Origin of the sequence: Arthrobacter sp. NPDC056691, from assembly GCF_042791415.1 — a bacterium.
In the GTDB taxonomy this organism is placed as follows: Bacteria; Actinomycetota; Actinomycetes; order Actinomycetales; family Micrococcaceae; genus Arthrobacter.
In genome coordinates this window covers 114294-170067 of record NZ_JBHTXX010000004.1, presented here as the reverse complement: position 1 = coordinate 170067, position 55774 = coordinate 114294, and the positions used below count along the sequence as shown (strand labels likewise).

At 67.0% G+C, this 55774-nt stretch carries 56 protein-coding genes (2 of these 56 only partly in view); 44 read left to right on the top strand and 12 right to left on the bottom strand.

Features of this window, described 5'->3' with window-relative positions; translation table 11 throughout:
- The 3 genes in view from prmC to ACFRAU_RS05835 are tightly spaced (at most 15 nt apart) and all read left to right on the top strand, a layout consistent with a single transcriptional unit that may run on beyond the window.
- Positions 1-285, top strand: partial view of a peptide chain release factor N(5)-glutamine methyltransferase gene (prmC, locus tag ACFRAU_RS05845; RefSeq protein ID WP_377999169.1) — the end only. The gene continues 630 nt to the left of window position 1, outside the view; 285 of the gene's 915 nt are visible here — the last part of the coding sequence; its start codon lies beyond the left edge, outside the window; it ends in the stop codon at positions 283-285.
- 15 nt (positions 286-300) lie between these two features.
- Positions 301-1107, top strand: a complete 807-nt coding sequence (locus tag ACFRAU_RS05840) for an L-threonylcarbamoyladenylate synthase (RefSeq protein ID WP_377999168.1) — start codon at positions 301-303, stop codon at positions 1105-1107.
- On the top strand, positions 1104-1889 hold the full coding sequence (locus ACFRAU_RS05835) for a WecB/TagA/CpsF family glycosyltransferase (protein WP_377995175.1): 786 nt from the start codon (positions 1104-1106) through the stop codon (positions 1887-1889). The genes ACFRAU_RS05840 and ACFRAU_RS05835 overlap by 4 nt, the downstream gene beginning before the upstream one ends.
- A 17-nt stretch (positions 1890-1906) precedes the next feature.
- Here ACFRAU_RS05835 and ACFRAU_RS05830 read toward each other — a convergent pair whose 3' ends face one another.
- The gene (locus ACFRAU_RS05830) at positions 1907-2803 is read right to left on the bottom strand and encodes a glycosyltransferase (RefSeq protein WP_377999167.1); all 897 of its coding nucleotides are present in this window, start codon (positions 2801-2803) and stop codon (positions 1907-1909) included.
- A 295-nt stretch (positions 2804-3098) separates the two neighbouring features.
- On the opposite strand from ACFRAU_RS05830, the gene ACFRAU_RS05825 reads away from it, so the two are divergent.
- From ACFRAU_RS05825 to ACFRAU_RS05770, 12 genes are all read left to right on the top strand, one after another.
- A complete protein-coding gene (locus ACFRAU_RS05825; RefSeq protein ID WP_377995173.1) occupies positions 3099-4226 on the top strand; it encodes an MraY family glycosyltransferase in 1128 nt (375 codons plus the stop codon).
- Positions 4227-4315: 89 nt separating this feature from the next.
- Complete coding sequence (locus ACFRAU_RS05820; RefSeq protein WP_377999166.1) at positions 4316-4801, top strand: hypothetical protein; 486 nt, start codon at positions 4316-4318, stop codon at positions 4799-4801.
- Positions 4794-5132 carry a hypothetical protein gene (locus ACFRAU_RS05815; RefSeq protein WP_377999165.1) on the top strand — a complete coding sequence of 113 codons (339 nt, stop codon included), beginning with the start codon at positions 4794-4796 and terminating at the stop codon, positions 5130-5132. The genes ACFRAU_RS05820 and ACFRAU_RS05815 overlap by 8 nt, the downstream gene beginning before the upstream one ends.
- Before the next feature lie 81 nt (positions 5133-5213).
- Positions 5214-6014, top strand: a complete 801-nt coding sequence (gene atpB, locus ACFRAU_RS05810; protein ID WP_102972065.1) for a F0F1 ATP synthase subunit A — start codon at positions 5214-5216, stop codon at positions 6012-6014.
- 78 nt (positions 6015-6092) lie between these two features.
- Positions 6093-6311, top strand: coding sequence for an ATP synthase F0 subunit C (gene atpE, locus ACFRAU_RS05805; protein WP_003804776.1), 219 nt, complete (start codon positions 6093-6095; stop codon positions 6309-6311).
- 53 nt (positions 6312-6364) lie between these two features.
- Positions 6365-6916: a F0F1 ATP synthase subunit B gene (locus ACFRAU_RS05800; protein ID WP_377995170.1), complete on the top strand. Its 552-nt coding sequence runs from the start codon at positions 6365-6367 to the stop codon at positions 6914-6916.
- Positions 6916-7743: a F0F1 ATP synthase subunit delta gene (locus ACFRAU_RS05795; RefSeq protein WP_377995169.1), complete on the top strand. Its 828-nt coding sequence runs from the start codon at positions 6916-6918 to the stop codon at positions 7741-7743. The genes ACFRAU_RS05800 and ACFRAU_RS05795 overlap by 1 nt, the downstream gene beginning before the upstream one ends.
- Positions 7744-7826: 83 nt before the next feature.
- On the top strand, positions 7827-9464 hold the full coding sequence (gene atpA, locus ACFRAU_RS05790) for a F0F1 ATP synthase subunit alpha (RefSeq protein WP_377995194.1): 1638 nt from the start codon (positions 7827-7829) through the stop codon (positions 9462-9464).
- 76 nt (positions 9465-9540) lie between these two features.
- Entirely contained in the window at positions 9541-10431 is an 891-nt protein-coding gene (locus ACFRAU_RS05785; protein ID WP_377995168.1) for a F0F1 ATP synthase subunit gamma, read from the top strand.
- Between the two features lie 80 nt (positions 10432-10511).
- Positions 10512-11966: a F0F1 ATP synthase subunit beta gene (gene atpD, locus ACFRAU_RS05780; RefSeq protein WP_377995167.1), complete on the top strand. Its 1455-nt coding sequence runs from the start codon at positions 10512-10514 to the stop codon at positions 11964-11966.
- 1 nt (position 11967) lies between these two features.
- Positions 11968-12252 carry a F0F1 ATP synthase subunit epsilon gene (locus ACFRAU_RS05775; RefSeq protein ID WP_377999164.1) on the top strand — a complete coding sequence of 95 codons (285 nt, stop codon included), beginning with the start codon at positions 11968-11970 and terminating at the stop codon, positions 12250-12252.
- A gap of 10 nt (positions 12253-12262) precedes the next feature.
- Positions 12263-12694, top strand: coding sequence for a DUF2550 domain-containing protein (locus ACFRAU_RS05770; protein ID WP_377995166.1), 432 nt, complete (start codon positions 12263-12265; stop codon positions 12692-12694).
- A gap of 119 nt (positions 12695-12813) precedes the next feature.
- Here ACFRAU_RS05770 and ACFRAU_RS05765 read toward each other — a convergent pair whose 3' ends face one another.
- Together ACFRAU_RS05765 and nucS are read right to left on the bottom strand one after the other, a co-directional pair.
- Positions 12814-13017 carry a cold-shock protein gene (locus tag ACFRAU_RS05765; RefSeq protein ID WP_003804766.1) on the bottom strand — a complete coding sequence of 68 codons (204 nt, stop codon included), beginning with the start codon at positions 13015-13017 and terminating at the stop codon, positions 12814-12816.
- A 294-nt stretch (positions 13018-13311) separates the two neighbouring features.
- Complete coding sequence (gene nucS / locus ACFRAU_RS05760) at positions 13312-14007, bottom strand: endonuclease NucS (RefSeq protein ID WP_377995165.1); 696 nt, start codon at positions 14005-14007, stop codon at positions 13312-13314.
- Between the two features lie 153 nt (positions 14008-14160).
- On the opposite strand from nucS, the gene ACFRAU_RS05755 reads away from it, so the two are divergent.
- Entirely contained in the window at positions 14161-14517 is a 357-nt protein-coding gene (locus ACFRAU_RS05755; RefSeq protein ID WP_377995164.1) for an ATP/GTP-binding protein, read from the top strand.
- A 52-nt stretch (positions 14518-14569) separates the two neighbouring features.
- Positions 14570-15370 carry an alpha/beta hydrolase gene (locus tag ACFRAU_RS05750; protein WP_377995163.1) on the top strand — a complete coding sequence of 267 codons (801 nt, stop codon included), beginning with the start codon at positions 14570-14572 and terminating at the stop codon, positions 15368-15370.
- Here ACFRAU_RS05750 and ACFRAU_RS05745 read toward each other — a convergent pair.
- Positions 15367-16734 carry an AI-2E family transporter gene (locus ACFRAU_RS05745; RefSeq protein ID WP_377999163.1) on the bottom strand — a complete coding sequence of 456 codons (1368 nt, stop codon included), beginning with the start codon at positions 16732-16734 and terminating at the stop codon, positions 15367-15369. The genes ACFRAU_RS05750 and ACFRAU_RS05745 overlap by 4 nt on opposite strands.
- Before the next feature lie 193 nt (positions 16735-16927).
- Between ACFRAU_RS05745 and ACFRAU_RS05740 the strand changes: the two genes are divergently transcribed.
- From ACFRAU_RS05740 to ACFRAU_RS05705, 8 genes are all read left to right on the top strand, one after another.
- Positions 16928-18700: a hypothetical protein gene (locus ACFRAU_RS05740; RefSeq protein WP_377999162.1), complete on the top strand. Its 1773-nt coding sequence runs from the start codon at positions 16928-16930 to the stop codon at positions 18698-18700.
- A gap of 80 nt (positions 18701-18780) precedes the next feature.
- Positions 18781-19773, top strand: coding sequence for a co-chaperone YbbN (locus ACFRAU_RS05735; protein ID WP_377999161.1), 993 nt, complete (start codon positions 18781-18783; stop codon positions 19771-19773).
- Entirely contained in the window at positions 19773-20876 is a 1104-nt protein-coding gene (locus ACFRAU_RS05730) for an NADH:flavin oxidoreductase/NADH oxidase (protein WP_377999160.1), read from the top strand. Before ACFRAU_RS05735 ends, ACFRAU_RS05730 begins: the two co-directional genes overlap by 1 nt.
- 83 nt (positions 20877-20959) lie before the next feature.
- Positions 20960-21724, top strand: coding sequence for an ABC transporter ATP-binding protein (locus tag ACFRAU_RS05725; RefSeq protein ID WP_377999159.1), 765 nt, complete (start codon positions 20960-20962; stop codon positions 21722-21724).
- Positions 21706-23277 carry a transporter gene (locus ACFRAU_RS05720; RefSeq protein WP_377999158.1) on the top strand — a complete coding sequence of 524 codons (1572 nt, stop codon included), beginning with the start codon at positions 21706-21708 and terminating at the stop codon, positions 23275-23277. The genes ACFRAU_RS05725 and ACFRAU_RS05720 overlap by 19 nt, the downstream gene beginning before the upstream one ends.
- Before the next feature lie 80 nt (positions 23278-23357).
- On the top strand, positions 23358-24140 hold the full coding sequence (gene nagB / locus ACFRAU_RS05715; RefSeq protein WP_377999157.1) for a glucosamine-6-phosphate deaminase: 783 nt from the start codon (positions 23358-23360) through the stop codon (positions 24138-24140).
- A 51-nt stretch (positions 24141-24191) separates the two neighbouring features.
- Positions 24192-24533 (top strand): DUF3039 domain-containing protein, encoded by a 342-nt coding sequence (locus tag ACFRAU_RS05710; protein WP_377999156.1) that lies wholly within the window; start codon positions 24192-24194, stop codon positions 24531-24533.
- Positions 24533-26311, top strand: coding sequence for a DEAD/DEAH box helicase (locus tag ACFRAU_RS05705; protein WP_377999155.1), 1779 nt, complete (start codon positions 24533-24535; stop codon positions 26309-26311). The genes ACFRAU_RS05710 and ACFRAU_RS05705 overlap by 1 nt, the downstream gene beginning before the upstream one ends.
- A 28-nt stretch (positions 26312-26339) precedes the next feature.
- Here ACFRAU_RS05705 and ACFRAU_RS05700 read toward each other — a convergent pair whose 3' ends face one another.
- Together ACFRAU_RS05700 and ACFRAU_RS05695 are read right to left on the bottom strand one after the other, a co-directional pair.
- Entirely contained in the window at positions 26340-26975 is a 636-nt protein-coding gene (locus tag ACFRAU_RS05700; RefSeq protein WP_377995154.1) for an isochorismatase family protein, read from the bottom strand.
- A 9-nt stretch (positions 26976-26984) separates the two neighbouring features.
- Positions 26985-28313 carry a nicotinate phosphoribosyltransferase gene (locus ACFRAU_RS05695; RefSeq protein ID WP_377995153.1) on the bottom strand — a complete coding sequence of 443 codons (1329 nt, stop codon included), beginning with the start codon at positions 28311-28313 and terminating at the stop codon, positions 26985-26987.
- A gap of 155 nt (positions 28314-28468) precedes the next feature.
- On the opposite strand from ACFRAU_RS05695, the gene clpS reads away from it, so the two are divergent.
- From clpS to rdgB, 6 genes are all read left to right on the top strand, one after another.
- Entirely contained in the window at positions 28469-28849 is a 381-nt protein-coding gene (clpS, locus tag ACFRAU_RS05690) for an ATP-dependent Clp protease adapter ClpS (RefSeq protein ID WP_214848029.1), read from the top strand.
- Positions 28842-29408 (top strand): DUF2017 domain-containing protein, encoded by a 567-nt coding sequence (locus tag ACFRAU_RS05685; protein WP_377995152.1) that lies wholly within the window; start codon positions 28842-28844, stop codon positions 29406-29408. Before clpS ends, ACFRAU_RS05685 begins: the two co-directional genes overlap by 8 nt.
- Before the next feature lie 130 nt (positions 29409-29538).
- A complete protein-coding gene (gene murI / locus ACFRAU_RS05680; RefSeq protein WP_377995151.1) occupies positions 29539-30564 on the top strand; it encodes a glutamate racemase in 1026 nt (341 codons plus the stop codon).
- Positions 30561-31358, top strand: a complete 798-nt coding sequence (locus tag ACFRAU_RS05675) for an MBL fold metallo-hydrolase (protein ID WP_377995150.1) — start codon at positions 30561-30563, stop codon at positions 31356-31358. Before murI ends, ACFRAU_RS05675 begins: the two co-directional genes overlap by 4 nt.
- A 69-nt stretch (positions 31359-31427) precedes the next feature.
- Positions 31428-32186 (top strand): ribonuclease PH, encoded by a 759-nt coding sequence (gene rph, locus ACFRAU_RS05670; protein WP_377999154.1) that lies wholly within the window; start codon positions 31428-31430, stop codon positions 32184-32186.
- 14 nt (positions 32187-32200) lie between these two features.
- The gene (rdgB, locus tag ACFRAU_RS05665) at positions 32201-32878 is read left to right on the top strand and encodes an RdgB/HAM1 family non-canonical purine NTP pyrophosphatase (protein WP_377999153.1); all 678 of its coding nucleotides are present in this window, start codon (positions 32201-32203) and stop codon (positions 32876-32878) included.
- A gap of 90 nt (positions 32879-32968) precedes the next feature.
- Here rdgB and ACFRAU_RS05660 read toward each other — a convergent pair whose 3' ends face one another.
- Positions 32969-33742 carry a VTT domain-containing protein gene (locus ACFRAU_RS05660; protein ID WP_377995192.1) on the bottom strand — a complete coding sequence of 258 codons (774 nt, stop codon included), beginning with the start codon at positions 33740-33742 and terminating at the stop codon, positions 32969-32971.
- Between the two features lie 68 nt (positions 33743-33810).
- Between ACFRAU_RS05660 and ACFRAU_RS05655 the strand changes: the two genes are divergently transcribed.
- Positions 33811-34848: an exonuclease domain-containing protein gene (locus tag ACFRAU_RS05655; protein ID WP_377999152.1), complete on the top strand. Its 1038-nt coding sequence runs from the start codon at positions 33811-33813 to the stop codon at positions 34846-34848.
- A 245-nt stretch (positions 34849-35093) separates the two neighbouring features.
- Positions 35094-35609 carry a DUF4395 domain-containing protein gene (locus ACFRAU_RS05650; RefSeq protein ID WP_377995147.1) on the top strand — a complete coding sequence of 172 codons (516 nt, stop codon included), beginning with the start codon at positions 35094-35096 and terminating at the stop codon, positions 35607-35609.
- On the opposite strand, the gene ACFRAU_RS05645 is transcribed toward ACFRAU_RS05650, so the two are convergent.
- Positions 35596-36696: an ADP-ribosylglycohydrolase family protein gene (locus tag ACFRAU_RS05645; RefSeq protein ID WP_377995146.1), complete on the bottom strand. Its 1101-nt coding sequence runs from the start codon at positions 36694-36696 to the stop codon at positions 35596-35598. The genes ACFRAU_RS05650 and ACFRAU_RS05645 overlap by 14 nt on opposite strands.
- 238 nt (positions 36697-36934) lie before the next feature.
- Between ACFRAU_RS05645 and ACFRAU_RS05640 the strand changes: the two genes are divergently transcribed.
- The 4 genes from ACFRAU_RS05640 to ACFRAU_RS05625 all read left to right on the top strand — a co-directional run bounded on the left by ACFRAU_RS05640 (position 36935) and on the right by ACFRAU_RS05625 (position 43911).
- Positions 36935-37912: an MIP/aquaporin family protein gene (locus ACFRAU_RS05640; protein WP_377995145.1), complete on the top strand. Its 978-nt coding sequence runs from the start codon at positions 36935-36937 to the stop codon at positions 37910-37912.
- A 55-nt stretch (positions 37913-37967) separates the two neighbouring features.
- On the top strand, positions 37968-39155 hold the full coding sequence (locus ACFRAU_RS05635; RefSeq protein ID WP_377999151.1) for an exonuclease SbcCD subunit D: 1188 nt from the start codon (positions 37968-37970) through the stop codon (positions 39153-39155).
- On the top strand, positions 39152-42367 hold the full coding sequence (locus tag ACFRAU_RS05630) for an AAA family ATPase (RefSeq protein WP_377999150.1): 3216 nt from the start codon (positions 39152-39154) through the stop codon (positions 42365-42367). Before ACFRAU_RS05635 ends, ACFRAU_RS05630 begins: the two co-directional genes overlap by 4 nt.
- 173 nt (positions 42368-42540) lie before the next feature.
- Entirely contained in the window at positions 42541-43911 is a 1371-nt protein-coding gene (locus ACFRAU_RS05625; RefSeq protein WP_377999149.1) for an MFS transporter, read from the top strand.
- Here the strand turns inward: ACFRAU_RS05625 and ACFRAU_RS05620 are convergent.
- On the bottom strand, positions 43899-44633 hold the full coding sequence (locus tag ACFRAU_RS05620) for an IclR family transcriptional regulator (protein ID WP_377999148.1): 735 nt from the start codon (positions 44631-44633) through the stop codon (positions 43899-43901). The genes ACFRAU_RS05625 and ACFRAU_RS05620 overlap by 13 nt on opposite strands.
- 185 nt (positions 44634-44818) lie before the next feature.
- Between ACFRAU_RS05620 and ACFRAU_RS05615 the strand changes: the two genes are divergently transcribed.
- The 3 genes from ACFRAU_RS05615 to ACFRAU_RS05605 all read left to right on the top strand — a co-directional run bounded on the left by ACFRAU_RS05615 (position 44819) and on the right by ACFRAU_RS05605 (position 48300).
- Positions 44819-45349, top strand: coding sequence for a flavin reductase family protein (locus ACFRAU_RS05615; protein WP_377999147.1), 531 nt, complete (start codon positions 44819-44821; stop codon positions 45347-45349).
- Between the two features lie 51 nt (positions 45350-45400).
- The gene (gene hpaB, locus ACFRAU_RS05610; RefSeq protein WP_377999146.1) at positions 45401-46855 is read left to right on the top strand and encodes a 4-hydroxyphenylacetate 3-monooxygenase, oxygenase component; all 1455 of its coding nucleotides are present in this window, start codon (positions 45401-45403) and stop codon (positions 46853-46855) included.
- Between the two features lie 113 nt (positions 46856-46968).
- Complete coding sequence (locus ACFRAU_RS05605) at positions 46969-48300, top strand: MFS transporter (protein ID WP_377995138.1); 1332 nt, start codon at positions 46969-46971, stop codon at positions 48298-48300.
- Positions 48301-48330: 30 nt separating this feature from the next.
- Here ACFRAU_RS05605 and ACFRAU_RS05600 read toward each other — a convergent pair whose 3' ends face one another.
- The 3 genes from ACFRAU_RS05600 to ACFRAU_RS05590 form a co-directional block, all read right to left on the bottom strand.
- On the bottom strand, positions 48331-48984 hold the full coding sequence (locus tag ACFRAU_RS05600) for a phosphoribosyltransferase (protein WP_377999145.1): 654 nt from the start codon (positions 48982-48984) through the stop codon (positions 48331-48333).
- Between the two features lie 148 nt (positions 48985-49132).
- Entirely contained in the window at positions 49133-49960 is an 828-nt protein-coding gene (locus ACFRAU_RS05595) for an alpha/beta fold hydrolase (protein ID WP_377999193.1), read from the bottom strand.
- 181 nt (positions 49961-50141) lie between these two features.
- Positions 50142-51560 carry an amino acid permease gene (locus ACFRAU_RS05590; RefSeq protein ID WP_377999144.1) on the bottom strand — a complete coding sequence of 473 codons (1419 nt, stop codon included), beginning with the start codon at positions 51558-51560 and terminating at the stop codon, positions 50142-50144.
- A gap of 175 nt (positions 51561-51735) precedes the next feature.
- On the opposite strand from ACFRAU_RS05590, the gene ACFRAU_RS05585 reads away from it, so the two are divergent.
- The 4 genes in view from ACFRAU_RS05585 to nadC are tightly spaced (at most 10 nt apart) and all read left to right on the top strand, a layout consistent with a single transcriptional unit that may run on beyond the window.
- Positions 51736-52455: an NUDIX domain-containing protein gene (locus ACFRAU_RS05585; protein ID WP_377999143.1), complete on the top strand. Its 720-nt coding sequence runs from the start codon at positions 51736-51738 to the stop codon at positions 52453-52455.
- Positions 52452-53762 carry a quinolinate synthase NadA gene (nadA, locus tag ACFRAU_RS05580; RefSeq protein ID WP_377999142.1) on the top strand — a complete coding sequence of 437 codons (1311 nt, stop codon included), beginning with the start codon at positions 52452-52454 and terminating at the stop codon, positions 53760-53762. Before ACFRAU_RS05585 ends, nadA begins: the two co-directional genes overlap by 4 nt.
- 10 nt (positions 53763-53772) lie before the next feature.
- Positions 53773-55632, top strand: a complete 1860-nt coding sequence (gene nadB / locus ACFRAU_RS05575) for an L-aspartate oxidase (RefSeq protein ID WP_377999141.1) — start codon at positions 53773-53775, stop codon at positions 55630-55632.
- Positions 55625-55774, top strand: partial view of a carboxylating nicotinate-nucleotide diphosphorylase gene (gene nadC, locus ACFRAU_RS05570; RefSeq protein WP_377999140.1) — the beginning only. The gene runs 723 nt beyond the window's last position; the window shows 150 of its 873 coding nt (coding positions 1-150); its start codon is at positions 55625-55627; its stop codon lies beyond the right edge, outside the window. The genes nadB and nadC overlap by 8 nt, the downstream gene beginning before the upstream one ends.

Genomic DNA, 55774 nt, shown 5'->3' with positions numbered 1-55774 from the left:
GAGGCCATTCCCAACGAACCGGAAGTGGCGCTCCACGACCCGCCGGAAGCGCTCTACGGCGGGGGAGCGGACGGCATGGAACTGCCGACGGCGGCCGCCGCCTCGGCGGCGCGGCTTCTGGTTCCCGGCGGCTACTTCGTGATGGAACACGCCGAGGTCCAGGCCGGCTGGATATCGTCGATGCTGAAGCGGACCGGGCTCTGGACCGACGTCACCACGCACTTTGACCTTAATGGCAAGGAACGCGCCACCAGCGCCGTCCTTGCTTTCCCGCCCGCGGAGTAATGAAAGAATGAGGCAGTGACCACTACGTACAACTGCACGGCCGACGACGAGCGGACCGCCGGGATCGCCCACGCACGGCGGGCGATCCTCGAGAAGAAGTGCATTGTCCTTCCCACGGACACCGTCTACGGAATCGCCGCCGATGCCTTTTCCCCGCAGGCCGTCACCATGCTGCTGGTCTCCAAGGGCCGCGGCCGGAACATGCCGCCGCCGGTCCTGATTCCGCGCCTGAACGCGCTCGACGGGCTGGCCACCGATGTGTACCCGGATGCCCGGGACCTGGCCGAGGCCTTCTGGCCCGGCGGGCTGACCCTGATTTTCCACGCTCAGCCGTCCCTCGACTGGGACCTGGGCGAGACCAAGGGGACCGTTGCCCTTCGAATTCCGGACGACGAGGTGGCGATCGACCTGCTGACCGTCACCGGACCCCTCGCCGTATCCTCGGCGAACCGGACCGGCCAGGCGCCCGCACAGACAGCCTTCGAAGCACGCACCCAGCTCGCGGAGTCCGTGGAGGTCTACCTTGAAGGCGGCTTCCGGCCGGTCGAGGGAACCGACGCCCGGCCGTCCACCATCGTGGATGCCACATCGCTGCCGCTGCGCGTTGTCCGTGAGGGGGCCATCAGCATCGAGCGGCTGCGGGAAGTGGTTCCCGGAGTCCTCGACATCAACGGCAACGCTGCGGATGAAGCTGAGGTCACCGCGGCCGAGGCCACCGCGGCCGCCGATGAGGACACTGCAGCAGGGGACGCTGCGCCGGAAGACGGCGCAGAAGATCCTGTGCACTCCGACGCCGGCGAAAAGCCTGCAAGCGCCGAATGACGCTGCAGAGGCAAGCCATACCGGTCCTCGGAGTGGATGCCACGCCCTTGGACGTCGACGGACTGACCGCAGTCCTCAACGGATTCGTGGCTGAGGGCACCACCAGGACCGTCGTCGGACACAATCTGCACAGCGTGACGCTTTTCCACTCCGAACCCGGGTTCAGGAAGTTCTACGAGAACAGCGACGTTGTCCTTCTCGACGGCGCGCCCGTCCTCTGGCTGTGGGGGAGAGGCCGGCAAAAGACCGGCGGGGAGAAGGCGGGCCCCGGCACGCGGCCCGTCATGGACTACCGGCTCGGGTCAACGGACTGGATTCCGGCGCTGGGCCGCTTGGGCGGACTCCACCGCATCGCCGTCCTTGGCGCCGGGGCGACTGCCAACGCCAAGGCCGTGGCGAAGCTGCAGGCCATCGTGCCGGGCGCCACTGTCTTCGGAATGCCTGGGGAGGGCTGGGACCCGGACCTGGAAGAGAAGGCCGCCGCGTGGCTGGCCGAAGTCCAGCCGCAGCTGGTGCTGATCGGCCTGGGCATGCCGCTGCAGGAGGAGGTCCTGTGGCGCCGCCTGCCCTCGCTTCCGCCCGCCGTGTACTGCGCCGTCGGAGGAGCCATTGAGCAGATCGCCGGCATCCAGAAGCTGGCGCCCCGCTGGCTGGGCCGGCTGGGCCTGGAGTGGGCCTGGCGGCTGCTGCTGCATCCGCGCCGCGTGGCGTACCGGGTATTTGGCGAACCGTGGGTCCTGCTGGGGCTGCTGCTGCGGCGCCGGCTGCGCGGACAGGGCTAGAAAGAACCCCGCCTACGTCAGAACTTCTGGTCCTTCAGCGGGCCAAATCCCTTGCCGCGGAGCCCCGTGGAGAACGCCCGGAACCAGTCCGCCAGCCCGCGGAGATCGCCCCGGCGGAGGAAGTAGCCGAGGTAGCCGCCCACATCGGCCACCAGCGACTTCACCCGGAAGTGGCGGCGAATGAGGTAGCCGCGGTTGCGGTAGTAGTAGTACCTCTTGAAGGCGCCCTCCGGGACGATGACGTGCCAGCGGGCACCAAACACGTGCTTCGTTTCGGAAAACGCGTGCGGGTGCATGATCGCCGCCGTGGTGACGGTGCCGAACCGGATGCCCGCCTTGCGCAGCCGGATGGTGAAGTCCACCTCGTCGCCGCGGATGAAGAGGCGCATGTCCGGCAGCCCTACCTTGAAGAACACGTCGGAGCGGATGAGGGCGCCGTTGAAGAAATGGCCGTCGTTCGGCAGGAACCCCACCTTTTCCAGCGCGGCCCGGTCATGCGAGACCTTTCCGTCCAGCCTGAAGAAGAAGGAGAGCTGGTCGGGGTGCCCCGGAGCCACCACCAGGGGCACAACAGCCTCCAGGTCGCGCGCCTCCGCTTCCCGGATCAGAGTGGCCAGGCACCCGGCGTCCGCCGGTTCGGCGTCGTCGTCCATCATCCAGACCCAGTCGGCGCCGCTGGCCACCGCCTTAAGGGCCGCGAGGGAGAAGCCGCCGGCGCCGCCCAGGTTGGCTTCCGAACGGATGTAGTCCACATTTGCATGCTGGGCCGCGACGTCCTTTGCCGGCACTGTGCCGCTGTCAACGAGGCAGATTGTGGACACGGAAGCCGTCTGCCCATTGATGGCTTTCAGCAGGACGGCGAGCTCATGGGGACGGTCAAACGTCACGGCGGCAACTGCGACCGACACTGGCATTGCGGGGATCCTTTCAGCACAGCCGCCGGCAAGTTTCCCGCCGGCGTAAGGCCGTGTGACGCGAAGCGATGTACCCGTTGGCGTTAGTATCTTGACTAGAGTCCACTGTAATACAGCCCCGTCAGGCACTATGCACTGCCTGTCTGTGCGCATGGCGACGGAGAAGTTTCATTTATTGCACGTCAGATCCACACCTAACGAACCCGCATGGTCCGCCCGGCCTGACCCCGAATCCGCATCCGAATAGCCTGCAGCATGGCAGCACTCGCCGCGCCCCGGGAACGGTGGCCGCGCCATGATCATGTACCTGTCCATGATGCTGACAGCGGCCGTCGTCTCCTACGGGGCAACGTGGGGTGCGCGCCTGATCGGCAACCGGCTTGAGCTTTTCGCCCCGATCCGCAGCAGGGACATGCATTCCAGCCCGGTCTCGCGGCTCGGCGGGCTGGGAATCTTCGCCGGCGTGCTGGTGGCGCTGGCGATCGCAAGCCAGTCCTTCTTCGTCAAGGACATCTTCCGGAACAACGGCTCTCCGTGGGGTGTGGTGGCGGGTGCCGCCGTCATCGTGCTGGTGGGAGTGGCGGACGACCTCCTGGACCTTCGCTGGTGGGTCAAGCTGATCGGGCAGGCTTGCGCCGCGCTCGTGGTGGCCGTCTGGGGTGTCCGGATGACCATCATTCCGTTCGTTCCGGAGCCGATCCGCTTCGAGTCGGACCCGGTCAACATCGCCCTCACCACCGGCCTCATCGTCGTCACGATGAACGCGTTCAACTTCATCGACGGGCTGGACGGGCTGGCGGCCGGGGTGGCCATCATCGGCGGGTCGGCGTTCTTCCTCACCGCCTATTGGGTCCACCGGAATGCGCCGATCCTGGACCGTTCCGACCTCGCCACACTGCTGACGGCAGTCCTCGTGGGGAGCTGCCTGGGCTTCCTGCCGCACAACTGGTTTCCCTCAAAGATCTTCATGGGCGATTCCGGCGCGATGCTGATAGGCCTGCTGATGGCCTCAGCCGGTGTGGTCTCTACCGGGCAGATCACGTCGGGGCTTTATGACCGCGTCAACGGTATCCCCACGATCATCCCCATCCTGCTGCCGTTTGCGGTGCTGTTCCTGCCCCTCCTGGACCTGTGTCTCGCGGTGGTGCGGCGCACCGCCGTCGGCCGTTCACCGTGGTCCGCGGACCGCGGACATCTGCACCACAAGCTCATGGACATCGGTTACTCCCACCGCACCGCGGTCATGCTCCTGTACTTGTGGGCAGCGGTGCTGTCCTTCGGCGGCCTCGCCTTTGCCGTCTACCCTTGGCAAATTGTGCTGGCAGCAATGATCGCTGCCACACTCATCATGGGCCTGGTCACGGCCTGGCCGTACCTGAGCCGCCGCGGGGAGAGCGCCGGCATGGGCCAGGCACCCGAGTAACGCGCTTTTCGGAAATTTTCTATCTCGTGTAGAATTCAGGTGCAGGTCTTTCCTGCACCACTCCACCCTGCCCCGAAGATTGGGTTCGCATGACCTCCAACACCGAGCCCGGACCTGCGTCCGGCAAAGGATTCGTTGGCGTCTCCGGGCCCACACGGTCGCTCTGGCTCGGTCTGCTTGGACTCAGTTCTGCAGCAGCTGGCGGCGCCCTGGTCCTGACCGGCGTGGTGGCTGCCCTCCTGAACGGCTGGACCGGTGTTCTGTCCAGCAGCCTCGGTGGCCTGCTGGTGGTCGTGTTCTTCGCGATCAGCCTCCTGATCGGACACTTCGTGGGACGTAACAACCCCTCAGGTGCCGTCGGACTGTTCGTGGCGACGTACTTCGTCAAGGTCATCGGCTTCGCCGTGGTCCTGTTCGCCGTCGGTGCCCCCGGCTGGCTGCACGGCCGCTGGTTCGTCATTGGCGCCGTCGTGGCCGTGGTCACATGGCAGGCAGCCGAGATCTACGGTTTCAGCAAGGCCCGGCTGCAGATCTTCAATGACCCAGAGCAGGACAGGGGCGCCACCGATGTCTAAGCGCAGCCACCCGGGTAAAAACGAGCCCGGGGCACCCGAGCCGACCCCCGGTCCTGCCGCCGTACCCGGCGAGAATTCCGACGGCGGTTACAACGCTGGAATGGCCGTCTTTAGCTACGTTATTGGCGGAATCATCGTCTGGAGTTTGATAGGCTGGGGACTGGATTATCTGTGGGGAACCCGCTGGATTGTGCTCGTAGGCGCTCTGCTTGGAGCTGCGGGAGGGTTCTATCTGTCCCATATGCACGGCCTCACCAGTTCAAGGAAACCAACTGGCGGGAACGGTGCAGCCAGCGGCCCGTCGGAGGACGGGAACAGTAATGCCAAATAATTTCACGAGGGGGAGGGCAAGCATGACGCGCGCCGGAACCCGACCAACGCCCAACGATGGACACTGCAGAGAGGAAACGCGTTGATCGCGCTTGCGCTCCCGGCCCAAAATTCAGGAGAGTTCACACCTCCCGGAATTGAAGAAATGCACCTGCCGGCAATCCTGCCGTGGGGTGCGGCAGACGGATTCTCCAAGCAGATGCTGCTGGTTATCCTGTCCGTCGTCATTATCGCCACATTCTTTGTGCTCGCTGCGCGGAAGCAGCAGCTCGTCCCCGGCAAGCTGCAGTTCGCTGGTGAAGCCGCCTACGGCTTCGTCCGTAACAGCATCGCCAAGGACATCATCGGTGGCAGGGACTTCATCAAGTACGTCCCGCTGCTGTTCAGCCTGTTCTTCTTCATCCTGGTGAACAACATCTACGGCGCCATCCCGGTGATCCAGCTCCCGAGCTTCTCGCACGTCGGCGGCGCCTACGTGCTGGCAGCCATCGTGTACGTCACCTGGATCGGCATTGGCATCAAGAAGAACGGCCTGCGCTACTTCAAGCTCGCCACCGTTCCCTCCGGTGTCCCGGTCTACATCCTCCCGATCGTCATTCCGATCGAGATCATCTCCAACTTCCTGGTCCGTCCGGTCACGCACAGCCTGCGTCTCTTCGCCACCATGCTGGCCGGTCACCTCATCGTCATGATTGCCGGCTCCGGCATCGAATACCTCGTCATGCAGGAGAACGTCCTCCTCAAGGGCACTTCTGTGCTGGTTCTTGCCGGCGCGATTGCCATGTACATGCTGGAAGCGCTGATCATGGCGCTGCAGGCGTACGTGTTCACACTGCTGACTGCGATCTACATCGAAGGCGCACTCCACGCCGACAGCCACTAGGCACCTCAAACTTCCCCTCGCGGGGATGAAGCAACCCAAACAACCTGCCATATACATGGCATCTTGAAAGGAAGAAAAATGGAAGGCTCCATCAACGGCTCCCTCAACCTCATCGGCTACGGCCTCTCGGCCATCGGCGGTGGTATCGGTGTGGGTCTCGTGTTCGCCGCCTACATCAACGGTGTGGCACGTCAGCCGGAAGCCCAGCGCGTCCTGCAGCCGATCGCATTCCTCGGCCTTGCGCTGACTGAAGCCCTCGCCATCCTGGGCCTGGTCTTCGCTTTCGTTCTCAAGTAAACCTTCAGAACCTAGCGAACATTCAGAACCGAGTAGATAAGGACGGGTGAAACATGAATCAGCTGATCATCTCAGCCGCCACTGAAGGGGCGACCAACCCGCTCGTGCCCAACGTCTGGGAAATGGGCGTCGTCCTCGCCGGCTTTGCTGTCCTCTTTTTCATCGTGGTCAAGTTCGTTGTCCCGATGTTCGAGAAGACGTTCGCAGAGCGTGCCGAGGCCATCGAAGGCGGCATCGCCAAGGCTGAGAAGGCCCAGGCTGAGGCTTCTGCCGCACTCGAAGAGTACAAGCAGCAGCTCACTGATGCCCGTGCGGAGGCCAACCGGATCCGCGAGGAAGCACGTGCCGAAGGCGCCCAGATCCTTGCGGAACTGAAGGAGAAGGCTGGCGCCGAGTCTGCGCGGATCACCGCCCAGGCACACGCACAGATCGAATCCGAGCGCCAGGCGGCCGTTGTGTCGCTGCGTTCGGAGGTGGGCACCCTTGCCACCACGCTTGCGGGCCGGATCGTTGGGGAAACCCTCGAGGACGACGCGCGCGCAGCACGGGTTGTTGACCGCTTCCTGGCCGATCTGGAGACCCAGAACGCAGGTGTAGCTAAGTAATGGCAGGTGTATCGAGCGAATCGCTGACCAAGGCGCTGACCGAGCTGGAGCCAAAGCTTCCGTTTGCATCGCTGCAGTTGGCAAAGGAACTTTTCGGGATCCTGGGAGCGGTAGACAGCTCGGCCGGCTTGCGCCGCGCCCTGACTGACCCCTCCCGCAGCGGTGAGGAAAAGTCGGCGTTGATCAAGCAGCTCTTCGGCGGAAAAGCTTCCGCCGAAGCCGTGGACATCGCAGCCGGTCTGGCCAGCTCACGCTGGGCATCGGCGCGAGACATCGGCGATGCACTCGAGACGCTTGCCGCAACGGTGGTCATCGCCGTTGCTGAAAACAAGTCGGCCGTTTCTGCCTCCGGTATCACCGGCCTGGAGGAGCTGGAGAACGATCTTTTCTCCTTCAACCAGGCCGTGGCTGCCAACCACGACGTGCAGCGCGCCCTGTCTGAACCGCAGGCCAGCGCGGCAGCAAAGACTGTCCTTGCCGAAAGGCTGGTTCCTTCCGCAAGTGAGGAAGCAAAGGTCCTCGTCGGACAGGCAGTCACGCAGCCCCGTGGCATCAAGGCAACCAGGCTCGTGAGCCGTTTCGCCGAGCTCGCCGCCAAGCGCCAGCAGCGCTGGATCGCGACGGTCAGCGTTACGCGTCCCCTGACGGAGGCGCAGGCAAACCGTCTGCAGCAGGGACTGAACTCCCTCTACGGACGGGAACTGAAGGTCAACGTCAAGGCTGACCCCACGCTGATCGGCGGCATCCGGGTGCAGGTGGGGGACGAAGTGCTTGACGCTTCGGTCTTCACCCGCCTGAACGATCTCCAGCGCCAGCTGGCCGGCTAGCCGGACAAGCACAACACAACTGATAGAAACCCCGGTCATCGTGAGCAACGATGATCACGAATACAGGAGAGCAGGGACTGCAGATGGCCGAATTGACCATCAACGCCGACGACGTCCGTAATGCGTTGAACGAATTCGCGGCGTCCTACGAACCCGGAAACGCAGAGCGCGTAGAGGTCGGCCGTGTGACCACCGCAAGCGACGGCATCGCCCGTGTTGAGGGCCTTCCCTCGGTCATGGCGAACGAGCTGCTTCGCTTCGAAGACGGCACCCTGGGCCTGGCCCAGAACCTCGACGTCCGCGAGATCGGTGTCATCGTCCTCGGTGACTTCACCGGAATCGAAGAAGGCCAGGAAGTGCACCGCACCGGACAGGTGCTGTCCGTACCGGTCGGCGATGCCTTCCTCGGCCGCGTCGTTGACCCGCTGGGCGTGCCCATCGATGACCTCGGCGAGATCAAAGCCGAAACCACCCGCGCACTGGAGCTCCAGGCTCCCGGCGTGACCCAGCGCAAGTCGGTGCACGAGCCGATGCAGACCGGTCTCAAGGCCATCGACGCCATGATTCCGATCGGCCGTGGCCAGCGCCAGCTGATCATCGGCGACCGCCAGACCGGCAAGTCCGCCATTGCCATCGACACGATCATCAACCAGAAGGCCAACTGGGCTTCCGGCGACGTGACCAAGCAGGTCCGCTGCGTGTATGTGGCAATCGGCCAGAAGGCGTCCACCATCGCGGCGATCCGCCAGACGCTGGAAGACAACGGCGCACTGGAATACACCACGATCGTTGCCTCCCCGGCTTCCGACCCCGCCGGCTTCAAGTACCTGGCTCCCTACGCCGGGTCCGCCATCGGCCAGCACTGGATGTACGGCGGCAAGCACGTCCTCATCGTGTTCGATGACCTCTCCAAGCAGGCCGAGGCCTACCGTGCAGTTTCGCTGCTGCTCCGCCGCCCGCCGGGACGCGAAGCCTACCCGGGCGACGTGTTCTACCTGCACTCCCGCCTCCTGGAGCGTTGCGCCAAGCTTTCCGACGAGCTCGGTGCCGGCTCGATGACCGGCCTGCCGCTCATCGAAACCAAGGCAAACGACGTTTCCGCCTACATCCCGACCAACGTGATCTCCATTACCGATGGTCAGATCTTCCTGCAGTCGGACCTCTTCAACGCCAACCAGCGCCCCGCTGTTGACGTGGGTGTCTCGGTGTCCCGCGTTGGCGGTGCCGCACAGGTCAAGTCCATGAAGAAGGTCTCCGGTACTTTGAAGCTGGACCTTGCCCAGTACCGCGACATGCAGGCGTTCGCGATGTTCGCATCTGACCTGGATGCGGCTTCCCGCCAGCAGCTGACCCGTGGCGCACGCCTGATGGAACTGCTGAAGCAGGGCCAGTACTCGCCGTTCCCGGTCGAGGACCAGGTCGTGTCCATCTGGGCAGGAACCCAGGGTCACCTGGACGACGTTCCCGTCGAGGACATCCGCCGCTTCGAGGGCGAGTTCCTTGAGCACCTGAAGCACAAGTCCTCCATCCTCACCACGCTGGCTCAGACCAACGTCCTGGATGATGACACCGCAGCAGCGCTGAAGGACGCGATTGTCAACTTCAAGAAGGGCTTCTTCGGCGAAGGCGACAACCAACTGGTAGGCGCCGGCCACGAGGAGCATGAAGCTATCTCCGAGGGCCAGGTCGACCAGGAAAAAATCGTCAGGCAGAAGCGCTAGTTTCGCTGGCAGGGACTGCCGGAACCCCTCGGGGGTCCGGCAGTCCCGGCCATCGGGATCTTAGGAAAGGATAAGTATGGGAGCCCAGATTCGGGTCTACCGTCAGAAGATCAGCTCGACGACGTCGATGCGCAAGATCTTCAAGGCGATGGAACTGATCGCTACCTCGCGCATCGGCAAGGCCCGCGCACGCGTAGCAGCTTCACTGCCTTACGCGAACGCGATCACGCGTGCCGTTTCTGCCGTCGCAAGCCAGAGCGAAATCGACCACCCCCTGACTACCGAGCCGACGAGCATTCGCCGGGCCGCTGTCCTGGTGATCACCTCGGACCGCGGCCTCGCAGGCTCGTACTCCGCCAGCGTGCTCAAGCAGGCCGAAGGCCTGAACGAACTGCTCCGTGCCGAAGGCAAGGATGTCAAGACGTACCTGGTGGGCCGCAAGGCGCAGGCTTACTTCGATTTCCGGAACCGCCCCTACGGGCGCGTCTGGACCGGCAACACCGACGCACCTGAGTTCGCCACGGCACAGGAAATCGGCGCGGCTCTGCTTGAGGACTTCGCTGTCGATTTCGAAGAGGGTGGCGTGGACGAGATCCACGTTGTGTACACCCGCTTCAAGTCCATGGTGACCCAGGAGCCGACCGTCATCCGCCTTCTTCCGCTCGAAGTTGTGGAAGAGCAGGCGACTTCCGAAGCTGAACTGTTGCCGCTGTACGAGTTCGAACCGGAGCCGGAACAGGTGCTCAACGCACTGCTGCCGCGCTACATCGAATCCCGCATTTTCGCGGCCATGCTGCAGGCAGCGGCTTCTGAGCTTGCTGCACGCCAGCGGGCGATGAAATCCGCCGGCGACAACGCCACGGATCTCATCAAGAAGTACACGCGTCTGCGCAACACCGCCCGCCAGGCAGAGATTACGCAGGAGCTGTCCGAAATCGTGGCCGGCGCCGACGCACTCGCGTCCTAACCGGTCGGGGTCTCGGATCAGCCAGACCTGCACCACCAGATAAACTTAACCCCACGCCATCTACGAGTGAAGTGAGAGAGATGACTGCCACCGCTACCGAACACGTAGCCGCAACGTCCGGTGCCACCGGCCGTATCGCACGTGTCATTGGCCCGGTTGTCGACGTCGAATTCCCGGCTGACGCAATCCCCTCGATTTACAACGCACTCACCACCGAGATCACTCTCAACGGTGAGACCAAGACCATCACGTTCGAGACCTCCCAGCACCTGGGTGACAACCTCGTCCGCGCTATCTCCCTGCAGGCAACCGACGGCCTGGTCCGCGGCACGTCCGTGGTGGACAGCGGTTCCCCGATCTCCGTGCCTGTTGGCGACGGCGTCAAGGGCCACATCTTCAACGTTCTCGGCAAGCCGCTGGACGTCGACGAGTCCGAAATCCAGGCTTCGGACTACTGGCCGATCCACCGCAAGGCCCCGGCCTTCGCGTCCCTCGAGGGTTCCACCGAAATGCTCGAAACGGGCATCAAGGTCATCGACCTCCTCACCCCGTACATCAAGGGTGGAAAGATCGGCCTGTTCGGCGGCGCCGGCGTGGGCAAGACCGTTCTGATCCAGGAAATGATCACCCGTGTTGCCCGCAACTTCGGTGGTACTTCCGTGTTCGCCGGTGTCGGCGAGCGTACCCGTGAGGGCAACGACCTCTGGGTTGAAATGGAAGAGGCAGGCGTCCTCAAGGACACCGCTCTTGTGTTCGGCCAGATGGATGAGCCGCCGGGAACGCGTCTGCGCGTGGCCCTGTCCGCTCTGACCATGGCGGAGTACTTCCGCGATGTGCAGAACCAGGACGTGCTGCTCTTCATCGACAACATCTTCCGTTTCACGCAGGCAGGGTCCGAGGTTTCCACCCTCCTCGGCCGCATGCCTTCGGCCGTGGGTTACCAGCCGAACCTTGCCGACGAGATGGGCCTCCTGCAGGAGCGCATTACGTCCACCAAGGGCCACTCCATCACCTCGATGCAGGCCATCTACGTCCCCGCAGATGACTACACCGACCCGGCACCGGCCACGACCTTCGCGCACCTGGATGCGACCACGGAACTCTCCCGTGAAATTGCCTCCCGTGGCCTGTACCCGGCCGTGGACCCGCTGACGTCGACGTCCCGAATCCTGGACCCGCAGTACATCGGCAAGGATCACTACAACACGGCTGTCCGTGTGAAGCAGATCCTGCAGAAGAACAAGGAACTGCAGGACATCATCGCCATCCTCGGCGTTGACGAACTGTCTGAAGAGGACAAGATTGTCGTGTCGCGTGCACGCCGCATCCAGCAGTTCCTCTCCCAGAACACCTACACCGCCAAGCAGTTCACCGGCGTTGAGGGTTCCACCGTTTCCATCAAGGACACCGTGGAAGGCTTCTCGGCCATCTGCGACGGCGAACTTGACCACGTTGCAGAGCAGGCGTTCTTCAACGTCGGCGGCCTGGACGACGTCGAGCGCCAGTGGGCCAAGATTCAGGAACAGACCAAGTAGTATGGCTGAGCTTGAGGTTGAGATTGTCGCAGCGGACCACTTCGTGTGGTCCGGGGCGGCCAAGATGGTCAAGGCCCGCACCAGCGATGGTGAAATCGGAATCCTGCCCGGCCACTCGCCCGTGCTGGCGATTTTGGCCGAGGGTCAGCTGGCGATCGAGCCGGTTTCCGGCGACCGCATTGCCGTAGACGTTGACGGCGGGTTCTTCTCCGTCGACAACAACCGGGTGGTAATTGTTGCTGACAACGCCCAGCTGGGTGAAGCGGCCACTGCGGGGATCCGATAGCACAACCCTGATGGACGTTACTTCTTTTCCGTTCATCGCCATAGCAACCGTGTTTGCGGTGCTGATTTTTACGCTGTGCCTGTTTGGGGTGCGCCGCTTCAACCTGCGGCGCGCCCTGGGCACGGTGGACGCCTCCATTTGTACGGCTGGAAAGAGCTGGCGGATGGGGGTTTGTCGTTATCAGGACAATGAGCTTGAGTGGTTCAAACTCCTGTCGCTGAGCGTCCGGCCCCGCCACCGCTTCAAGCGGAGCTCGCTGGAGCTGCTTGGCCGGCGCCAGCCCACGGAGGCGGAGCTGGTCAAGGTGCAGCCCGACGTCGTGATCGTGGAGCTTCGCTACGAGGGCCAGGACGTCTTCCTGGCCATGAAGTTCGATGCATACACCGGTTTGTCCTCGTGGCTCGAAGCCGGGCCGGTCATCGGTGTGGGGACCTGGCGCTGAAGTTTGCACTGTAAGTCCAGGTCCCGCTGGGCAACCGTGAATGTTTCAAGATCTGAAAATATTAGTGACAAAAAATGATCCCCGGCACGAATGCCGAGGATCATTTGCTTTGAGACTAATTAGACGACGGTTACGCCCGTAGCCTGGGGGCCCTTGGCACCCTGGCCGATTTCGAACTGAACGCGCTGGTTCTCGTCGAGGGTCTTGAAGCCGCCGGTCTGGATCTCGGAGTAGTGAACGAAGACATCGCCATCGGAGTCGTCCGGGGTGATGAAGCCGAAGCCCTTTTCAGCGTTGAACCACTTGACGGTTCCCTGTGCCATTTATTTCTCCTCAGTATGGAACTTTTAAGGCCAGCACACCTCGTACTGGTCTTGGTTACTCCGCGAGAAGAATCCTGGCCTGCACCCCCGACAACCGGAATTGCTTTGCAGGAGCTTCGCGCTCGCAACATGTCTTGCGAGCATGAAAACACCTACACAAAGACTGATACAAGAATTTCATGGGCAAACCGTCTGGTCAACGGGCAAAACGCGAATTCCGGCAAATTTTGGGCAAATCCGGAGTAAACGCCTGATCACCCCTTGGCCACGGCTGCGGCAGGCAGAAGGTGACGGTCAGAAAAGCCGGGATTCGATGTCGTCGACGCCCCGCATCGCGTCGTAATCCAGGGTCACGCAGTCAATGCCGCGGTCCGTTGCCAGCACCCTGGCCTGCGGTTTGATCTGCTGGGCGGCGAAGATGCCCCGCACCGGTGCCAGCAGGGGATCCCGGTTGAGCAGCTCAAGGTACCGCGTCAGCTGCTCCACGCCGTCGATGTCCCCGCGGCGCTTCAGTTCGATGGCCACCGTTGCACCGCCGGCGTCACGGGCCAGGATGTCCACGGGACCGATGGCTGTGAAGTACTCCCGCCGGATCAGCGAGAACCCCTCGCCGAGGGTTTCGATCTGGTCGGCGAGGAGGCGCTGCAGGTCGGCCTCGACGCCGTCCTTGATCAGGCCGGGGTCCTGGCCCAGTTCGTGGGAGCTGTCGTGGATCTGTTCATGGATGTTGATGATGAGCCTGTCGTCCGTCTTGGCCGACTGCACGGTCCACTGTTCGACGACGCCCACTTCGACGTCGGCCTCTTCCGGGGAGGTAACGCGGAGAACGGCGGGCGGGCTCATCCAGTTCAGGGGCTTGTAGGAGCCGCCGTCGGAGTGCACCAGCACGGAACCGTCGGCCTTCACCAGCAGGAGCCGGGTGGCGAGGGGGAGATGGGCTTTGAGCCGGCCAACATAATCAACGGAGCAACGGGCTATGACGAGACGCACGCCCTACACCATACCTTCTCCGCAGCGCCTTCCCTGCAGTGCCCGCCAGGCAGTGTCTGCCAAGCAGTGTCTGCCGGCCGCCTGCAGTAGACCTGGCGTGGCACGGTGTCATGCTGGGCCGGGCAGGGGCACCGGCTAGGGCAGAATGGAGGCATGCCCCGCTCCAACCGTCCCCGCAAACCCAAGACCGGGCGCGGCGCGGCCGGCAGCGCCCCGGGCGGAGGAAAGCACGGCGCAGGTCCCGCCCCGGAACTGGACCTGGAGCGGGCCCGCGCCGGGATAGCCCGCCGGGAAAGTGCGCCGGACGGCGACTGGATGGTACGGACCATGACAGCCCGCAACGCCGAAAAGACCTACATCTGCCCGGGTTGCTCCACGGCGGTATTGCCCGGAATCGCCCACCTTGTGGTCTGGGCGGATGACCACCTGTTCGGAGCTGCCGCGGGTCTGGCCGAACGGCGCCACTGGCACACCAACTGCTGGACGTCCCGCAACTTCCGGTACCGGTAACGCAAGGTGACCCGTGTCGGGGCCAACCCGGCCGGAAGATAAGCTGGTGCGCATGACTTTTGACCCGGCGTCGTACGTTTTCAGCCAGCCTTCAGCAGCCACCGCGATCCGCGCCTCCACGGTGCTTCCCGCCCGGCGCGAAAACGTCGAAATCCGCACTGAGGACGGCCACACGCTGGTGGGCGAACTGGCCCTGCCGGAATCGGGTCCGGTCACCGCGACGCTGATCACTCTGCACCCGCTGCCCACGCACGGCGGATTCATGGATTCCCACGTGTACCGCAAGGCCTCCTACCGGCTGCCGGCGCTGGCCGGGGTGGCCGTGCTGCGCTTCAACACCCGGGGAACATCCTCGCCCCGCGGAACCAGCGACGGAACGTTCGAGGAAGGCGTCGGCGAGCGGTACGACGTGGAGGCGGCGGTGCGCTTCGCCGTCGAGCGCGGGCTGCCCAACCGCTGGCTCGTGGGCTGGTCCTTCGGAACCGAGCTCGCGCTGATGTACGGCGCCGTGGAACCGGTGGTCTCCCAGGTGGAGGGCGCCGTTCTGCTGTCCCCGCCGCTGCACCGCGCCACTGACGAGCACCTGTTGCTGTGGGCGGACGCCGGCAAGCCGCTGACCGTCCTGGTGCCGGAGCACGACGATTACCTCAGGCCCGCCGCCGCGGAGGCGCGGTTCAGCCTTGTGCCTCAGGCCAGGGTGGTGGGGGTCGACGGCGCCAAGCACCTCTGGGTGGGGGAGAAGCAGGCCGCGCGGGTGCTGAACGAGATCGTGGACGACGTCACGCGCGACGGCTCAGGGACCGCGGGCCTCCCGCTGGAGTGGGACGGACCGGTGGCCACCGCAAGCGTCTAGTGCTTATCCTGGCGGACGATGTAGATCTCCTTGATGAGCAGGAGGGTGGCGGCGGCCGTCGGGATGGCAATGAGTGCCCCGAGGACGCCGAGCAGGCTGCCTCCCGCGATCACCGAAATGACGGCGACGGCGCCCGGCACCGCAACAGCCTTCTGCATGATGCGCGGCGAGATGAAGTACGCCTCGAACTGCAGGTAGGCGAAGTAGCAGATGGCGTAGGCCAGGGCGGACTGCCAGCCGAGCGTCAGGGTGATCAGGATGACCACCACGCCGGCGATCAGCCCGCCAACGAGCGGAATGAAGGCCAGCAGCGCCACGATGAAGGTCAGCAGCACGGCGAACGGCACGCCGATGATGGACATGACGATGAAGGCGAAGGTGGCATTCAGGAGGGCGACCACTGCCTGGCCGATGACGTAGTTGCCCACCGAACGGGTGATTTCCTCGGACAGCGCCTCGACGCGGTGCCGGCGGGACCGCGGCGCCAGCCGGTAGCCCCACCTCTTCATTGCGGGCAGCGCGGCGAGGAAGTACAGGCTGAGCACCAGCACGATCAGCGTGCCGAAGAGGCCGTTGGCCACCGTTGATCCGAAGCCAAGCACGCCGCCGAAGATGCCGCTCATGGCCTCGGGGTTCTTGACGAACTTGTCCAGCTCCTCGGTGATGCGGTCGCGGACGCCGAACTGGTTGTCGAGGGTCCGGAAGAAATCCGAGTTGATGAAGTCCCGCACCCACACGGGTGCCTGCTGCACAAGCTCGGTCACCTGTTCCACGATCGTGGGGATGAGGGTGGCGAAGAACCCGACCACCGCGATCATGAGGACGGACACCGACACGAGGATGCCCGCGGGCCGGGGTATCTTCCGGCCTTCCAGCCACCGCACCACCGGGTCCAGGCCGAGGGCGATGAACAGCGCAGCAACGATCCAGAGCAGGAGCTGGGTGGTGTGGGACCCGATCCAGTAGACGAGCAGGGCCAGGCCCACACCGACGGTGCCCATGAACCCCAGATACAGCGGGTGCTGGGCCGAGATACGGGGACCGGGGGAACCGAAACGTGTGCTGTCCGCGGTTTCTCCGGCATCTTCTGCCCCGCCGCTGTCCGGGTGCTCCGGCGGGAACTCGAACCGGAGCCTTGGCTGGGCGCCGGGGATTGGCTGGCGCAGCCGCCTCAACACCGCGCCCAGGGCTGCGGGACGGCCCTTCGTCTTGACGGGCTTCTGCGGCGGCGTGGACTGCGCCGCGGCGCCGTGTCCTGCCGCGTTCCGTGCAGCAGTGTCCGCTGGTGCCGGCAGGCCCTGGGGGGAGTCGGCGTCGGGCAGATCTTCGGGGCCGCGCATGGACGGATCCGTGTGTTCAGTCACTGCTTTTTGATGCCTTTGCGCTCCGTGGCGCCGCGGCTGCGGGCCGGGTGTGATGATCATCGCAAACACTATCAGCAGCCTTGTGAATAGCCGGGCGGGCGGCGTTTCACCGGAGTGGCAGCCGGGCCCCTGAACCCCTCGATCCGGCCTATTGGTAACAAAACGGTTACTATTGAAGTTGAACCCCCCGCTGATGATAGGTATTCCTTTGCGTTTCAAGACTGCAGTTGCACTTGTGCTGCTCGGCCTCCTGACACTGCTGGCCGGCATCGGGCAGAAGACCTTCTGGGCCCCTGCCGAGACAGTGACGGCAACGGCTTCCGCCGCCGAAGCCGCGCCCCTGACCGTGATCGACCAGAAGCTGCGCACCGTCGAAGGTGGGACGGTCACCATCAAGGTGAAGGGCGAGGGCAGCTTCCTGCTCGCGGCAGGACGCCCGGATGACGTCGACGCCTGGGTGGGCAAGACCGCACACAACACGGTCACCGGAGTTTCCGACGACAAGAAGTCGCTGCAGGTGAAACACACCGACGGCGAAGCAAGCGCGCCTTCGCCGGCCGGATCCGACCTCTGGGTCAGCACCGAGAACGCCAGTGGCGAGCTGGACTACACGTGGTCCGCCCCGGCCGACGGCGACTGGTCCCTTCTGCTCGCAGCGGACGGAAAGAAGCCCGCGCCGTCGTCCATTTCCATGACGTTCCCCAATGACACCTCCATGCCGTGGGCCGTGCCGCTGATGGTCCTCGGCGGGCTCCTGATCCTTGCCGGCGGGGCATTGCTGGTCCTCAAGCCCAAGCGCGGGGCGCCCCGCGACGGCGGGGCTTCCGGCAATGGGTCCGGCGACAAGGGATCCGCGGGCAAGGGCAGCGGCAAGCTGGGCAGCGCGTTCGCGCGGCGGGCCCGCGCCAAGGCCGCAGCCAAGGCCGCTGAACGCTCCTCCTCCGCACGGCTCAGCGTGGTGGTTGCGGCCACCACGGCCGTTGTCCTCGCCGGCACCGCAGCGGCCGCGCAGGCCAGCACTTCGTCTGCCCCGGTGTCGACGTCCGCCGCCCCCACGGCCAGCGCATCGTCCGGGGCCGGCGGCACGCCGGTGGTTCTTGATGCCCAGTTCCGCCGCATCCTGGAACAGGTAGCCAGCGCCACCGACGCCGGCGACGCCGCGAAGGACGCCAAGAAGCTTGCTGCCCGCGTTGCCGGGACGGAGCTTGAGGTCCGCACCCAGAACTACAAGATCAGGTCGCGGGTGGCCTCCTACGACGCCCGCATGCCCGTGCGGTCCACCAAGCTCCTGACCACGGTGGTCACGGACAAGCGCGAGTGGCCGCGCTCCGTCCTGGCCGTCACGCAGGGTGAAGGCAATGTAGTGCCGCAGCTGCTCACACTCGTGCAGTCGTCCCCGCGGGAGAACTACAAGCTCGTGGGCACGTCGCCGCTGCAGCCCGGCACCACCTTCCCGGCGATCGTGCGCGGCGGCACGGAGTCGCTGGCCGCAGGCGACAAGTCGGGGCTGCTCTACAGCGGGCAGGAAGCGCTCGCAGGACTGGCGGACCGGCTGACCAAGTCCAATTCCACGTTCAAGGGCAAGCTGGTGGAAGGCGAATCGTCCCCGTACATCGCGGACACGCTGTCCTACCAGGCCGACATTGTGAAGGACGGCGTGGACGGCAAGTTTGCCTTTACGCACAAGGTTGTTCCGGAGAACACGGTGGTGTTCCGGACGGAGGACGGCGGGGCCCTGGTCCTTGGCCGGCTGACCTTCAACTTCGACGGCACTCCCAAGGCCGAAGGCGACAAGCTCTCCATCGGCAACGATGCGGCCGTCCTCGCCGGTGGCAAGGAGACCAACACCGGCATGGTGCTGAAGTTCGCCGAATCCGTGGCCGTGTACGTGCCGCCGGCCGACTCGAAGGATCCGATGAAGCTCGTGGCCGCCACGCGCGGACTGGTTGGCGCCAGCTTCAAGTAGGGAACGGCTTCCCTAAACCTGCCGTCACTGGAGCGGCCGCGGTGCTTACCGCGGCCGCTCTTGTGGCTAGAGTGGGAGCTATGAGTTCGCCAGCTTCCCGCCCTGTCCCTTCGGCCGCGAGCCAGCTTAACCTTCGCGGCGCCGTCGATCTCTCCGCGCTCAAGCAGCGGCCAGCGCCGCCGGCGCCGAACAATGGCCCCGCGGCCGGCGACATACCGGCCCAGCAGGCCCAGCAGGCCGACGGCGGACCCGCCCTCCGCGTGGACGTCACCGAGGCAAACTTCCAGAGCCTTATCGAGCTGTCCGCCCAGGTGCCCGTGGTGTTTGTCCTCTGGGCCGCCTATTCGCCCGAATCGGCAGGCGTGCTCGATGCGCTTGACCGGAACGTCCAGAGCTACGGCGGCCGGCTGGTGCTCGCCGCTGCCGACGTCGAAGCGTTCCCCCAGCTGGCCCAGGCCTTCCAGGTGCAGGCCGTCCCCACCGCCGTCGCCGTTCTCAAGGGGCAGCCGGTTCCGCTTTTCCAGGGCGGCGCGGACGAGGAGCAGATCCGCCCCCTGCTGGACGAACTTCTTACGGTTGCCGCCGCCAACGGGGTCACCGGCAACGTCGGAGGTGGCACCGGTACCTCTGAAGAACCCGGCCCTGCCCCCCTGCCCCCGCTTCACCAGAAGGCCTTCGACGCCATTGAAGAGGGTGACTATGCCGGAGCGGCCGCTGCCTACCGGCAGGCGCTCGCCGAGATGCCGGCGGACGCGGAGGCCAAGGCCGGCCTGGCGCAGGTGGAACTCATGGAACGCCTGCAGACCCTTTCAGGACCCGAGGGTGAGGCCCTGCGCCAGCTCGCCGCGGATGAACCCGACAACCTGACGGCCCAGCTGGGTGTGGCGGACCTCGATCTTGCGGGCGGCCACGTGGAGGATGCCTTGGCCCGCGTGGTCGCGTTCATCGGCAGGAACTTCGGGCCGGAACGCGAATCCGCCCGCGTTCGCCTGCTTGAGCTGTTCGAAGTAGTCGGAACCACAGACGACCGTGTGGGCAAGGCCCGCCAGGCTCTGGCGCGGGTGCTGTTTTAGTGGGGGTTCCCGCGCTGTTCCGGCCCCTGACGCTGCGCTCCCTGGACCTGCAGCACCGGGGCTGGGTTTCGCCGATGTGCCAGTACAGCTGCGAACCTGACGCGGCCCCCGGGGTGCCCAACGACTGGCACCTCATGCACCTCGGATCGTTCGCCGCCGGGGGAGCCGCCCTCATCCTGACCGAGGCTGCTGCAGTCAACGCCGAAGGGCGCATCAGCCCGCGCGACGCGGGGCTGTACAACGACGAGCAGGCGCTGGGCTGGGAGCGGATCGTCCGCTTCGTGCACCGCCACGGCGTGGCCGACACCAAGATCGGCGTCCAGCTCGCCCATGCAGGACGCAAGGCGTCCACGTACTGGCCGTTTTCCGGGCGGGCCGGATCGGTGCCGGCGTCCGACGGCGGCTGGGAGACAGTGGGTCCGGGCGCCCAGGCCTTCGACGGCTACACGCCGCCCGCGGCCATGACCGAGGATGACATCCGGCGCGTCATCGCCGATTTTGCGGCCGCGGCGGCCCGTGCCGTCGACATAGGCTTCGACACCATCGAACTGCACGGCGCCCACGGCTACCTCCTCCACGAGTTCCAAAGCCCGCTGATCAACGACCGCACGGACGCCTGGGGCGGCGATGCAGCCGGGCGGAACCGGCTGACATTGGCCGTCATCGATGCTGTTCGCAACGTCATCCCGGACTCCATGCCGCTGCTGCTTCGCATCTCGGCAACCGACTGGGCAGAGGGCGGGATCAGCGTCGAGAACTCGGTCAGCCTGGCCGCGCAGGCCGCCGAGCGGGGCGTCGACCTTGTGGATGTGTCCAGCGGCGGGGCCGTGGCACACCAGCAGATCCAGCCGGGACCGGGCTACCAAACGGAATTCGCAGCCCGGATCCGCCGCGAAACAGGAGTCGCCACCGGCACCGTGGGGCTGCTGACGTCCCCGGACCAGGCGGAGCATGTGGTGGCCACCGGCCAGGCTGACGGCGTCTTTATCGCCCGGGCGGCACTGCGGGATCCGCACTGGTGGCTCCGCGCCGCCTTTGAACTTGGCCACGACCTGCGCTGGGCGCCGCAGTATGAACGGGCCGTGCCGAGACGCACGTTCTGACGCTTGTGGAGGGCGGGACCTTCCCGGTTTTCTACTCCTCCCGGAGGATCCCCCTGGCCGCAGGCCGCGGCTAGGGTGAGTGCATGAGCACTCCCATAACAGCACTCTCGATCAGGGGGCTTGCCAAGCGCTTCGGCACCAAGATCGCGGTGGACGGCATCAGCCTCGACGTTCCCGCGGGTTCGTTCTTCGGCATTGTCGGACCCAACGGTGCCGGCAAGACCACCACCCTGTCCATGGCTACGGGCCTTCTCCGCCCGGACTTCGGAACGGCCGTGGTCCACGGGGTGGACGTCTGGGCGCAACCGCTGGAAGCCAAGAAGCTGATGGGCATCCTGCCCGACGGGGTGCGGCTCTTTGACCGGCTCAGCGGTGAGCAGCTGGTCACGTACGCCGGGCTGCTGCGGGGCATGGACAGGGACGTGGTGGCCTCCCGGGTGGGTGAGTTGCTCGCAGCCCTGGACCTCAGCCAGGACGCGGGCACCCTGGTGGTGGATTACTCCGCCGGCATGACTAAGAAGATCGCGCTCGCCTCCGCGCTGATCCACGCTCCGAAGGTCCTCGTGCTGGATGAGCCCTTCGAATCCGTGGATCCCGTCTCCGCCGCCAACATCAAAGACATCCTGGACAGGTATGTGGGCTCGGGCGGCACCGTGATCGTGTCCAGCCATGTGATGGACCTCGTACAGCGGATGTGCGACCACGTGGCCGTGATCGCCGGCGGCCGGATCCTGGCCTCCGGCACCATCGACCAGGTGCGTGCCGGAGCCACCCTGGAAGAACGGTTCGTGCAGCTCGTGGGCGGCAGGAGCCAGACGAAGGGGCTCGAATGGTTGCGCACCTCCTGAGGCTGAAGCTCACACTGCTGCGGAACGGCCTCAGGCGGAGCCCGTGGCAGCTGGTGGGGCTGGCGTTCGGCGGACTGTATGCGCTCGTTTTCGTCGGCATGTGCGTGGTGCTGCTCGTCCTGCTGCGGCAGGAGGACCCGGACCTGGCCCAGACCGTGGTGGTGCTTGGCGGCTCGGCGGCCCTGCTGGGCTGGGGAATTGTCCCAGTGATTGCCTCCGCCGTGGACATGACGCTGGACCCTGCCCGGTTCACCACATCGGCCGTGCCCATGCCGCAGCTTCTGGCCGGCCTCGCGCTCGGCGGCCTCATCGGGATTCCGGGGCTGGCCACCCTGCTCGTCGCCCTGGGCACCGTGGTCACCTGGTCCCGCGGTGTAGTGCCCGCTGCGGGTGCGCTGCTCGGCGCAGTCCTGGGCGTGCTCACCTGCGTGGTGTTCTGCCGCGTCGTCACCACCGCCACGGCGAGCCTGGCGGCGTCACGCCGGTTCAAGGACGTCAGCGGTATCGCCTTCATGGTTCCCCTGGTCCTCCTGGGCCCGATCACCGCAGGCATCTTCCAGGGAATGGCGGGTTCCGGGGCCTTCCTGTCCGGCCTGGCCGGCAGGATTTCCTGGACGCCGCTGGGGGCGGCCTGGTCGCTGGGCGGCGATCTCGCAGCGGGACGGGCAGGCCCGGCCGGTCTCAAGCTGCTCATTGCCGCGGCTACGCTGGCGGGGCTTTCCTGGTGCTGGAAGCTGCTGCTGGAACGGGCGCTGGTCACGCCGCCCTACAGCGGAAGCAGCCGCCGGAAGGGCGGACGCCTGGGGCTGTTCGCCCTCCTGCCCGCGACGCCGGCCGGTGCCGTCACGGCTCGGGCGCTGACCTACTGGTTCCGTGATCCCCTGTATTCAGGTTCCCTGGTGGTTGTTCCGCTGCTGCCGGTGGTGCTGGCTTTCCAGGGCAGCCAGACCAACGACTATGGCGTACTGATGATCACCGGACCGCTCACTGCGTTCCTGCTGGCATGGTCAATTTCGGGGGATGTGTCCTACGACAACACCGCGTTTGCCCTGCACGTCGCCGCCGGCGTGCGGGGAGTCCATGACCGGCTGGGGCGCGCGCTGGCCTGCCTGGCGTTTGCGTTGCCTGCGGTGCTGGTCCTGGCCACCGTGCCGTTCTTCATCACGGGGGACTGGGCATGGTGGCCCTCCATCGTCGGGATATCCGTGGGGGTGTTACTGACCGGACTGGGCCTCTCCTCCGTGGTGTCCGCCCGCTACACCATTGCCGTGCCGCTGCCCGGCGACAGCCCGTTCAAGAAGCCCCCGGGAAATGTGGGTCAGACCCTCGCCGTCCAGTTTGGCGGGATGGGTGTCCTCCTGCTGCTGGTCCTCCCGGAGGCCGGCCTGGTGCTCGCACAGGTTCTCACCGGAGACCAGCTGTTTGGCTGGATCAATCTGGCACTTGGTCCCGTCCTTGGCACGGCACTGTTCATAGTCGGGGTCCGGGTGGGCGGGCGCTGGCTCGATGCCCGCGGCCCGGAGCTCCTCGCCCAGGTCGCCGTCAATCGCTGAAACCCCAACCCTGAATGCATCTGCCGGGCGGGGACCCGCCGTGGTTGACTAGCAGGACAGCTGAGAGAGAAAGGCCGAAAATGGAGGTCGTCATACTTCCGGGCGCCAGGCAGATTGCCTCCCTCGTGGCGGATGCGGTGGAACGCCTGCTGCGTGACAAGCCCGACGCCGTGCTGGGGCTTGCCACGGGATCCTCGCCGCTCCCGGTCTACGACGAACTCGCCCGGCGCCACGATCAGGCCGGCCTGGACTTCAGCCGTGCGTACGGATTCACCCTGGATGAGTACGTCGGGCTGGAACCCGGCCACCCCGAGTCCTACCGGGAGGTCATCCGCCGCGACTTCGCGAACCGGGTCGACATCGACCCGGAGAACGTCCTCGGACCGGACGGAAGCGCCCCGGACATTCCGGCGGCATGCCGGGCTTACGAAGACCGGATCAGGGAGCGCGGCGGCATCGACGTGCAGCTTCTGGGCCTCGGCACCGACGGGCACATCGGTTTCAACGAGCCGGGGTCGTCCCTGGCATCCCGCACCCGGATCAAGTCGCTCATCGAGCAGACCCGGCGCGACAACGCCCGCTTCTTCCGCAGCCTTGACGAGGTTCCGCACCACGTGGTGACCCAGGGGCTGGGCACCATCCTCGAGTCGCGCCACGCCATCCTGATTGCCACGGGAGCCCAGAAGGCGCAGGCGGTCCATGACCTGGTGGAGGGACCTCTCGCCGCGATCTGCCCCGCCTCGGTGCTGCAGTTGCACCCGCACGCCTCGGTCCTGGTGGACGAGGCCGCCGCGTCGTCACTGAAGCTCGCGGACTACTACCGGCACACCTACGACCACAAACCGGCGTGGCAGGGTCTCTGACCGGGACCTGCGCCCGGGACCTCCCGCGGCTGCACCTTCGGAACGGCTAAGATGGATGCCATGAGTAGCATGACGGATCCTCTCGACAACGACCCCATGCGTGAGCTTTCCGGCTCCGGATCGTCCACCGCAACCATTGAGCGCGAGGAACTGCGCCAGGAAGTGGAGCCCGGCGACCGTGAGCGCTTTTCGCACTACGTGCGCAAGGAAAAGATCATGGAGTCCGCCGTGACGGGCGAACCGGTCATCGCGCTGTGCGGCAAGGTCTGGACGCCCGGACGGGATCCGCAGAAGTTCCCGGTCTGCCCGATGTGCAAAGAGGTCTATGACGGCCTCCGCCCGGGCAACGACGGCGGCAGTGGGTCCGGCGGAGACTCAGGCAACAACAAATAGTGACGGAGACACTCTTCGGCGGACCCACCCTGCCCCCGGCCTACCCGGAACGTGCAGCCTGGGGAACCGCCCCGAAGCTCCGTGCCTGGCAGCAGGAAGCCCTGGATCTTTACTTCAGCAGGGCTCCGCGCGATTTCATGGCCGTGGCCACCCCCGGCGCCGGTAAGACCACCTTTGCGCTCAGGGTGGCCTCCATGCTCATCGAGGCCGGCACGGTGAACCGCGTGACGATCGTCGCGCCCACCGACCACCTGAAGCGGCAGTGGGCAGACGCTGCCGCGCGCGTCGGCATCGCCATTGACCCGAACTTCAAGAACTCGGACGGCCAGCACGGCCGCGGGTTCATCGGCGTGGCCGTGACCTACGCGCAGGTGGCCAGCAAACCCATGCTGCACCGGGCCAAAACCGAGGCCGCCCGCACCCTGGTGATTCTTGACGAAATCCACCACGGCGGCGAGGCGCTGTCCTGGGGCGACGGCCTGCGCGAGGCCTTCGACCCCGCAGCCCGGCGGCTGTCCCTGACCGGTACGCCGTTCCGGTCGGACACCTCGCCCATTCCGTTCGTGGAGTACACCGAGGACCGCGAGGGCATCCGGCGCTCGAAGTCGGACTACACCTACGGTTACGGCAACGCGCTGCGTGACCACGTGGTGCGCCCGGTTATTTTCATGGCGTATTCGGGACAGATGCGCTGGCGCACCAGCGCGGGTGACGAGATGGCCGCGTCCCTTGGCGAGGCCGCGGTCACCAAGGACATCACGTCACAGGCCTGGCGGACCGCCCTGAACCCGGCGGGGGAGTGGATCCCCGCCGTCCTGGCAGGAGCGGACAAACGGCTCAGCGAGGTCCGGCGGTCCGTTCCCGACGCCGGCGGCCTGGTGATCGCCACCGACCACGACGACGCCCGGGCATACGCCGGCCAGCTCAAGAAGATCACGGGCGAGTCGCCGACGGTGATTCTGTCCGACGACGCGAAGGCCTCAGACAAGATCGAGGAATTCACGGCCAGCGACAAGCGCTGGATGGTTGCCGTGCGCATGGTGTCCGAAGGCGTGGACGTTCCGCGCCTGTCGGTGGGCGTCTACGCCACCTCCACCTCCACCCCCTTGTTCTTCGCGCAGGCCGTGGGGCGCTTTGTGCGTTCCCGGAAGCGGGGCGAGACGGCCTCGGTTTTCCTGCCGTCCGTTCCCCAGCTGATGGCGCTCGCCAACAGCATGGAAGCCGAACGTGACCATGCCCTGGACCGGCCGCAGAACGACGACCCGGACGGCCTGATGGACCTCGAAGAGTCCCTGATGGACGAGGCGAACCGTGAGGAGAAGGCCTCGGACAGCCTGACCAAGGGCAAGTTCGAGGCGCTGGACTCGCAGGCGTCCTTCGACCGCGTGCTGTTCGACGGCGGCGAGTTCGGCACGGGCGGCGACATCGGCTCCGAGGACGAACTGGACTTCCTCGGCATCCCGGGCCTGCTGGACGCCGAACAGGTGGGCATGCTGCTCCGCCAGCGCCAGCATGAGCAGCAGGGCCGGAAGAAACGCCAGAGCCCCGCGGCCGCTCCCGCTGCCCCCGCAGTACCGGACCACCGGATGCTGATGGACCTGCGGAACGAGCTGGCGAAGAACGTGGCGGCCTGGTCTGCGCGGACGGGCACCCCGCACGGCGTGGTGCACACGAAACTCCGGACCGTCTGCGGCGGCCCTCCGGTGGCCCAGGCGAACGAGGAGCAGCTCCAGTCCAGGCTGAAAAAGCTCCAGGACTGGTTCATCGGCCGGAAGTAGCAGGCGGGGAAGAACGGGGAGCAGGGACCTACTCGAGGTCCACTCCGCCCAGTTCCATTTCGGCGTAGGCGTCGTCGAGGTCATCGGCGATGCCCGCCGTCAGCCGCTTGATCACGGTGACGGAGTAGCCGGCCTGGACCGCATCCAGGGACGTGGCCATCACGCAGTAGTCGGTGGTGAGGCCCACCACCACGACGTCCTCCACGTCGTGGCTCTGGAGCCAGTCATCGAGGCCGATCGCATCTTCCTCCGGCGCATAGGCGGGATCCGCTGCACCGGGCATGGACCCGGGCTGCCGCTCCCCGGTGGGGACGGCGTCCTCTGGTGCCAGCAGGCCCTCGAACCCGGAGTAGGCCGCGGTGTAGAGGCCCTTGTGGAAGTACGCCTGGATGTGTTCGGTGTCGAGCTCCGGGTGAAGCTCGGCACCCTGGGTCCCCGCCACGCAGTGCGGCGGCCAGGTGTCCTTGAAGTCCGGGGCTTCCGAGAAATGGGCGCCCGGATCGATGTGCCAGTCCTGCGTGGCCACGATGTGGTCGAACTGGCCGTGGTGGTTCTCGACGTACTCGCTGATGGCCCCGGCCACGGCGGCCCCGCCCTCCACCGGCAGTGCGCCGCCCTCGCAGAAATCGTTCTGGACATCGACGATGATGAGTGCCCGTGCCATCGGTTCTCCTCAGTTCTCTTCGTAGATTGTCGGGATGGCCGGCTCGCCGCGGTGCAGGCGGTGGACCACTGCCGGCAGCTCGGCCAGCGAATCAGCGTGGCGCCGCCGGGCACGCAGGACTCCTTCGTGGCCGGTCCAGCCCGGCAGGAGTTCGCCGTTCTTGATGAACTGCTGCAGCAGCGTGCGGTCGTTGCCGTCGTCCGCTGGCCGGTGGCCCACGCCGATGAGCTCCTGGGTGGCCGTGCCGTTGTCGTTGAGCCGGCGGAGGGCGTACTTCCGGCCGCCCTTGCTCGTCTTGTTCTTGGCGGCCTTCGCCACCGGGACGAACTCCCCGGCGTCGTTGGTCCGGCTGACCAGCTTGTAGACCATGCTGGCGGTGGGCGCGCCGGAGCCGGTCACCAGGGACGTGCCCACCCCGTAGGAGTCAACGGGGGCGGACTGCAGCGCCGCAATCGCGTATTCGTCCAGGTCCGAGGTCACCGTGATGCGGGTATGTTCGTTGCCCAGCTCATCCAGCAGGTGCCGGACCCACTGCGCCTGTTCCACCAGGTCGCCGGAGTCCAGCCGCACGGCGCCCAACTTGTCCCCGGCGATGTCCACGGCCGTACGGACGGCCGTCTCGACGTCGTACGTGTCCACGAGCAGCGAGGTGCCGGCCCCCAGAGAGGCGACCTGCGCCTCAAACGCGTCCCGCTCGGTGTCATGGAGGAGCGTGAAGGAGTGGGCGGCGGTGCCCACCGTCTTGAGGCCGTACCGCAGCCCGGCCTCGAGGTTTGAGGTGCTGTCGAACCCGGCGATGACGGCGGCGCGGGCGGCAGCCGTGGCCGATTCCTCCTGCGTCCGCCGGGACCCCATCTCGATGCAGGGGCGCTGACCCGCCGCCATCACCATGCGCGACGCCGCCGAGGCGATGGCGCTGTCGTGGTTGAGGACGGACAGCACGTACGTCTCCAGGATGCACGCCTCTGCGAACGTTGATTCGACGATCAGGATGGGGGAGTTGGGGAAGTACGCTTCGCCCTCGGCATAACCCCAGATGTCGCCGGTGAAGCGGAAGTCTGCCAGGTAGTCGAGGGTCTCCTTATTGACGACGCCGGTGCGCGCCAGGAATCCCAGCTCCGCCTCGCCGAACCGGAACGCCATGATGCCTTCCAGCAGTCTGCCCGTACCGCCCACAACCCCGTAGCGGCGGCCGTCCGGGAGCCTGCGCGCGAACGCCTCGAAAACGGCCTTGCGGTGCGCGGCGCCGGAGTGGAGGGCCCCCTGCAGCATGGTCAGCTCGTAATGGTCGGTGAACAGGGACGTGCGGGGCTGCTCCCAGCCGGCGGAGTTATTCACAAAAATCACTCTAGTCCCCACCGGCTCCCACGTCTCGCTTCGCTTCGCCGCGGGGCCCTCGCCGGCGTGGGCCCACCCACCGGCTCCCACGTCTCGCTTCGCTTCGCCGCGGGGCCCTCGCCGGCGTGGGCCCACCATCGCCATAGAATGGACAGATGACCTTAAGCGTTGCGCTCGGCCCTGACACCCAGGAGAGCATCCAGACCGGAACGGCGGTGTCCACCGATACCCTGACCGCCCCGGACGTCCCTTGGAACCTTGTCATCTGGAATGACCCCGTCAATCTGATGAGCTACGTCAGCTATGTTTTCCAGAGCTATTTCGGCTACTCGGAAACCAAGGCCAACAAGCTGATGCTCGAGGTCCACAGGAAGGGCCGGTCCATCGTTGCCCACGGCAGCAAGGAACAGGTGGAGCAGCACGCGGTCGCGATGCACGGGTTTGGCCTGTGGGCCACCGTGGAAAAGGCCACCGGCGGAGACAGCGGGGGCGGCAAACGAGGCGGACCGGGCAAGGGCAAGGGAAAACGTGGCTAAGGCTTTCAAGTACGGACTCAAGGGCATCACCGGATTCCTCGAACCGGCCGAGCGGGAACTGCTGCGCAGCCTGTTCGCCGACGTCATCTCCATGCTGGAGCCGGCCGACCGCGGCTCCGAGGATCCGCTGGCCGCGCTGATCGGTCTGGACATGGAGGTCCGCGAACCCCAGGACCGCGCCCTCCGGCGGCTGCTGCCCAACGCAGTGAAGGACGACGCCGCCGCCTCGCTTGAGTTTCGCCAGCTCACCGAACGCTCCCTGCGGGAAAGCAAGATCGGCGCACTGCGCGCCGCCGCGCTGGGCCTGGACAAGGATGAGCTCGTCCTGACCCCGTCTGATGCCCGGCACTGGTCCACGGCGCTCAACGACGTGCGTCTGGTGCTCGCCGAGCGGCTCGACATCCGGGACGAAGCGGACGCCGACCACGTACACCAGATGCAGGACTGGTCCCAGGCCGAGGACGTGGAAAGCTACCTCGCCCTGGTGTACAACTTCACCACGTGGCTGCAGGAGTCGCTTGTGCAGGCGATGCTGCAGTCACTGGATACGCGGCCCTGAGGGGTTTCCGGGGTGGGCAGCTCCTTCGGCCCTGAGCGGTTAGGGCTGCGCCGAATGTGACAAATTCGACATGAGTCGCCCGCCACAAGTGATGGCCGCACCTCACGGGAAGACCTATCCTCAAATAATCATGACTTCAGCATCGAGCATGGATCCGGCAGCGGGAGCTGCAGCGGAGTCCGCAACGGCCGACGGCATAAATGTGGGATCGCTGCCGATCGGCGTCTTCGACTCCGGGGTCGGCGGCCTCACGGTGGCGCGGTCGATCATCGACCAGTTGCCCAACGAGTCCATCCTCTACGTCGGCGACACCGCGCACGGACCGTACGGGCCGCTGCCCATCGCGGAGGTGCGTGCCAACGCCCTGGGCGTCATGGACGAACTCGTGGACTCCGGCGTCAAGCTGCTCACAATCGCCTGCAACTCGGCGTCGGCCGCTGTGCTCCGGGACGCCCGTGAGCGCTACACCGCGCGCTACGGAATCCCCGTCATCGAGGTGATCCAGCCGGCGGTACGCCGCGCCGTGGCGGCCACCCGCACCGGCCGGGTGGGCGTGATCGGCACCTCCGCCACCGTGGGGTCCCGGGCCTACGAGGACACGTTCGCCGCGGCGCCTGACCTGGAGATCACCTCCGTGGCCTGCCCGGCTTTCGTGCCCTATGTGGAGGCCGGCATCACCACCGGACCTGAACTGCTCGACGTCGCCCGGGAGTACCTGGAGCCGCTGAAGGCAGCCGGCGTGGACACCGTGGTGCTGGGCTGCACGCACTACCCGCTGCTGACCGGCGTGATCTCCTACGTCATGGGCGAGGACGTCACCCTGGTCTCCAGCGCCGAGGAAACCGCCAAGGACGTCTACCGGGCGCTGGCCAGCAACGGCCTCGAAAGGACGGACCCGGCGCGGCCCGAGCACAGCTTCATCGCCACCGGCGATCCCGGCCAGTTCGAGGCCCTGGCCCGAAGGTTCCTCGGGCCGGAGGTGCTCAGCGTCAAACATGTGGACCACGTCGCGGCGCAGTACCCCACCGGCAGCCTGGCGAGGATCACCCCTGAAATGATCGAGGCCGCGCGGAACGCGGCGGCACGCCCGCGCATCTCCAACTTCGTCGGGCAGACCGCCGGCAGCGGGGCTGCCCCCGGGGGGTCCTTCCTGTGAAGCTCACCATCGTCGGCTGCACGGGCTCATTTCCCGGCCCCGGATCACCCGCCTCCTGCTACCTCCTGACCGCCAGCGACGGCGAACGGGTGTGGAAGGTGGTCATGGACCTCGGCAGCGGTGCCCTGGGCGCCATCCAGCGGTACACCGACCTCGAGGACATCGACGCGATCTTCCTCACACACCTGCACCCCGACCACTGCATGGACCTGTGCGGCCTGCACGTGGCCGTGCGCTGGAAGCCGGGCGGCTGGGACCGGGGCAGGATCCCCGTCTGGGGCCCCGCCGCCACCGCAGACAGGATGGCAACTGCCTACGGCCTGGACCTGGACCCCGGGATGCACGAGGAGTTCGACTTCACCAACTGGACCGAGCGCCAGTCGGTCACCGTCGGCCCCTTCACCGTGACGCCGTTCGCCGTGAACCACCCGGTGGAGGAGGCCTATGCGCTGCGCGTGGAGGTGACCGAGCCGGACGCCGCCGGGAATGCCGTGACCCGCGTACTGACCTATTCAGGGGACACGGACTCGTGCCGCGGGCTGGAGGAGGCGGCCAAGGACGCCCACCTCTTCCTCTGCGAAGCGGCGTTCGAGGAAGGCCGCGACGACGGCATCAAGGACGTCCACCTGACCGGCAAACGGGCCGCCGAGGCAGCCACCGCCGCGGGTGCCCGCCGGCTGCTCCTCACCCACATTCCGGTGTGGACTTCGCAGACCAAGGTCATGGCCGAGGCGCGTCCCGCGTTCGCCGGTGACGTGGCCGTGGCCGTGGCGGGCGTGCACTACACCGTCTGAGCCGGCAGCTACCAACCCGGCGCCGGCTGACGTGACACGTCCCGCCTGTAGCCTCGATAAGCTAAAGGCATGACTTCCGAAGCAACCACTGCCCCCGTCATCCGTGCCGACGGCCGCACCCCGGACCAGCTCAGGCCCATCAGCATCACCCGCGGCTGGTCCAAGCAGGCCGAGGGGTCGGCCCTCATCGAGTTCGGCAACACCCGGGTCCTGTGCACCGCTTCCCTCACTGAAGGCGTTCCGCGCTGGCTCAAGGGCGAAGGCCGCGGCTGGGTGACCGCCGAATACGCCATGCTCCCGCGTGCCACGAACACCCGCTCGGACCGCGAGTCCGTCAAGGGCAAGATCGGCGGCCGCACCCACGAGATTTCCCGCCTCATCGGGCGCTCGCTGCGTTCGATCATCGACACCAAGGCCCTGGGGGAGAACACCATCGTGCTGGACTGCGATGTCCTGCAGGCCGACGGCGGCACCCGGACAGCGGCAATCACCGGCGCCTATGTGGCGCTCGCCGAGGCCATCCGCTTTGCCCGCGAGAACAAGATGATCGCGCGCAATGCCCAGCCCCTGACCGACACCATCGCTGCCGTGTCGGTGGGGATCATCGACGGCATCCCGATGCTGGACCTGCCGTACATCGAGGATGTGCGCGCCGAAACCGACATGAACGTCGTGGTGACCGGCTCCGGCAAGTTCGTCGAGGTCCAGGGCACCGCCGAGGGCGCACCCTTTGACCGCGACGAGCTCAACAAGCTGCTGGACCTGGCCCTGCTGGGGACAGAACAGCTGGCCGCCATCCAGCGCGAAACCCTGGCCGAAGCGCCGTGAATGGGAACAGCGCCGTGAATGGGAACAGCGCCGTGAATGCCGGAACTGCACCCGGGGCTTCTCCCCGGCTGGTGCTGGCCACCCGCAACGCCGGCAAACTGCGGGAGCTGCGTGAGCTGCTGCGCGGGCAGATCCCGGGGCTCGACGTCGACACGCAGGTAGTGGACGCGGCCGCCGTCGGAGCCCCGGACGTCGCGGAAACAGGGGTGACCTTTGCGGAAAATTCGCTGCTGAAGGCGCGGGCGGTGGCTGAGGCCACGGGACTGGTGGCCATCGCTGACGACTCCGGGCTGGCAGTGGATGTCCTCGGTGGTGCGCCGGGGATTTTCTCGGCGCGGTGGGCTGGCCGCCACGGTGACGACGACGCCAATCTGCACCTGCTGCTGGCCCAGTTGGCGGACGTGCCGGACGGGCACCGCGGTGCCGCCTTCGTGTGCGCGGCGGCCCTCGCGGTGCCGGCGCCGGCATCCGGGGACGGGGCCCGCGAGGTGGTGGAGTACGGCCAGCTGGCCGGAACGCTGCTGCGCGAACCGCGCGGTGAAGGCGGGTTCGGCTACGATCCCGTCCTGGAACCCCTGGGCCTGGACCGCAGCTGCGCAGAGCTCAGCCCGGAGGAGAAAAACGCCATCAGCCACCGCGGCCTGGCGTTCCGCGCGCTGCTTCCCTCGATCGTCGAGGCACTGCGGCAATAAATCTTCTGCACACAGGAAAGGCACCTCAGTTCTGAGGTGCCTTTCCGCGTTTGGGGTTCCGGCTGTGCAGGAAGCCTGCCGGAGCGCCGGTCAGTCGAGGTTGGTTTTGCGTTCTGCCTCGGGCTCGTGCTCCTCGATGAACTCCTCCACCGGGTCCGTGCCGAAGGCCGCGGCCTCGCGCTTGGCGGCCATGCCGCGGATCACTTCAATGCCCACCGGGATCACCGAAAGCAGGACAATGATGATGAAGATGATGTCCAGGTTGTCCCGCACCCACGGGACCTTGTCTCCCAGCAGGTAGCCGAGAAGGGTCACGCCGCCGCCCCAGAGGACAGCGCCGATGACGTTGAACAGGAAGAACTTCCGCTTGTCCATTCCGGCGACGCCCACGATGACGGGAACAAACGTGCGGATGATGGGCACAAAGCGGGCCAGGATCAGGGCTTTGCCGCCGTGCTTTTCGAAGAACTTGTGTGCGCTGTCGACGTTCTCGCGCTTGAAGAGCCGTGAGTCCGGCTTGTTGAAGATGGCGGGGCCGGCCTTGGACCCGATGAGGTAGCCGGTCTGGTTACCGAGGATGGCGGCCACGATGATCAGTGCGGCGAAGAGCCAAATGTTGAATTTGATCGTGTCCGTGGCCACGAGCAGGCCCGCCGTAAACAGCATGGAATCGCCGGGCAGGAAGAACCCGATCAGCAGCCCGGTTTCGGCGAAGATAATGCCGCACACCAGCAGAACAACCCACGGGGCAAGGGCAGGGTCGGCGAGGAACACCTGGGGGTTAAGCCAATCGGGCAGGAATGATGCCAGATGCGGCTGGACGGGGCCGGCGCCACCCAGCGCGGGCACGGCAAAGTCGCTCAATGCATTAAAGTTCACGTTTCAAGGGTACTTGACGGGTTCAGCGCCCCGGCCGGGCTACAGTTGTCCCCGTGAGTTTGGACTTTACGGCGATCGACTTCGAGACCGCCAACGGCTTCCGCGGTTCGCCGTGCGCCGTTGGCCTGACCAAGGTCCGTGGCGGCGTCATCGTCGAGGAGGCCTCGTGGCTGATGCGGCCGCCGGAAAACCACGATTCATTCGATTATCACAACGTCCGTGTCCACGGCATCAGGCCCGAACAGGTGGCGGGCAAGCCCCGCTTCGGTGAGCTTTTTCCGGAGATCGGCGCGTTCATCGGTGGCGACATCCTCGCAGCGCACAATGCCGCCTTCGACCTCGGCGTAATCCGTTCCGGGCTTGAGGTCTCGGGGCTTCCCGGCCCCGCCTACGACTACGTGTGCACTGTGATGCTGTCCCGGCGCTGCTACTCCCTGGTTTCAAATTCCCTGCCCTTCGCCGCCGAAGAGGCGGGCGTGCCCCTCGTGAACCACCACGACGCCGCCGAGGACGCCAGGGCATGCGCCGGCATCCTCATCGATATCGCCGGGCGCAACCGGGCCAACAGCATTGCCGAGCTCTACCTTTCACTGGGGCTTTCCATACCCCAGCAGGCTGCGTTCGACCCCTCCGCCGGTGAGCTTTCGAAAGCCACTGCCGCGGCACTCGCCGCCGCGGGCGGTGCCGGTGCTGACCGAGTGATCCGGCCGTTCCGCAGCGGATGGCCCGAGGAAGGACCCAATCCAGAGCCCAATCCCGACGCCGAACCCGGGAACCCGTTGTTCGGTCAGACCGTCGTGTTCACTGGCCAGCTCGCGATGCCGCGGCCCGAAGCGAAGACGCGGTCCGCTGAACTGGGGGCGCGCCCGGAAAGCCGGGTCACGGCGCGGACCAGCGTCCTGGTGGTGGGGGACGGCTTCGTGGCGGGCGACTTGCGCTCCGGCCGGCTCACGGGCAAGGCCAAACGCGTGCTGGAGCTGCACGACCGCGGCCAGGCCATCGAGGTGATTTCCGAGGGGGAGTTCCTGCAGATGGTGGGCGGCGCACCGGCATACCTGGCGGACGCTTCCGCAGGTCCTGCAGCCTTTTAACTGACGCTCCCTCACATCCTGCGGGTTTTCTTCAAACGCTCCCTCACGTCCTGCCGGGTTTCTTCGAACGCTCCGTCAGGTCCTGCCGGAGCGGACGAGACCACCGGCAGGACATGAGGACGCGTTGCGGAATACCGGCAGGATCTGAGGGGGCGTCCTAAAACGCGTGGGTTGGTGGGCGGCGCCCGGTACACACGGCGCAACAAAGCTTCCCTCCGCCGTCGGCCTTCTCCTAGCCTTGCCCCATGGGCAAGCTAAGCACACTGGGCAATTCAGGCGGACTGGGTACCGTGTTCGCCTTTCCCAACCCGGTCAACGAGTACGCGGCCCGCATCACTGCCGGGCTGGTGGTCCTGCTTGCCGCCGCAACTCTGCTCACCGGCTTCGGCTGGGGCCTGGCGCTCATTGCCGCCGGTTTTTGGCTGCGGGTGCTGTTCGGCCCGAGGATCTCCCCGCTGGCCCTGCTTTCGGTCAAGGTCCTCGCCCCGCGGCTGGGGCGGGTCAAGCTGGTGCCGGGGCCGCCCAAGCGTTTCGCACAGGGCATCGGCGCAGCGATGTCCACGGCGGCCGCCCTCCTGCTGGCCGCCGGCCTCGCGCCTGCCGCCTGGATCCTGCTCGCCGTGCTGATTATTGCCGCTTCGCTGGAAGCCTTCGCCGGGTACTGCCTCGGCTGCGCCATCTTCGGCCTGCTGCAGCGCCGGGGGCTCATCCCCGAAGACGTCTGCGAGGCCTGCAACAACATTCCGCTCAGCCAGATGTGACGGCAACCAGCTGCCCGGCCATGCCGCGGATCACCTCGGGCGCCTCGAGCGCGTCCAGCCAGTCCGTGGGCAGGCAGGCCGTGCCGTAGTACGCGCCCAGGATGTTGCCTGCGATGGACCCGGTGGAATCGCTGTCGCCGCTGTGGTTGATGGCCACGGCTATGGCCGCCTTGAAATGGTCCACCGGATGCGCCGTGCCGTCTGGCTCTGCGCTGAGTCCGGGCGTCCGTGGAGTCGTGGCCAGGACCGCATAAAGCCCGACGGCGAGAGCCTCCTCTGCGACCCAGCCCTCACCCAGTTCACGGACCAGGTCCTCCGGGCTGAGCAGGGTGGCCTCGCCGGCGAGGCGGACCGCGGCCCCCAGCCGCTCGCGGAGTTCGGGCGCCGCCCCGTTGTCGCCCAGCACCCGGGCCAGGGCAGCCTGCGCTGCCTCGGCCAGGCTGCTGCCCTGCACCAGGGAATGGATGAGCAGGCTGAATGAGCCCGCGCTCTGCCGGGCGGAGGGATGCCCATGCGTGAGTGACGCCGCGTCGGCACTCAACTTGTACACGGAGTCCGCCGGAATGTGCGGAACGAGACCGAAGGGGGCGGAACGCATCACCGTTCCGCAGCCCTTTGAATCAGGATTGACCGGACGGGCGGCCGTTCCCATTTCACCGGTGGCCAGCCCGCTCAGGCAGGCATTGCCCGGTGCCCGGCGGTGCCGCAGCACCTCCTGGCCGTCAATCCAGCGGGACTGCGGCCGCGGCGCGGATTCGGGAAGGGGCACGCCCTGCGTGTCCAGCCAGCGCAGGTACGCAAGCCACACGCAGGCGTTGGCATCGGCGCCGACACCGGAGTTGGCCCACTCCAGGGCCTCGACGATCCCGTCCACCGTGTAGAGCGTCATCTGCGTGTCGTCCGAGAAATGCGTCCCGCCGTCGAGCATGGAAAAATCCCGGAGGCCTCCGGCGCCAAAACGGCCCCGGATCTCGTCTATCGGAGCGAACTCGACGGCGTAGCCGAGCGAGTCGCCCAGGGCGCCGCCCAGCAGGCAGCCGTGGATGCGGGACTCGGAGGACGGAATGGTGCCGGGATCATTGCTCATGCAGGCAAATTTACCTGCCCGCGGGATCTCTCCCGGCCCTCTGGTTCCGGACTCAGTGATGTGGACCGCTGCGATCCCGGACCGCGCTGTGATGTCGCCCTCTCAATGCCGGGCCGCCAGCCACCGGACGATAAGCTCGGATTCAGCAACCGTCCAGACTTTGCTGCCAGACTGCTGGGGCCGGCTCCCGACGTGAGCGGCGTTCCCCCGCTGACCGAAACAAAGGATTCCCCCCGCCATGACCACCCCTGTGTCCGTTCCCCCGACCGACCACCGGCAATCCGCCGGTGACAACGGATTCCGGCCAGGACTCCTGTCCAGGCTCGGAGCGGAGGCCTTCGGAACGCTCTTTCTGGTGGTCGCCGGGCTGGGCGTGCCGCTCTTCACCCTGCCGCAGTCCAACCCGCTGCCAGGCGCCCTCGCCGGCGGCCTCGCCGTGACTGCGGCGATGCTGGCCTTTGCGTACATCTCGGGCGGCCACTTTAACCCGGCCATCACGCTGGGCAACCTCGTTGCGGGGAGGATCGGCATCGCCACAGCCGCGGCCTACATCGGCGCGCAGCTGGTCGGCGCGGCGGCGGGCGCGCTCGCCCTGTTCGGCATCCTCCGCACGGTGCCTAACATTCCGGACGCCCGCACGGCGTTTGACACCGTCACCGCCGGCTTCGGCGAGCACTCCGTGATCCAGACGTCGATGGCCGGCGTGCTGCTCGTGGAAGTTCTGGGGGCAGCCCTCCTGGTCGCAGTGTTCCTCGGCATGACGGCCCGCCGCAACATCCATGCGGCCGCCGCCCCGTTCGCCGTCGGGCTGGCATTTGCCGTGCTGCTTCAGCTGGGCCAGGCCCTTGGCAACGCACCCTTCAACCCCGCCCGGGCCACCGCCTCTGCGCTCTTCAGCAGCAGCTGGGCGCTGGAGCAGCTGTGGCTGTTCTGGGTGGCCCCGCTCGTCGGTGCCGGCATTGCAGGCCTTGTTTTCCGTGGGTTCGCCGATGCCCGGGACCGCAGTGCCGCCGCCTTGGACACTGACCACACCGACGACGAGGCGGACGCCAAGTCTGACCTCGTGGATGACATTGACGACGACGTGGACGAACAACCCGCCGCAGAAACGCGCGTGGCAGACGAACACGTGGCTGATGGCAGGGCCGCAGCGCCTGAGGCAGGCAGCGACGAGGCGCGCGACTTCTTCGACGGGCCGCGCAGCAAGCAGTCCTGACGCGCCGAAGCGCGGGGTCGGCTATTTTGTCAGTGCCCGCGTCTAGCTTATGAATATGCGGTTATTGCACACTTCCGACTGGCATTTGGGCCGGTCTTTCCACGGCGTCGGCATGCTGGACGCCCAGCGCTCCTTTGTCGACCAGCTGGTTGCCCGGGTCACGGACCTCTCCATTGACGTGGTGCTGATCGCCGGCGACGTCTACGACAGGGCACTGCCGGGCGTCGACGTCGTCGACCTCCTGGATGATGCCCTGGTCCGGATCACCGGGGCAGGCGCCCAAGTGGTGCTCACCAGCGGAAACCACGACTCCGCCATCCGGCTCGGATTCGCCTCCCGGCTGCTGGAGAAGGGCGGCGTTCACCTGCGCACCCGCCTTCAGGAACTGGATGTCCCGGTCCTGCTGCCGTTCGGCGGCGCGGGCACCGAACAGGGTGAAAAGGGTCCGGTGCTGGCGATCTATGGCATCCCGTGGCTCGAACCCCGGCTGGTCGCCGAGCAGCTCGGCGTGGACACTGCCAGCCACTTCGAGGTCACCCGTGCTGCCACGGAACTCATCAGGGCCGACGTCGCCGCGCGCAGCGAATCCCGGACGGTCCATTCCGTTGTGCTGGCACACACCTTCGCCAGCGGGGGCATCAGCTCGGACAGCGAACGCGACCTGAGCATCGGGGGAGTGGGGGCCGTCCCGCTGGACCTGTTTGATGGCTTCAGTTATACGGCGCTCGGCCATCTGCACGGCCGGCAGTCCCTCTCCACGGAGGTGCGGTACTCGGGCTCGCCGCTTGCCTACTCGTTCTCGGAAGCGAAACATCGGAAGGGCGGCTGGCTCGTGGACGTTGACGGGTCCGGCATCACCGCAGTCGAGGAAATCCTCTGGGACGCCCCGCGGAAACTTGCCGTCCTCCGGGGCACGCTCGACGGCCTGCTGGAGTCACGCGAGCACGCCTGGGCCGAGCACGCCTACTGCCAGGTGACCCTGACGGACGCCCAGCGGCCGTCCCAGGCCATGGAGCGGCTGCGCGCCAGGTTCCCGGACACGCTCGTCCTCGGTTTCGAGCCGGAGGGCGCACCCGCCGCCGCGGCGGCGAGCTACAGCAGCCGGCTGGCGAACGCAGAGGACGACCTCGCCGTCTGCTGCGGATTCCTGGAACACGTCCGCGGCCGGGAACCGGATACGGCGGAACAGGCCGCCCTCACCGAAGCGTTGGAGAACGTGCGTCTGCAGGAGGCATCACTGTGAGGATCCACCGTCTGGAAATCTCCGCGTTCGGGCCGTTTGCCGGAACCGAAGAAATCGATTTTGACCGGCTGAGCGCCCACGGCCTGTTCCTGCTCAATGGCCCTACCGGCGCCGGCAAGACCAGCGTGCTGGACGCCATCTGCTACGCCCTCTACGGCTCCGTGCCCGGTGCACGGCAGGACGGCAAGAGGCTACGAAGCGACCACGCCGACACGGCTGCCGAACCCAGCGTGACCTGCGAATTCACCGCCCGTGGCAGGCGTTTTGAAGTCTCCCGGTCACCGGCCTGGGACAAGCCCAGTGCCCGTGGACGGAACGGGTTCACCACCCAGCAGGCCAAGACCCTCCTGCGTGAACGGGTCGCGGGTGCGTGGGTGGAAAAGTCCGGCCGGAACGACGAAGCCGGGGCGGAGATCACCGCGCTCCTTGGCATGGACCGCGAGCAGTTCACCCGCGTTGTCCTGCTGCCCCAGGGGGACTTCGCCGCGTTCCTCCGGTCCAAGGCCTCTGACCGCCTCGAACTGCTGCAAAAGCTCTTCGGAACCGAGCGTTTCGAGGCAGTGGAACGGGAACTGGCGTTGCAGGCCGCCGTGGCCGCCCGGGAGGTGGTCGATCTTGAAGGCAGCCTGGGCCTGCTCGTGGCGAGGGCCAGGACGGAGGCTGCGGCCCTCGAAGTGGATTCCGCCGCAGCACCGGAATCCGCCGGCGGTCTGGAACTGCTGTCTTGGCTGGAGGCTGCAGCCTCGGAGCGCGCCTCGGCACTGGCCGGGGAGGCAGAATCCTGTGAGGAGCAGCGCCGCGGGTGCGCGGAGCGGCTCGAAACGGAGCTGGCCAGGGAGGGGAGACGAGTCAAGCTTGCGGCCGCCCTGCGCCGGAGGGCAGAGGCAGAGGCCGCCGCTCCCGGACTGAGCAGCGCCGGGGCCGCGCTGGACCTGCACCGGAAGGCAGGGCTCCTCGGTGGACAGCTCAAGGCCGTGTCCGCCGCCGAGGCCTTGTTTGCCCGGGCCGAAAGGGCCTTGGACCTTGCCTCCGCCAGTGTGCAGGAGGCAGCGAGGTCCAGCTCCGAACTGGCCGGCATGGAACACAGCGTCGTTGTGGATCACGGCGGCGCTATGGAACACAGCGGCGTTGTGGATGACGGCGGCGCTATGAAACACAGCGGCGTTGTGGAACACGCTGCCATCACACAGCACGCTGCCATCACAAGGCACGGTGTCGTCGACGTCGCCGCGGAGCTGTCGCGCCTGCGGTCGCTGGCCGCCGTGATCGGCGAACGTCTGGCCGATGAGAACCGGCTGGGTGGCCTGCACGCACGGGCCGCCGGGCTTGTCCAGCGGCGGCAGGAACTCACCCGTGCCGGCGACGACCACGCCGCCCGGCTGCTTTCCCTCCGCGCCGAGATGGAGGCTCTGCGTTCTGCCCTGCAGCCGCTCGAGCAGCTGGCAGGGGAATCCGTGTTGCGCACCAAGGAGGCGGCAGCCGCCGACGAGCTGGTGGACGTTGTCAGGCGCTATGGAACCGCGGCAGCAGAGCGTGCCGCCGTCACCGAACGGCATCTCAAAGGCAGGGAACGCCACCAGGAACTGCGCGGGCAGTGGCTGGACATCCGGGAGGAACGCCTGGCCAACGCGGCGGCTGAATTGGCTTCGCGCCTGGAACACGGCGCGCCCTGCCCTGTCTGCGGCAGCCCGGAGCACCCCGAACCGGTTCCGGCCGGGGACTCCGTCCTTGGACTCGCCGAGAAAGAGGAACGCGCCAGGGAGCGCAGCGAGGCGGCCGAGCGCGCGCTGTCCGCACTGGAAGCCGAGCTCTCCGAGGCGAGGCAGCAAGTCGCCGTTCTCGCCGGCCAGGGTGGCGACACCGATCCTGCTGAAGCGGAGGAAGCCGCCCGGACAGCCCGGGAAGCCGCTGCCGAGGCAGCCGCCGCCGCAGCGGAGCTGGCAATCAGCAGGAGCCGGCAGGAGGAACTGGCCGAACGCATCGACGCCACGGAAAATGTGCGGGTGGACGGGCTGTCGCAGCTGGCCCAGACGGAATCCGCCCTGGCCGAAATTGAAGGGCAGTCCGCCGATCTGGAATCCTCGCTCGAAACGCTTCGTGCCGGCCACGCCAGCCTCGGACTTCGAAGCGACGCCATCGGCCAGGTTGTCAGCGTTCTTGAACAGGCTGACGCTGCCCGGACTCAGCGGGACCAGGCTGCGGCCCGCCTGACGGACGCGCGGACCCAGCTAGACCACGCTCTTCCCGAGGCCGGATTTGCAGCGGCCGATGAGGCCCGCGATGCCTTGCTGCCGGGGCCCGACGCGGCGAGGCTGGAGTCGGCCGTCCAAGCCGGACGGGACGAGGAGATGCGGCTCCAGGAGCTGTTCGCCAGCGAGGAACTCGTTGTCGCGGCGCAAGAACAGGCGGCACAGGAACAGGCAGCCGGCGAACACGGTGCCGGAGACCACGGCGCCGGCGAACACGGTGCCGGCTCGGCGGCGACCGCGGTGGACCTGAACGCGCTGCGTACCGAAGCCGGACAGGCTGCCCAGGTCGCAAAGAACGCGGAGCTGGCGGCTGGCCTTGCCCGGCAGGCCGCCAAGGCCCTGGGGTGCCTGCAAGCCGAGTACGGGGAACTCGCTGAGTCCGGCCGGGAGCCCCGGGAACGCGCTGAAGTCCTGAAGGGCCTGGCCGAGGCTGCCCGCGGTTCCGGCGACAACACCTACCGCATGAGCCTGAACGCGTACGTCCTGGCCGCACGGCTCGAGCAGGTTGCCATCGCCGCGTCCGAAAGGCTGGTGGCCATGAGCGATGGCCGCTACACCCTCCAGCACTCGGACGCGAGGGCAGCCCGGAACGCGAAGTCCGGGCTGGGGCTGGAAGTCGTGGACGAATGGACCGGCCGCCGCCGCGACACCTCGACACTTTCCGGCGGGGAGTCCTTCATGGCCTCGCTGGCCCTGGCCCTGGGCCTCGCGGACGTTGTGCAGCAGGAGGCCGGCGGCGTCGACATTGAGACGCTGTTCGTCGACGAGGGCTTCGGCAGCCTCGACGATCAGGCACTGGAACAGGTCATGGACGCGCTGGAGGGCCTGCGGGACGGCGGCCGCGTAGTCGGCCTGGTGAGCCACGTGGGGGAGATGAAGCAGCGCATCGGCAGCCAGCTTCAGGTGGTGAAGCAGCGCAACGGCTCCACGGTGCACATCGTTGATGCACTCGTAACGGCCTGAATCCGGCGATGCCCGCCGCAGGTCGGGCATCCCGCAGGTCGGGCATCCCGCCGGGCGGCAGCCCGCCACGGGGACTTACGCGTCCGGTACCTCGGGCCACTATCATGGGACTGTTACCGGGTTCAGCGCATCGGGAGGAGGGACGATGCGCACGACTGAACGAGCCCGCATACATGAGCACTTCAACGGCGCCCCAGCCACCCGCCGACCCCCGTCCTCTCAACCCCTCCGCCAGAACTGACGCGCCAGCCCCGCAGCTGGGCGGCCGTTTCGCGCGCCTGCCGGCGCTGGCGGGCTGGGGATTCCTGCCCGTCGGCCTGTTTGCCAGGCTGCCCCTAGCGATGCTGACCCTGGGAACCCTTACCCTCGCCACGTCGGTCACCGGCTCGTATGCCGTTGGCGGGGCGGCTGCCGGTGCCGTCGGTATCGGCTCGGCCGTCGGCGCGCCCATCCTCGGCTGGCTCGCCGACCGGTTCGGCCAGCGCCCGGTACTTCTGGTCTCGGCCGTCTTGAATGCTGTGGCCGTGCTTGCCGTCATCGCCACAGCGTACTTGATTCCCGGCGTGCACGACGCCGGCGCGGCGTGGGGCGTCATAGCGGCCGCGCTGGCGGCGGGCATCAGCTGCCCCCAGGTCGGGCCGCTGGCCCGTGTCCGGTGGATGGCCCTCACGGCCGACGGCCGGAGCGCAGGGGGCAGCACCGATCTGGATGTCGCGCTGTCCTATGAGAGCACGGCCGACGAACTGACCTTCGTGCTCGGTCCGGCCCTCGTGGGCGTCCTGGCCAGCCTGGTTGCACCATGGCTGCCGCTGGCGCTGGCCGCGGCGCTCACGCTGACGCTCGTTCCCGCCTTCGCCGTTCACCGTACCCACGCCGCTGTTCCGCGGCGGGCCCCCATCGGCACCCGCGCGGGAGACGGCAGTACGGGACAGAGCAGTGCGGGACAAGCCAGGTCCGGCGGCCGGCTTGCCGGCGTGGCCACTGTGGCACTTCCTGTCCTGGCGATGGTCTGCATGGGCACGTTTTTCGGCTCCACGCAGGCAGCTTTGAGTGCGTTTGCCGCCGGGTTCGCGACGTCAGAGGTGGCCGGACTGCTTTACGCCGTCATGGGAATCAGCTCGGCTGCCGCCGCGATCTCTGTGGCCTACTGGCCGGCCGGTTTCCCGGTGGCTGCCCGCTGGGTAACCGGGGCGGCGGCCATGGCCGGGCTGTCTGCCCTGCTGTTCCTGCCAACCGACGGCTGGGGCATGGTGCTGGTGCTGCTCGCACTGGGCCTTCCGGTTGGTCCGGTCATGGTCACGGTCTTTGCCATCGGCGGGCTGGTGGCACCACCGGGCCGGCTGGCCACAGTGATGACGGCGCTCGCCAGCGGCATCGTCGCGGGCACCGCGCTTGGATCGTCCATGGGCGGCCAATTGGCGCAGGAAGGGGGCCACCAGGCCGCCTTCCTCGTCACGGCGGCCGCCGCGGCGGGACTGTTCGCTCTCGGGGCGGTGGCCGCCGTCGTCGTCCGTTCCCGGAAACGAACAGCTCAGGCGAGCTGACCTTCGATCCGCGCCGCGCTGGCCGTAAGGGCCGCGGCCACCTCTGCCGGATCCTGCGACGAGCGGATATAGACGACGGCGACCGCTGCCGGGCGCCCGCCGGGCACCCGGACAGGTGCGGCAAGTGAGGAAACCCCGGCGATAACCTCGTCGTGGCTTGCCGCGTAACCGCGCGTCCGCGCCTCGGCAGCTTCCGGGCGGTAGGGCACCGCGGGAGCCAGCTGGCTCCACTCATGCTCCGTCAGTGCTGACTGGATGGCGATGCCGGGCGCGCCGGAGCTGATCGGATGGCGGGACCCCGGATGCTGCACGACGGTGGCCGCCGAATGCCGGGGCTCCACCGTCACAAGCGTTACGCAGTCCTGATGGTCCCACACAGCCACGAAGGCCGTCATGTTGAGTGTGTTGGCCAGCTGGGTCAGTTCCGGCAGGGCAGCGGTCTGCAGGTTCCGCGATACGCCGCGCGCCAGCACCGCGAGGCCGGGGCCGGGCTGGACCCGGCCGGCGTCGTCACGCACCAACAGGGAATGGTCCTCGAGGGTCCGCAGAATCCGGTAGGCGACGGAGCGGTGGACGCCCATGGCCTCCGAAAGCTCGGCGATGGTCAGCGGGCGGTCGGCTTCGGCAAGGATTTCCAATGCGCGGATGCCCCGCGAAAGAGTCTGCGATGGGGAAGCCTGGGCGGGCGCAACCTGCGCTGCGGCACCGGCGTTGGGAGTCATGCTGTCCATCCTAGGCATGTAAACGGGACCGCCAGCCAAAAGGGCTTGTGTGGCCCGTCACGTTGGGCTGCCGTTCCATATAGGAATTGCCTGTTCAACTATAGAACAATTCACTAGGGAACAGTTTAGAACGACTGCGGCACGGTGCGCCAGAGACGATAAACCGCGCACCCAGGGGATCAATGATGACGGCCAATCCAGCAGCGGGTCCCGGGGTTCCGGGCAGGACCTCGGTTCCCCGTGCCCACCGCTTCCGCGGCAGCCTGGGCCGGTTCGCCACCGGGGTTGCCATCGTCACTTTCGACGGCGTCACCAAGCGGCACGGCATCACCGTCAACTCCTTCACCGCCGTCTCCATGGACCCGCCGCTGGTCCTGGCCAGCATCGCCCGCACCGCCAGAGCCCACGATGAGCTGGCGGGCCGGCCCTTCACCGTCAACATCCTGGGGGCCGAGCAGCGGCAGCTGGCCACGCACTTCGCGGGGCGTCCGGGGCCGGAGCCGAGGTGGGTGGAAGGCGCAACGGCGCCCCGCCTCGCCGGCGTGCTTGCCTATTTCGAGTGCCGGCCGTGGGCGGCGTACGACGGCGGCGACCACACCCTGTATCTCGGCGAGGTGGTTGACTTCGACCACCGCAGCGGCGACGCCCTGGCGTTCGCCAACAGCGCCTTCACCACCATCCCCGAGAGCCAGTTGGGGATAGAGGACCTGCTGTAGGCGCCACACCTTCCCTACGAAATGACAGTTCAACGACGACTGGAGGCAGCGATGGGCATCAGGACCGGCCAGCAGTATCTGGACAAACTCAATGCGATGACCCCGCACATCATGATCGACGGTGAGGTGGTCAGTGAAAAAGTTGCCGATCACCCGGCCTTCCGTAGCGTTGCCCGGCAGTACGCGAAGCTGTTCGACATGCAGCACGACCAGCGGTACCAGGAGGCGCTGACCTATGAGTCACCCACCACGGGCGACCTTGTCGGCGCATCCTTCCTGGTGCCCCGGACCATCGAGGACCTGCAGCACCGGCGCCGGGCAACCTCCACATGGGCCGAGGCCACCAACGGATTCCTCGGCCGCACGGGAGACTATATGAATTCCGCCCTCACTGCCCTGGGCACGGCGGGGAAGTGGTTCGCCCAGGCGGATCCCAAGTTTGCAGAGAACATCGGCAAGTACTACGAGTGGGCGCGCGAAAACGACATGCTGGCAACCCATACGCTGATCCCGCCGCAGGTGAACCGCTCGGTGTCCGGCTCCGAGCAGCTGGGCGGACAGCTCACGGCCCACATCGTCGCGGAGCGCAGCGATGGCATCCTGGTCCGCGGCGCGCGCATGCTCGCCACGATCGCACCCATCGCCGATGAGCTGCTGGTTTTCCCGTCCACGGTGCTCCGCGGGACCCCGGAAGATGCCCCTTATTCCTTTGCCTTCGCCATCCCGAATGACACGCCGGGGCTCCGGTACCTCTGCCGGACCTCGCTGTACAACGGCGGCAGCATCCATGATGAACCGCTGGCGTCCCGCTATGAGGAAATGGATGCCGTGGCCGTCTTTGACGACGTCTTTGTTCCAAGTGACCGCATCTTCATGCTCGGCAATCCCCAGCTCTGCAACTCGTTCTACGCCGAGACCGGCGCCGGCGCCCTCATGACCCACCAGGTGGTCACGCGGACCATCGCCAAGAGCGAGTTCTTCCTGGGCCTGGCCTCCGAACTCGCCGACTCGATCGGCATCGACGGGTTCCAGCACATCCAGGAGGACATCGCCGAGCTGATCATCGACGTCGAAATCGGCAAGGCGCTGGTCCGCGCGTCGGAGGCCGACGCCGGACTCAACGAGGCCGGCATGATGCTGCCCAAGTGGACCACCCTCAACGCGGCCCGCAACTGGTATCCGAAGGTGGCCCAGCGCTTCCCGCAGATCATCCGGAAGTTCTCCGCGTCGGGACTGATGGCCCTGCCCGGCGAAGCGGACGTCAAGAGTGATGCCAGGGCGGACATCGACCTCTACTTGCAGGGGAAGACGCTGACCGGGCCCGAGCGGGTCCGGCTGTTCAAGCTTGCGTTCGACGCCTCGATCTCAGGTTTCTCCGGCCGGCAGTCCCTGTACGAGTACTTCTTCTTCGGGGATCCGGTCCGGATGGCCGGGGCGCTGGTCAACACCTATGACCGCGGGCCGGCCAGGGCGCGGCTTCGTGAGTTCCTGCACCGGACGGACTGAGGGGTGCGCCAGATCACACTTTCGTAGTATCCTCACACTAACTGACCGTTCGATCAGTAAATCGGACAGCTCTCACCTTCGGCAGTAGCTCTGCCCCCACCCACGGAGTTTCAATGACCGCAACTTCACACGTCGATTCAGAGACTGGTCCCAGCAGCAAGCGTGAGGAACGCAAAGTCCTTGCCGGCACGCTGGTGGGCACAACCATCGAGTGGTACGACTTCTTCATCTTCGCCCAGCTGACGGCAACGCTGCTGTCACCGCTGTTCCTGGCCCCGCTGAACGAGTCCAACCCGGGCCTGGCGCAGATCCTCTCCTTCGCCCTGATCGGCATCAGCTTCCTGTTCCGGCCTCTTGGCGCCATCGTTGCCGGGCATCTGGGTGACCGCCTGGGACGCAAGGCCATGCTGGTGTTCACCCTCATCATGATGGGTGCGGCCACGGCGCTGATCGGCATGCTGCCCACCTATGGCCAGATCGGCTTCTGGGCGCCGGTGCTGCTGATCACCCTCCGAGTCATCCAGGGCTTCTCCGCCGGCGGTGAATGGGGCGGTGCGGCGCTGATGGCGGTGGAGCACGCACCCAAGAGCAGGCGCGGCCTGTTCGGAGCCTACCCGCAGATCGGCGTCCCGGTGGGCATGATCCTGGCCACCGGGCTGCTGTTCTTCCTCAACACGGGCATGTCCAAGGAAGACTTCGCCTCGTGGGGCTGGCGCGTTCCGTTCCTGCTCTCCATCGTGCTGATCGTGGTGGGCTACCTGATCCGCCGCGCCGTGGGTGAAAGCCCCGTCTTCAAGGAAATGACTGCCCGCAAGGAAGAAAGCAAGGCCCCGCTCGGTGAGCTCATTCGCAGCCACAAGAAGGCCGTCCTCTACTCCACCATGATCTTCATCGGCAACAACGCCGCCGGCTACCTCCTGATTGCCTTCTTCATCGCCTACGCCACCAGGACCCTGAAGATGCCCACCCCGCAGATCCTGCTGGCCACCACGCTGGCATCCTTCGGCTGGCTGATCTTCACCCTGGTGGGCGGCTGGCTCTCGGACAGGATCGGCCGGGTCAAGACCTTCCTGACCGGCTACGCGATCGTCTTCGCCTGGATGATCCCCATGTTCGCCCTCATCGACACGAAGGACATCATGCTCTACGGCGTGGCGCTGTTCGTCCTCACGGTGGGCCTGGGGCTGTCCTACGGCCCCATGTCCGCCATGTACGCGGAGATGTTCCCGGCCAACGTGCGCTACTCGGGCATCTCGATCGGCTATGCCTTCGGCGCCATCCTGGGCGGTGCGTTCGCCGCCACCATCGCCGAGTCGCTCCTGCAGAGCACCAAGTGGACCGGTTCCATCGGCATCTACATCATGATCCTGTGCGTCATCTCGGCCATCGGCGTCATCCTGGCGAAGGAGACGCGGGGCCGCCCGCTCGGCGTCAGCCGGCACTAAATCAGCCGGCACTAGAGCGGTCAGCCGGCACTAAATGCGGGCGCCGTGCAGCAGGGCTATGGCGTCTTCGTCGCTGAGCTGGTCGAAGTGCCGGTAAAAAGCTCCGACGGCCCGGAACCTTCCCGGCAAGTGGAGGCACAGGACGTTGCAGACGCGGGACAGTGACTTCTCCGCCTCGATCGAACCGACGGGCGCGGCAGCCACCACGGTTGCTGCGCCGGCCGTGCGTACCGCTTCGACGGCTGCCCGCATGGTGGCCCCCGTCGCCAGGCCGTCGTCCACGAGCAGGGCCGTCTTGCCGTGGACGTCGGGGTCCACGGCCGGGTAGCTGTCGGCGCGGCGCATCAGTTCGTTCCGCTCCCGGCGCTCCACCTGGTCGAGCCACTCCTGCCGCACGCCGTCCCCAAGAATCCGCTCCACGAGCGGCCTGTTGAGGAGGCGGACGATTCTGCCGCCCGAATATGCCAGCGCGCCGAATGCGGTCTCGTCATGGCCAGGGATGCCGAGTTTGCGGACCAGCAGGGCGCCGAACGGCAGGTGCAGTACCTCAGCCGCGGCGGCCGCCACCGGGATACCGCCGCGGGCCAGGCCCAGCACAACGGTATCCGGGCGCTCGCGGAATTGCGGAAGGGCGGCCGCAAGCTGCCGTCCTGCGTCTTCCCGGTCCTCAAAAACCATGGCCATGGGTTCCTCTTCCGGTGTCTCCGCCCCCAAGGTCCAGCCTACGCCGGTCGGCTCCGGCGGGAGCCGGGGTATTCGACGACGGCGTTCGGGTCGACGGCGTTCGGGTCCAGGAGGTTCAGGTCCAGGAGCAGGGCGGGAACCGGGCTATCTAACTGCCAAGGAACGCGACTGCCGCCTGCTTGAAGGCCCGGCTGGTGATGGCGTTCGTGTGTGTGCGTCCGGGCAGGACCAGCTGCTCGGCCTTCGAGCCGGCGCTCTGTGCCAGTTCGGCCAGCTGAGGCATGGACGCGGCGCGTTCATCGTTTTCGCCGGCCACCAGCAGCACGGGCATGTGGGGCACGGCCTCCGCGGGGTCGTACGGTTCACCCTTGATAGCTTCAATCAGGGACAGCAGGGCGAAGATGTTGTTGCTCGGCAGCGACTGCGCCATGCTCAGGAGCCCGGCCGTGGACGTGTCCGCGATGGGCGTGCCATCTGCCAGGTACCGCTGGGCGGCCACAAGGTCGAAAGCTGCCAGGGGGTCGGCCACGTTCGGGCCGCCCAGCACCAGCCGGTGGACCAGCTCCGGCTGGGTGGCGCCGAATTCCCAGGCAAGCCGGGAGCCGAGGGAATAACCGATCACGTCCAGCCCGCTGGCGGGGTCACCGTCGCGCAGAGGCCGGGCGCCGGCGTCGAACGCGATCTGCAGGAGGTCCGCCCTGATCCTGCTGGGGGAGTAGGAGTCCATGTCCTCCGGCGCGCCGCTCCGGCCGTGGCCGGGAAGATCGACGGCGATGACGCGGCGGCCGGCCTCCAGGAGCGCGGGAATCCAGCCGGTGTCTTCCCAATTCAGCTTGCTGGACGCGGAGAAACCGTGAATGAGGAGGATGGGGCGGAGGCCGGCGTCGTTCTTGGGGTCATGCACCTCGACGTAGAGCTGCGGGTCGGTGCCCTCGACCGTGTGGGAGTGCTGTTCGCCGGTGTGTCTGCCGCTCATCGCCTCAGTCCTCGTCAAGTCTCAATCCTTGTCAGGTGCAGGGCTGGCCGGGACTGCTTCGTCGCCGGTCCGCCGTGGATGGGCACCACTCTACCTGCCTGCGGACCGGGCAAATCGACTGCTTCCCAACTGGACAGCAGCTGAGGGGGTTCCCACGCCCGGGAAGCCCCTCAGGTGCTACTTACTTGGGCGGCGCAGTTAACTTGGTCGGTGCGGTCCGGTGTCCGCGGGCGCGCCGGGATGCCGCGAACCGGGCCCCCGCCCAGCAGGCCGCGGCGATACCGGCAATCAGCAGCAGCGTGCTGATCAGCTGGACGCGGCTGCTCTCGGCGCTGAAGCCCACGGCAAACACCATCGCAAGCAGCACGAGGCCGAACACTGTGAGCCCGGGGAAGCCCTTCATCCGCAGCGGCAGGGGAGTGCCGTCGCGGTCCGCCCGCCGGCGCAGGATGAGCTGGGAGACCAGGGCCGAACCCCACACCACGAGGCACGTGGACCCGACCAGCTGGAACAGGGCAGGCAGGATGCGCCCGGGGAACAGCAGTTCCAGGACCGTGGCGATGAAACCGAACGCGACGGAGACGCCGACGGCGACCACCGGCACCCCGGCGCCGCTGAGCCGGGACAGGAAGCCGGGAGCCTCGCCGCGCTCTGCGAGCGAGAACACCATGCGGGAGGCCCCGTAGAGGTTGGCGTTCAGGGCGGACAGCAGGGCGACGACGGCCACGAGGGTGATGGCGGTGGCGGCACCCGGGATGCCGGCTGCATCCAGGACGCCCGCGAACGGCGAGGAGAGCGCCTCTGAGGTGGCAGGGAGAACGGCGGCGATCACGAAGACGGAGCCGATGTAGAAGACCAGGATCCGCCACACCACGGTGCGGATGGCCTTGGTGACACTGTGCTCGGGGTCTTCGGTCTCAGCGGCTGCGACACTCACGATCTCCGTGCCGCCAAACGCGAAAATCACCACGAAGAGGGCCGTGGCAACACCGCCGAGGCCCGAGGGCGCGAAGTCTCCTGTGATGTTGGCCAATCCCGGGGACGCCGCATCCGGCAGGAGCCCGAGGATCAGGGCGGCGCCGATGCCGAGGAACAGGACGATGGCGGTCACCTTGAGGATGGCAAACCAGAATTCGAACTCGCCGAAGTTCTTCACGCCGGCGAGGTTGATGCCAGTGAACACCACCATGAACACCAGGGAGAGCGCCCACACCGGAATCACAGGCCAGACTGAAAACAGCAGCCCCGCGGCGCCGAGTGCTTCGGCGGCGATGACCACCACCAGCTGCAGCCACCAGAGCCAGCCCACGGTTGCCCCGGCGGTCCTGCCCATGGCGCGTTCGGCGTACACGGAGAAGGCGCCGCTGTTGGGGTTGGCTGCTGCCATTTCGCCGAGAGCCCACATGACCAGGATGATGAGCGTGCCCGCCACAAGGTAGGAAACCAGGACTGCGGGGCCGGCCGCCTGGACGCCGGCGCCGGAGCCGAGGAAGAGCCCGGCGCCAATGGCGCTGCCCAGGCCCATCATGGTGAGCTGGCGTGGCTTCATAGTGTGGCGGAGCTGCACAGCGGGTCGCTCTGCCGTGGACTTCATCGTCATGCTGCGTACCTTCTTGGGGTTGGGGAACTGGTCCTTTTGGGACCTTTCGAATTTACACCCAACTTTCGCGAAACATTTTGCATCCCGAGCCACTGGCCTTAGAATCAGTTCAGGTCAACTTGACTATAACTAATCCAGGCGGGCCCGCACGGGCCGGCCGATCGCAGCGAAGCGGGTGATTGCCGTGTACACCACCTCAGCCAACGTGGCCGAGCGGCAGTCCGCGCCGCCGTCGCTCGCCATTTCCACGGTGATTTTCGCGCTCCGGCCCAGCGAGTCATCCGGCCGCCCCACGCTTTGGATCCCGCTGGTCCGGCGGATCCGGGAACCGTTCAAAGGCCAGTGGGCCCTGCCCGGCGGCCCGCTGACACACGTTGAATCCCTGCAGGATGCCGCCTCGCGGAACCTGCGGGAAACCACGGGGCTAGCACCGAGCTACCTAGAGCAGCTCTACGCCTTCGGCGGCCTGCACCGCTCACCCACCCAACGCGTGGTGTCCATCGTCTACTGGGCGCTGGTCCAGCCCACCGAAGCTGCCCTCGCTGACGAATCCGAGAATGTCCGGTGGTTCCGTGCCGACAAGCTCGGCAGCCTGGCCTTCGACCACGACGCGATTGTGGACTACGCCCTCTGGCGCCTGCGGAACAAGCTGGCCTACGGCGCCATCGCTTACCACTTCCTGGGGGAGTACTTCACCCTCGCCCAGGTCCGCGAGGTCTACGAAGCCGTGCTGGACACGCAACTGGATCCCGCCAACTTCCGCCGGCAGATCAAGTCGACGCCGGAAATCGAAGAAACCGGTGAATACCTCCAGGGCGGCAAGCACCGCCCGCCGCGTCTTTACCGATTTACCGGCCGCCCCGGCCTCGACCCAGATAACAGGAGCACCCCATGAGCAGCGTCAACACTGCCATCCAGCTGATCACGCGTGAACAGGCCGAGAAGGCCACGGCAGCCGGCACCGGCGGCACCTGCAGCCCGGCGCTCGCCAAGGGGCCCTGGGAGTATGACCTCGCGGAAACGCTCGCCGGTGTTCCGGCCTACGGTCCCGGGGCCTCCAGCGCGGACGCCGCACCCGCCTCGACGCCGCGCCAGGGCCAGCTTCCCGAGGAGTACAAGCGTGCCGGCGAAGCCGAACTCGATGCCCGGATCCGTGCTGCCAAGGCGGCCCTGGGCGACCGTGCCGTCATCCTGGGCCACTTCTACCAGCGTGACGAGGTTGTCCAGTACGCCGACTTTGTCGGTGACTCCTTCCAGCTGGCCAACGCCGCCCTGACCCGGCCCGACGCCGAAGCGATCGTGTTCTGCGGCGTGCACTTCATGGCCGAAACCGCCGACACCCTCTCCACGCCGGAGCAGACTGTCATCCTGCCCAACCTCGCTGCCGGATGCTCGATGGCGGACATGGCCGACGCCGATTCCGTGGAGGACTGCTGGGAGCAGCTCGAGGAGATCTTCGGCACCGGGCCCGACGCCGAAGGCCGTGTTCCGGTCATCCCCGTCACCTACATGAATTCCTCCGCGGCGCTGAAGGCCTTCTGCGGCCGGAACGGCGGCATCGTGTGCACCTCCTCGAACGCCAAGACGGTCCTCGAGTGGGCCTTCGAGCGCGGCCAGCGCGTCCTTTTCTTCCCGGACCAGCACCTCGGCCGGAACACGGCCAAGGCGCTCGGCGTCCCGCTCGAGCAGATGCCCCTGTGGAACCCGCGCAAAGAACTTGGCGGCAACGACGAACAGGCCCTGCTGGACTCGCGCGTCATCCTCTGGCACGGCTTCTGCTCGGTCCACAAGCGCTTCAGCGTGGCCCAGATCGAGAAGGCCCGCGCCGACTTCCCGGGGGTCAACGTCATTGTGCACCCCGAATGCCCCATGGAAGTGGTGGACGCGGCTGACTCCGCCGGGTCCACGGACTTCATCCAGAAGGCCATCGCCGCGGCCGCCGAGCCCACGGTCTTCGCGATCGGCACCGAGATCAACATGGTGAACCGGCTGGCGGCCCAGTACCCGCAGCACACCATCTTCTGCCTGGACCCGGTCATCTGCCCCTGCAGCACCATGTACCGCATCCACCCCGGCTACCTGGCGTGGGTGCTCGAAGAGCTCGTCGCCGGCCGCGTGGTCAACCGCATCACCGTGGACGACGACGTGCAGCAGGACGCCAGGACAGCACTCGAGCGCATGCTCGCCGCCAAGCCCCAATAGAGAGCCCACCATGACCAGCGAAAACGGAACGGCCGGCCGCCGGCGGCTCGCCGTCGTCGGCAGCGGCATCGCCGGCCTCTACGCCGCGCTGCTCGCGGCGGAGGCAGGCGCCGATGTGGTGCTGCTGACCAAGGGCGCGCTCGCGGACAGCAACACGTACTTCGCCCAGGGCGGCATTTCCGCCGTCCTCGACGAGCCGTCGCCCGGCGACACCGTGGCCGCCCACATCGCCGACACCCTGAAGGCCGGCGCCGGGCACTGCAACCCGGCGGCCGTCCGGGTGCTGTGCACCGAGGCGCGCAGCGACATCGCCGGGCTCGGCCGCTTCGGCGTCCGCTTTGACCTGGACGACGACGGCGATCCCGCCCTGGGTCTCGAAGCCGCCCACTCCGCGCCGCGGATCCTGCACGCCGGCGGCGACGCCACCGGCGCCGGCATCGCCAACGCCCTGATCTGCGCCGTGCTGGCCGCCCAGGCCACGGGCAGGATCCGGCTGCTGGGCCACACCAGCGTCACAGCCCTCGTGCAGCAGGGCCGGCGGGTCACGGGCGTTCAGTTCCTGCAGGACGGCCGGCCGGCCAGCATCCAGGCCGACGCCGTGCTGCTGGCCACCGGCGGGGCAGGGCAGCTGTTCGCGCAGACCACCAACCCTTCCGTTGCCACCGCCGACGGCCTGGCCCTCGCCTGGCGCGCCGGTGCCGCCGTCGCGGACCTGGAATTCTTCCAGTTCCACCCCACCTGCCTGGTCCGCCAGGGCGCGGGAGCGAAGTCCGACGGCGGCCAGGACCCGCTGCTGATCTCCGAGGCAGTGCGCGGCGAAGGTGCCATCCTCGTTGACGCCCACGGCAGCCGCTTCCTGCACGGCTACCACCCCGACGCCGAACTGGCCCCGCGCGACGTCGTTTCCCGCAGCATTGCCCTGCACCTGGCCGCGCTCGGCGACCCCAACGGCCACGTCTTCCTCGACGCCCGGAGCCTCGAGGAGTCCCGGGGAGCGGGGTACCTGGAGCGCCGCTTCCCCACCATCACCCGCCGTACCCGCGAAGCCGGAATTGACTGGACGCGGGAACTCGTCCCCGTCGCGCCGGCCGCGCATTACTGGATGGGCGGCGTTTCCACCGACCTGCACGGCCGCACCACGGTCCCCGGGCTCTTCGCGGCCGGCGAAGTCGCCTGCGCCGGAGTCCAGGGCGCCAACCGGCTGGCCAGCAACTCGCTCCTCGAAGGACTGGTGTTCGGGCGGCGGGCTGTTGAAGCGTTTCTGGATCTGTCGCCTGAACCGTCGCAAGACAGCACTACTCCGCGTCCCCACGACCTCCCTAACCTCGCAAGCTCGGCCAGGGAACCCGGATCGCGTGGGCCCACGGCCGCGAGCGGCCTCCCCTTGACGCACGCTTCCGTAGTACTGTCCCGCGACTTCGCATCCAATGACCACACCGCCATGCCCTTCACCGGAAAAGTCGCCGAGCAGGACTCCCTGCCTGCGTGGGCGCTCGACGGGGTTTCAGCGAGTGCGCCCGAGAGGTCCGATGCTGAACCAGGCGAATTTTCTCGGGAAGCTTTGCGGCGGCTGATGACTGCCAAGGCCGGGGTGCTTCGCAGCGGCGAACTGTTGCGGGAGGCGGGGGCTGAGATTGCCGGGTGGTTCGAAGACGTGTGTCCGGAAGTCGCGCCGCATTCGGCGGACCCGCGGACCCATGAGGACGCCAACCTGCTGCTTGCCGCGCAGTTGCTGGTCCACGCCGCCCGCGAACGACCCGGTTCCCTTGGCGCGCACTACCGGGACGACAGCCTGCCGGAGATCGCGATGGCTGACGCCCTAGACGAAGAATTCAGAATGAGCCCGAAAGCGAGCCTTGTCCATGACTAGCCTGACCCTCCCTGCAGCACCCGTCCGCGACATCCTGGAGCGGGCCCTCGCGGAGGATGCGCCCAGCGGGGACATCACCTCACAGCTGCTGATCCCCGCCGAAGCCCGCGCCACCGCCGTGCTCAATGCCCGCGTCCCGGGG

Bases quoted from the DNA above. Each gene is read 5' to 3' on its own strand.
- ACFRAU_RS05835 (WP_377995175.1), top strand. From the start codon at position 1,104: ATGACGCTGCAGAGGCAAGCCATACCGGTCCTCGGAGTGGATGCCACG.
- ACFRAU_RS05830 (WP_377999167.1), bottom strand. From the start codon at position 2,803: ATGCCAGTGTCGGTCGCAGTTGCCGCCGTGACGTTTGACCGTCCCCAT.
- ACFRAU_RS05825 (WP_377995173.1), top strand. From the start codon at position 3,099: ATGATCATGTACCTGTCCATGATGCTGACAGCGGCCGTCGTCTCCTAC.
- ACFRAU_RS05820 (WP_377999166.1), top strand. From the start codon at position 4,316: ATGACCTCCAACACCGAGCCCGGACCTGCGTCCGGCAAAGGATTCGTT.
- ACFRAU_RS05815 (WP_377999165.1), top strand. From the start codon at position 4,794: ATGTCTAAGCGCAGCCACCCGGGTAAAAACGAGCCCGGGGCACCCGAG.
- atpE (WP_003804776.1), top strand. From the start codon at position 6,093: ATGGAAGGCTCCATCAACGGCTCCCTCAACCTCATCGGCTACGGCCTC.
- ACFRAU_RS05800 (WP_377995170.1), top strand. From the start codon at position 6,365: ATGAATCAGCTGATCATCTCAGCCGCCACTGAAGGGGCGACCAACCCG.
- ACFRAU_RS05795 (WP_377995169.1), top strand. From the start codon at position 6,916: ATGGCAGGTGTATCGAGCGAATCGCTGACCAAGGCGCTGACCGAGCTG.
- atpA (WP_377995194.1), top strand. From the start codon at position 7,827: ATGGCCGAATTGACCATCAACGCCGACGACGTCCGTAATGCGTTGAAC.
- ACFRAU_RS05785 (WP_377995168.1), top strand. From the start codon at position 9,541: ATGGGAGCCCAGATTCGGGTCTACCGTCAGAAGATCAGCTCGACGACG.
- atpD (WP_377995167.1), top strand. From the start codon at position 10,512: ATGACTGCCACCGCTACCGAACACGTAGCCGCAACGTCCGGTGCCACC.
- ACFRAU_RS05775 (WP_377999164.1), top strand. From the start codon at position 11,968: ATGGCTGAGCTTGAGGTTGAGATTGTCGCAGCGGACCACTTCGTGTGG.
- ACFRAU_RS05770 (WP_377995166.1), top strand. From the start codon at position 12,263: ATGGACGTTACTTCTTTTCCGTTCATCGCCATAGCAACCGTGTTTGCG.
- ACFRAU_RS05765 (WP_003804766.1), bottom strand. From the start codon at position 13,017: ATGGCACAGGGAACCGTCAAGTGGTTCAACGCTGAAAAGGGCTTCGGC.
- ACFRAU_RS05755 (WP_377995164.1), top strand. From the start codon at position 14,161: ATGCCCCGCTCCAACCGTCCCCGCAAACCCAAGACCGGGCGCGGCGCG.
- ACFRAU_RS05750 (WP_377995163.1), top strand. From the start codon at position 14,570: ATGACTTTTGACCCGGCGTCGTACGTTTTCAGCCAGCCTTCAGCAGCC.
- ACFRAU_RS05740 (WP_377999162.1), top strand. From the start codon at position 16,928: ATGATAGGTATTCCTTTGCGTTTCAAGACTGCAGTTGCACTTGTGCTG.
- ACFRAU_RS05735 (WP_377999161.1), top strand. From the start codon at position 18,781: ATGAGTTCGCCAGCTTCCCGCCCTGTCCCTTCGGCCGCGAGCCAGCTT.
- ACFRAU_RS05725 (WP_377999159.1), top strand. From the start codon at position 20,960: ATGAGCACTCCCATAACAGCACTCTCGATCAGGGGGCTTGCCAAGCGC.
- ACFRAU_RS05720 (WP_377999158.1), top strand. From the start codon at position 21,706: ATGGTTGCGCACCTCCTGAGGCTGAAGCTCACACTGCTGCGGAACGGC.
- nagB (WP_377999157.1), top strand. From the start codon at position 23,358: ATGGAGGTCGTCATACTTCCGGGCGCCAGGCAGATTGCCTCCCTCGTG.
- ACFRAU_RS05710 (WP_377999156.1), top strand. From the start codon at position 24,192: ATGGATGCCATGAGTAGCATGACGGATCCTCTCGACAACGACCCCATG.
- ACFRAU_RS05700 (WP_377995154.1), bottom strand. From the start codon at position 26,975: ATGGCACGGGCACTCATCATCGTCGATGTCCAGAACGATTTCTGCGAG.
- clpS (WP_214848029.1), top strand. From the start codon at position 28,469: ATGACCTTAAGCGTTGCGCTCGGCCCTGACACCCAGGAGAGCATCCAG.
- murI (WP_377995151.1), top strand. From the start codon at position 29,539: ATGACTTCAGCATCGAGCATGGATCCGGCAGCGGGAGCTGCAGCGGAG.
- rph (WP_377999154.1), top strand. From the start codon at position 31,428: ATGACTTCCGAAGCAACCACTGCCCCCGTCATCCGTGCCGACGGCCGC.
- ACFRAU_RS05650 (WP_377995147.1), top strand. From the start codon at position 35,094: ATGGGCAAGCTAAGCACACTGGGCAATTCAGGCGGACTGGGTACCGTG.
- ACFRAU_RS05645 (WP_377995146.1), bottom strand. From the start codon at position 36,696: ATGAGCAATGATCCCGGCACCATTCCGTCCTCCGAGTCCCGCATCCAC.
- ACFRAU_RS05640 (WP_377995145.1), top strand. From the start codon at position 36,935: ATGACCACCCCTGTGTCCGTTCCCCCGACCGACCACCGGCAATCCGCC.
- ACFRAU_RS05635 (WP_377999151.1), top strand. From the start codon at position 37,968: ATGCGGTTATTGCACACTTCCGACTGGCATTTGGGCCGGTCTTTCCAC.
- ACFRAU_RS05625 (WP_377999149.1), top strand. From the start codon at position 42,541: ATGAGCACTTCAACGGCGCCCCAGCCACCCGCCGACCCCCGTCCTCTC.
- ACFRAU_RS05620 (WP_377999148.1), bottom strand. From the start codon at position 44,633: ATGACTCCCAACGCCGGTGCCGCAGCGCAGGTTGCGCCCGCCCAGGCT.
- ACFRAU_RS05615 (WP_377999147.1), top strand. From the start codon at position 44,819: ATGACGGCCAATCCAGCAGCGGGTCCCGGGGTTCCGGGCAGGACCTCG.
- hpaB (WP_377999146.1), top strand. From the start codon at position 45,401: ATGGGCATCAGGACCGGCCAGCAGTATCTGGACAAACTCAATGCGATG.
- ACFRAU_RS05605 (WP_377995138.1), top strand. From the start codon at position 46,969: ATGACCGCAACTTCACACGTCGATTCAGAGACTGGTCCCAGCAGCAAG.
- ACFRAU_RS05600 (WP_377999145.1), bottom strand. From the start codon at position 48,984: ATGGCCATGGTTTTTGAGGACCGGGAAGACGCAGGACGGCAGCTTGCG.
- ACFRAU_RS05595 (WP_377999193.1), bottom strand. From the start codon at position 49,960: ATGAGCGGCAGACACACCGGCGAACAGCACTCCCACACGGTCGAGGGC.
- ACFRAU_RS05590 (WP_377999144.1), bottom strand. From the start codon at position 51,560: ATGACGATGAAGTCCACGGCAGAGCGACCCGCTGTGCAGCTCCGCCAC.
- nadA (WP_377999142.1), top strand. From the start codon at position 52,452: ATGAGCAGCGTCAACACTGCCATCCAGCTGATCACGCGTGAACAGGCC.
- nadB (WP_377999141.1), top strand. From the start codon at position 53,773: ATGACCAGCGAAAACGGAACGGCCGGCCGCCGGCGGCTCGCCGTCGTC.